Origin of the sequence: Xenorhabdus littoralis, assembly GCF_033949345.1 — a bacterium.
In the GTDB taxonomy this organism is placed as follows: domain Bacteria; phylum Pseudomonadota; class Gammaproteobacteria; order Enterobacterales; family Enterobacteriaceae; genus Xenorhabdus; species Xenorhabdus littoralis.
Genome location: NZ_VCDP01000065.1, coordinates 1 through 41,097 on the forward strand (window position 1 = coordinate 1; position 41,097 = coordinate 41,097).

General features: G+C 45.3%; 34 protein-coding genes and 3 tRNA genes. 27 read left to right on the forward strand and 10 right to left on the reverse strand.

Annotated elements, in window-relative coordinates; genetic code table 11:
* The first annotated feature begins 20 nt into the window (after positions 1-20).
* Positions 21-96 (forward strand) — tRNA-Trp (locus tag FE394_RS15380).
* Between the two features lie 160 nt (positions 97-256).
* Here the strand turns inward: FE394_RS15380 and hdfR are convergent.
* Positions 257-1,093, reverse strand: a complete 837-nt coding sequence (gene hdfR / locus FE394_RS15385) for an HTH-type transcriptional regulator HdfR (RefSeq protein WP_319927243.1) — start codon at positions 1,091-1,093, stop codon at positions 257-259.
* A 116-nt stretch (positions 1,094-1,209) separates the two neighbouring features.
* Between hdfR and FE394_RS15390 the strand changes: the two genes are divergently transcribed.
* Complete coding sequence (locus FE394_RS15390; protein WP_319927244.1) at positions 1,210-1,548, forward strand: MaoP family protein; 339 nt, start codon at positions 1,210-1,212, stop codon at positions 1,546-1,548.
* Positions 1,549-1,606: 58 nt separating this feature from the next.
* Here FE394_RS15390 and FE394_RS15395 read toward each other — a convergent pair whose 3' ends face one another.
* Entirely contained in the window at positions 1,607-3,133 is a 1,527-nt protein-coding gene (locus FE394_RS15395) for a YifB family Mg chelatase-like AAA ATPase (RefSeq protein WP_319927245.1), read from the reverse strand.
* 602 nt (positions 3,134-3,735) lie between these two features.
* On the opposite strand from FE394_RS15395, the gene ilvL reads away from it, so the two are divergent.
* The 6 genes from ilvL to ilvA all read left to right on the forward strand — a co-directional run bounded on the left by ilvL (position 3,736) and on the right by ilvA (position 10,323).
* Positions 3,736-3,834, forward strand: coding sequence for an ilv operon leader peptide (ilvL, locus tag FE394_RS15400; RefSeq protein ID WP_071647081.1), 99 nt, complete (start codon positions 3,736-3,738; stop codon positions 3,832-3,834).
* Between the two features lie 147 nt (positions 3,835-3,981).
* A complete protein-coding gene (ilvG, locus tag FE394_RS15405) occupies positions 3,982-5,628 on the forward strand; it encodes an acetolactate synthase 2 catalytic subunit (protein WP_319927246.1) in 1,647 nt (548 codons plus the stop codon).
* The gene (ilvM, locus tag FE394_RS15410; protein WP_319927247.1) at positions 5,625-5,882 is read left to right on the forward strand and encodes an acetolactate synthase 2 small subunit; all 258 of its coding nucleotides are present in this window, start codon (positions 5,625-5,627) and stop codon (positions 5,880-5,882) included. Before ilvG ends, ilvM begins: the two co-directional genes overlap by 4 nt.
* A 24-nt stretch (positions 5,883-5,906) precedes the next feature.
* Positions 5,907-6,836, forward strand: a complete 930-nt coding sequence (locus FE394_RS15415; protein WP_319927248.1) for a branched-chain amino acid transaminase — start codon at positions 5,907-5,909, stop codon at positions 6,834-6,836.
* Between the two features lie 86 nt (positions 6,837-6,922).
* Positions 6,923-8,773, forward strand: coding sequence for a dihydroxy-acid dehydratase (gene ilvD / locus FE394_RS15420; RefSeq protein WP_319927249.1), 1,851 nt, complete (start codon positions 6,923-6,925; stop codon positions 8,771-8,773).
* Positions 8,773-10,323 carry a threonine ammonia-lyase, biosynthetic gene (ilvA, locus tag FE394_RS15425; RefSeq protein ID WP_319927274.1) on the forward strand — a complete coding sequence of 517 codons (1,551 nt, stop codon included), beginning with the start codon at positions 8,773-8,775 and terminating at the stop codon, positions 10,321-10,323. Before ilvD ends, ilvA begins: the two co-directional genes overlap by 1 nt.
* A 59-nt stretch (positions 10,324-10,382) precedes the next feature.
* On the opposite strand, the gene FE394_RS15430 is transcribed toward ilvA, so the two are convergent.
* The 4 genes from FE394_RS15430 to ilvY form a co-directional block, all read right to left on the reverse strand.
* Positions 10,383-11,897, reverse strand: a complete 1,515-nt coding sequence (locus FE394_RS15430; RefSeq protein WP_319927250.1) for a DHA2 family efflux MFS transporter permease subunit — start codon at positions 11,895-11,897, stop codon at positions 10,383-10,385.
* Between the two features lie 7 nt (positions 11,898-11,904).
* Positions 11,905-13,068 carry a multidrug efflux MFS transporter periplasmic adaptor subunit EmrA gene (emrA, locus tag FE394_RS15435; RefSeq protein WP_319927251.1) on the reverse strand — a complete coding sequence of 388 codons (1,164 nt, stop codon included), beginning with the start codon at positions 13,066-13,068 and terminating at the stop codon, positions 11,905-11,907.
* 148 nt (positions 13,069-13,216) lie between these two features.
* Entirely contained in the window at positions 13,217-14,023 is an 807-nt protein-coding gene (locus FE394_RS15440; RefSeq protein ID WP_319927252.1) for an AraC family transcriptional regulator, read from the reverse strand.
* 65 nt (positions 14,024-14,088) lie between these two features.
* A complete protein-coding gene (gene ilvY, locus FE394_RS15445) occupies positions 14,089-14,970 on the reverse strand; it encodes an HTH-type transcriptional activator IlvY (RefSeq protein ID WP_319927253.1) in 882 nt (293 codons plus the stop codon).
* Between the two features lie 156 nt (positions 14,971-15,126).
* On the opposite strand from ilvY, the gene ilvC reads away from it, so the two are divergent.
* Positions 15,127-16,605: a ketol-acid reductoisomerase gene (ilvC, locus tag FE394_RS15450; RefSeq protein ID WP_319927254.1), complete on the forward strand. Its 1,479-nt coding sequence runs from the start codon at positions 15,127-15,129 to the stop codon at positions 16,603-16,605.
* 177 nt (positions 16,606-16,782) lie between these two features.
* Here ilvC and FE394_RS15455 read toward each other — a convergent pair whose 3' ends face one another.
* Positions 16,783-17,901 (reverse strand): class II histone deacetylase, encoded by a 1,119-nt coding sequence (locus FE394_RS15455; protein ID WP_319927255.1) that lies wholly within the window; start codon positions 17,899-17,901, stop codon positions 16,783-16,785.
* A 242-nt stretch (positions 17,902-18,143) separates the two neighbouring features.
* On the opposite strand from FE394_RS15455, the gene rep reads away from it, so the two are divergent.
* Positions 18,144-20,174, forward strand: a complete 2,031-nt coding sequence (gene rep, locus FE394_RS15460) for a DNA helicase Rep (RefSeq protein ID WP_319927256.1) — start codon at positions 18,144-18,146, stop codon at positions 20,172-20,174.
* 56 nt (positions 20,175-20,230) lie between these two features.
* On the opposite strand, the gene gppA is transcribed toward rep, so the two are convergent.
* Together gppA and rhlB are read right to left on the reverse strand one after the other, a co-directional pair.
* Complete coding sequence (gppA, locus tag FE394_RS15465; RefSeq protein WP_319927257.1) at positions 20,231-21,739, reverse strand: guanosine-5'-triphosphate,3'-diphosphate diphosphatase; 1,509 nt, start codon at positions 21,737-21,739, stop codon at positions 20,231-20,233.
* A gap of 43 nt (positions 21,740-21,782) precedes the next feature.
* Positions 21,783-23,069, reverse strand: a complete 1,287-nt coding sequence (gene rhlB, locus FE394_RS15470; protein WP_319927258.1) for an ATP-dependent RNA helicase RhlB — start codon at positions 23,067-23,069, stop codon at positions 21,783-21,785.
* 150 nt (positions 23,070-23,219) lie between these two features.
* On the opposite strand from rhlB, the gene trxA reads away from it, so the two are divergent.
* The 14 genes from trxA (at position 23,220) to wecG (ending at position 38,905) form a co-directional block, all read left to right on the forward strand.
* On the forward strand, positions 23,220-23,546 hold the full coding sequence (trxA, locus tag FE394_RS15475) for a thioredoxin TrxA (protein WP_319927275.1): 327 nt from the start codon (positions 23,220-23,222) through the stop codon (positions 23,544-23,546).
* A gap of 810 nt (positions 23,547-24,356) precedes the next feature.
* Positions 24,357-25,616 carry a transcription termination factor Rho gene (gene rho, locus FE394_RS15480; RefSeq protein WP_319927259.1) on the forward strand — a complete coding sequence of 420 codons (1,260 nt, stop codon included), beginning with the start codon at positions 24,357-24,359 and terminating at the stop codon, positions 25,614-25,616.
* A gap of 356 nt (positions 25,617-25,972) precedes the next feature.
* Positions 25,973-27,064 carry a UDP-N-acetylglucosamine--undecaprenyl-phosphate N-acetylglucosaminephosphotransferase gene (gene wecA, locus FE394_RS15485; RefSeq protein WP_319927260.1) on the forward strand — a complete coding sequence of 364 codons (1,092 nt, stop codon included), beginning with the start codon at positions 25,973-25,975 and terminating at the stop codon, positions 27,062-27,064.
* 30 nt (positions 27,065-27,094) lie between these two features.
* Entirely contained in the window at positions 27,095-28,165 is a 1,071-nt protein-coding gene (gene wzzE / locus FE394_RS15490; protein WP_319927261.1) for an ECA polysaccharide chain length modulation protein, read from the forward strand.
* A 61-nt stretch (positions 28,166-28,226) separates the two neighbouring features.
* Positions 28,227-29,357, forward strand: a complete 1,131-nt coding sequence (gene wecB, locus FE394_RS15495) for a non-hydrolyzing UDP-N-acetylglucosamine 2-epimerase (RefSeq protein ID WP_319927262.1) — start codon at positions 28,227-28,229, stop codon at positions 29,355-29,357.
* Complete coding sequence (wecC, locus tag FE394_RS15500) at positions 29,354-30,616, forward strand: UDP-N-acetyl-D-mannosamine dehydrogenase (protein ID WP_319927263.1); 1,263 nt, start codon at positions 29,354-29,356, stop codon at positions 30,614-30,616. The genes wecB and wecC overlap by 4 nt, the downstream gene beginning before the upstream one ends.
* The gene (gene rffG / locus FE394_RS15505; RefSeq protein WP_319927264.1) at positions 30,613-31,698 is read left to right on the forward strand and encodes a dTDP-glucose 4,6-dehydratase; all 1,086 of its coding nucleotides are present in this window, start codon (positions 30,613-30,615) and stop codon (positions 31,696-31,698) included. The genes wecC and rffG overlap by 4 nt, the downstream gene beginning before the upstream one ends.
* A gap of 17 nt (positions 31,699-31,715) precedes the next feature.
* Positions 31,716-32,597: a glucose-1-phosphate thymidylyltransferase RfbA gene (gene rfbA, locus FE394_RS15510; RefSeq protein WP_319927265.1), complete on the forward strand. Its 882-nt coding sequence runs from the start codon at positions 31,716-31,718 to the stop codon at positions 32,595-32,597.
* Positions 32,575-33,300: a dTDP-4-amino-4,6-dideoxy-D-galactose acyltransferase gene (rffC, locus tag FE394_RS15515; RefSeq protein ID WP_319927266.1), complete on the forward strand. Its 726-nt coding sequence runs from the start codon at positions 32,575-32,577 to the stop codon at positions 33,298-33,300. Before rfbA ends, rffC begins: the two co-directional genes overlap by 23 nt.
* A 1-nt stretch (position 33,301) precedes the next feature.
* Positions 33,302-34,432 (forward strand): dTDP-4-amino-4,6-dideoxygalactose transaminase, encoded by a 1,131-nt coding sequence (gene rffA / locus FE394_RS15520; protein WP_319927267.1) that lies wholly within the window; start codon positions 33,302-33,304, stop codon positions 34,430-34,432.
* A gap of 1 nt (position 34,433) precedes the next feature.
* On the forward strand, positions 34,434-35,684 hold the full coding sequence (gene wzxE / locus FE394_RS15525) for a lipid III flippase WzxE (protein ID WP_319927268.1): 1,251 nt from the start codon (positions 34,434-34,436) through the stop codon (positions 35,682-35,684).
* Positions 35,681-36,763 carry a TDP-N-acetylfucosamine:lipid II N-acetylfucosaminyltransferase gene (locus FE394_RS15530; protein WP_319927269.1) on the forward strand — a complete coding sequence of 361 codons (1,083 nt, stop codon included), beginning with the start codon at positions 35,681-35,683 and terminating at the stop codon, positions 36,761-36,763. Before wzxE ends, FE394_RS15530 begins: the two co-directional genes overlap by 4 nt.
* The gene (wzyE, locus tag FE394_RS15535) at positions 36,760-38,181 is read left to right on the forward strand and encodes an ECA oligosaccharide polymerase (RefSeq protein WP_319927270.1); all 1,422 of its coding nucleotides are present in this window, start codon (positions 36,760-36,762) and stop codon (positions 38,179-38,181) included. Before FE394_RS15530 ends, wzyE begins: the two co-directional genes overlap by 4 nt.
* On the forward strand, positions 38,168-38,905 hold the full coding sequence (gene wecG / locus FE394_RS15540) for a lipopolysaccharide N-acetylmannosaminouronosyltransferase (protein WP_319927271.1): 738 nt from the start codon (positions 38,168-38,170) through the stop codon (positions 38,903-38,905). The genes wzyE and wecG overlap by 14 nt, the downstream gene beginning before the upstream one ends.
* Before the next feature lie 34 nt (positions 38,906-38,939).
* Here the strand turns inward: wecG and FE394_RS15545 are convergent, their stop codons facing one another.
* Positions 38,940-39,179, reverse strand: coding sequence for a hypothetical protein (locus FE394_RS15545; RefSeq protein WP_319927272.1), 240 nt, complete (start codon positions 39,177-39,179; stop codon positions 38,940-38,942).
* Positions 39,180-39,280: 101 nt separating this feature from the next.
* Here FE394_RS15545 and thrP point away from each other — a divergent pair, with 101 nt between their 5' ends.
* The 3 genes from thrP to FE394_RS15560 all read left to right on the forward strand — a co-directional run bounded on the left by thrP (position 39,281) and on the right by FE394_RS15560 (position 41,062).
* The gene (gene thrP / locus FE394_RS15550; protein WP_319927273.1) at positions 39,281-40,666 is read left to right on the forward strand and encodes a bifunctional threonine/serine APC transporter ThrP; all 1,386 of its coding nucleotides are present in this window, start codon (positions 39,281-39,283) and stop codon (positions 40,664-40,666) included.
* A gap of 148 nt (positions 40,667-40,814) precedes the next feature.
* Positions 40,815-40,891, forward strand: a tRNA-Arg gene (locus FE394_RS15555).
* 95 nt (positions 40,892-40,986) lie between these two features.
* A tRNA-His gene (locus FE394_RS15560) sits at positions 40,987-41,062 on the forward strand.
* Positions 41,063-41,097: the final 35 nt, after the last annotated feature.

Consider the following 41,097-nt stretch of genomic DNA (forward strand, 5'->3'; position numbering starts at 1 on the left):
TCCGCACCGCCACCGTATTTAGGGGCGTAGTTCAATTGGTAGAGCACCGGTCTCCAAAACCGGGTGTTGGGAGTTCGAGTCTCTCCGCCCCTGCCAGTTAACAACTAAGTAATAATTGATATAGCTATTCAGATTAATAGCCCAGCTAATTTTAGCTGGGTTTTTTCTTGTTTGTATTTTTCGTGAAATTATCATCTCCCTGCTGGAATTGTTTCCCCACCCACATAATTTTCCTCTTTTTACTATTAGTCCGCTTTTAAACCGTTATGGGCGCTTTTTCTACAGGAATTTTTAGTAACTGTTGGATAAATGCTTGCTGATCACTGTTTTGCAGCCATACCGCATATAAGGGTCGTTCTATTAACTCGTTATCAGTTGAAGCGACGAGTTTTGGGTATTCTTCTTGCCAATGTACAGGAAGGAAGGCGGCAGCATTTACACTATCTAATAATTCTCTGGCAACATGTGCTGATGTGGTTGTAATAATCGGGGGGTGATCACTCTTTAAGATTTGTTGCTCCTGCTGACGAAAATCAGCACCCCACTCCAATTTAATGTAATTTTTAACGCCTTTTTCAAGATTATGTTGGGTCGTCGATAAAACAAGTTGGATGTTACCAAATAGCTGACTTTGGAACTCATCCATTTTGGGTGGTTCAGTCGTAATTAAAAGGTCTAGTTCTCGTGAGTGCAATTGTTTGACTAGCGACTGGCGAGTAGAAACCAGAGATTCAATCCTCGTTTCTTGATGGAATTGGTAAAATGTAGTTAACCAAGATGCTAAATATCCTTCCCACAGGGATGCTGTAGCTCCGATAGAGAGCTTTGTATGCTGAGCAACGTAGTTGATTTCTTTCTTGGCCAATTGCCAAGTATTCATTAGTGACTCTGCATAGGGTACGAGACGTTCTCCAGCCGGAGTTAGGCGGATATTATTGCGATGCCGCGTGAATAAATTGGTACCCAACTGATTTTCTAGTTGACGGATCCGAAAGCTAACAGCGGATTGTGTTAGATAGAGCGATTCAGCTGCCCGACCAAAGTGACGAGTCTTACTGACTTCCAAAAAGGTTTTCAGTAATTCAGTGTCCACATGCATCTCCAATAGTTTTTGTCGTTAAGATTTAAATATTTTGTTTTACAGAATGTCAAGCCTCCCTAATACTCCGCGCCATAATTAGTATGGCATTAGAGTTAGGAGTATGTCAGATGGCTGAAAGCTTCATCACGACTAATCGTTTTTTTGATAATAAAAATTATCCACGTGGATTTTCCCGTCATGGTGATTTCACCATCAAAGAGGCTCAATTACTAGAGCGCAGTGGTCATGCGTTCAATGAACTGGATCTTGGTAAACGTGAGCCTCAAACAGAAAAAGAAAAACTGTTTGTTGCAGTTTGCCGTGGTGAACGTGCCCCTGTAACGATAGAAGAAAAGGTATGGATTAAGTATTTGGCAAAAATTAGCCGTCCAAAACGTTTTCATACTCTTTCCGGTGGAAAACCGCAGGTAGATTCTACAGAGGACTATACCGACACTGATGATTAATACCATCATTGATATTAATGATCTACACAGATAGGGGCGAAATAGCCCCTTTTCTAATTTATCCAGCCTGTTTTTGCAATTGAATAAGTAATCTATCCATATTTCGATAGTTGAGTGCTTCCATAATATCTACTTTTTCTATTCTTTTTTGTTCTTTTAAGTCTGCAATTGTACGAGAAACTTTGAGAATTCTATGCCAAGCACGAATAGATAGCCCTAGTTTCAATAACGTATTTTCCAGAAAAACTGCATCTTCCATTCTAAGCTTACAAATATTTTCTGTTTGTTTGCTATTAAGATGAGCATTTATATAGCCGCATCGTTCTATTTGTATTTTTCTGGCGATCTGTACCCGTTTTTTGACTTCATGGCTATTTTCTCCATGTTTTGCTGACGATTGGCTTAAAATTCCTGGAGGTAGCAGAGGGACTTCAATAGAAAGATCAAAACGATCTAAAAAGGGACCTGAAAGTTTAGAAAGATAACGTAATACTTGTTGTGGGCTACTGCGATTGTGCGGTCCTTGGTGATAACCCGTTGGACTTGGGTTCATGGCTGCAATTAGTTGCATTCGAGCAGGGAAACAGACTTTTGCCTTTGTGCGCGATATAACTATCTCACCGGACTCCAATGGTTCACGCAGGGCATCTAAAACACATCGGTTGAATTCAGGCAATTCATCCAAAAATAATACACCATTATGTGCAAGGGATATTTCCCCTGGTTTTGGTATCGAACCACCCCCTACCAGAGCCGCCATTGACGAACTATGATGAGGGGCTCTAAATGGCCGTGTATGCCATTTTTGGTGATTTATAGGATAGCCAACCAGACTATTGATTGCTGCGACCTCAATAGCCTCCTGATGCGTTAATGGAGGCAATAATCCACATAATCGGCTGGCAAGCATGGTTTTTCCTGTTCCTGGTGGTCCGAGCAGCAGAAGATTATGACCGCCAGCGGCAGTGATCTCCAATGCTCTTTTGGCTTGCTCCTGCCCAATAATATCCTGTATGTCTAAAACAGATGGTTCGCTCCATGGTTCAATGCCAGAAGGAGAAGATAAAATATCGTTGTTTCCTTGCAGGAAATGGCAGACTTGAAGTAAGTGATTTGCCATCAATGTTTCATTCTGAGACAAAATAGCCAGTTCAGCCTGATTTTCTGAGGACAAAATAAGCTGTCTTCCAGCTCGTTTTGCACTCAGTGCTGCGGGGATAGCTCCCGTGATTCGACGTATTTCCCCTGAAAGTGCCAATTCCCCTAAAAGTTCATAATCCTGCAGTTTATCTGTAGCGATTTGCTCTGATGCTGCCAAAATTGCGATAGCGATAGGTAAATCATATCTTCCTCCTTCTTTTGGAAGATCCGCTGGTGCTAAATTGACGGTGATCCTTTTGGGTGGATAGGTAAAACCACTGTTGATCAGAGCACTTCTGACCCTATCTCTGGACTCTTTTACGGTTGTTTCGGGCAAGCCTACGAGGGTTAAACCGGGTAAGCCATTACTGATATGTGCTTCTATTGTGACGAGAGGGGAATCAATACCAATGGTTGCCCGTGTATGAATGACGGCAAGTGCCATGATGCTCTCCTTAGCAAGAAAGCACCTATCATGAATCGATAAAAAATAATAAAAAGTCGCCTATTGTGATTTTGCGAAGAGGTTCGTAAAGATATTTATCACTGTGACTGTCTTGAAAATCATTTTTTCATTCGGATTTTAATAATAACCAATTGTTATTTATGAATAATATGATAATTCGAAATTATCCGGATGAAGAAAATAAATGGCATTATAGATGGTATAACCGTTCAATTACTCAGTTGAAAAATTAAATATTATTAATCATTTTCAATGTGGAAGATTATTGAGGATGCTAACTATTAATCAATAACCATTGGTTTTTATTATACGTTTCGTTGTGTTCATGGAAGGCAGATGATTAACATGTTTTTTAATTACATAATTTGTTAATTATTTTATTAAACAGACAGATACTGGATTTTTTCTGATGGAAAACTAAATAATTTTAGTGAATTCATCTGATTTGTTATATATCTAAATGAAAAGTATAAATAAAATAAATTTGTTATGAAAAAATAAAAAATAATTATTGTCAATAATCATAGAAAGTGATAACTCTTAAATATACGTCAAGCATACGAGTTAAAACGAACAACATTATGAATACTTTTGTCCTAGTAATTAGCCTAATTATTGTGAGTGTGGTGGTGATTATTATCCCACCGTGCGGGGCTGCACTTGGACGAAGGAAGGCTTAGACAAAAAGAGAGCCAGATTTCACAAAAACCCCCGCACCGAAAGGCGCGGGGGTTTTTTTTGGCACTTCTTTGGATTAGAGAACAAAAACAAACATAACAAAGCATCACAACAGCCAGTTACACGGTAAACACAACAAGGGGGTAGCAATGAACGGGGCACAATCGGTTGTAGAAGCACTGCAGAGGCAGGGAGTTGAAAAAGTTTTCGGTTATCCCGGTGGAACCATCATGCCAGTCTATGATGCTCTGTATGATGGAGGTGTTGAGCACATATTATGCCGCCATGAGCAAGGTGCTGCTATGGCTGCAATCGGTTATGCCCGAGCGAGTGGAAAACCGGGTGTTTGTATTGCGACATCAGGGCCAGGGGCGACAAATTTAGTGACGGGATTGGCTGATGCGTTGTTGGATTCCGTTCCTGTTGTGGCGATTACTGGCCAAGTGAATACTGCCCTTATCGGAACGGATGCCTTTCAGGAAATCGATATATTAGGCATGTCTCTTTCCTGTACAAAACATAGTTTTCTGGTTGATTCGTCGGAAAAATTATCTCAAATCATGGCCGATGCCTTTGCTATCGCGATGAGTGATCGTCCCGGCCCTGTTCTTGTTGATTTGCCGAAAGATATTCAGTTGGCTCAAGGCGATTTTGCACCCTATCTGGTACCTGCATCCCCGGAATTATCTCTGCCAGAACAAGAGTTAGAACAAGCTCGTCAACTGTTAGCATCGTCTCAGAAGCCTGTTTTATATGTAGGTGGTGGAGTTGGTATGTCCGGCGCTGTTCCTGAATTACGCCATTTTGTTGCAGAAACAGGAATGCCTGTTGTTTCTACGTTGAAAGGTTTAGGCGCGGCGGATTTTGGACATGAATGCTATTTAGGCATGTTGGGAATGCACGGAACCAAAGCGGCCAATCTCGCGGTTCAGGCTTGTGATTTGTTAATCGCGGTTGGAGCGCGTTTCGATGACCGTGTGACAGGAAAACTGAGCACCTTCGCACCTCATGCCAACGTGATCCATCTGGATGTTGATCCTGCCGAATTCAATAAATTACGTCAGATCCATGTTTCATTATTGGGTGATGTAAAAACACTGCTGCCGCATTTACAGCAATCCTTAGCGATTCAGGCTTGGCAGCAAGAAATAAAACAATTAAAAAACGAACACGCTTGGTGTTATGACTATCAGGGTGAAAGTATTTATGCGCCGCTTTTGCTGAAACAGATTTCTGATCGGGCATCATCCAGCACGGTGATCACGACCGATGTTGGGCAGCATCAGATGTGGACTGCTCAGCACATGTTATTCAGCCAGCCAGAGAATTTCATCACATCAAGTGGATTGGGCACGATGGGATTTGGCATTCCGGCGGCAATTGGCGCTCAGATGGCACGTCCGCAAGATATGGTTATCTGCATATCCGGTGACGGTTCTTTTATGATGAATGTTCAGGAATTAGGCACGATCAAACGTAAGCAGTTACCAATCAAAATAGTCTTATTAGATAACCAGCGATTGGGGATGGTTCGTCAGTGGCAAGAACTGTTTTTTGACAAACGCTATAGCGAGACGACCTTAACTGATAATCCTGACTTTCTTACATTGGCGCAAGCCTTTGGGATACCGGGTCAGCGGATCACAGATAAATCACAAGTGAGCGGGGCGCTGGATGCTTTGTTCAACAGCGAGGGTGCGTATTTATTACACGTATCCATTGATGCATTAGAGAATGTCTGGCCATTAGTTCCCCCGGGCGCAAGCAATGAAGCCATGTTGGAGAAGTCATTATGATGCAGCATCAACTTGCTATTCAGGCGAGATTTTGTCCTGAGATTTTGGAGCGAATTCTGAGGGTTACCCGTCATCGTGGATTCAATATATGCGCACTGAATATGGATCACACAACAGATAGTGGTAATGTAAGTATTGAACTCACTGTATCCAGCCAGCGTTCGATTAATTTACTTTTTTCTCAATTGATGAAATTAGTGGATGTTGCTGGTATTGAGATCAAACATAAAGAATCACAATTAATAAGCGCATAATGCGCGATTGAAGGAAAACTGAGAATGACAAAGCAAGCTGATTATATTTGGTTCAATGGGGAAATGGTGCCGTGGGCAGATGCTAAAATTCACGTTATGTCCCACGCCCTGCATTATGGTACTTCGGTATTTGAGGGCATTCGTTGCTATGACTCTCACAAAGGGCCTGTCGTTTTTCGCCATCGTGAACATATGCAGCGCTTGCATGACTCAGCCAAAATTTACCGTTTCCCTGTGAGCCAGAGTGTTGATGAACTGATGGAAGCATGTCGTGAAACACTTCGTAAAAATAAATTAGTCAGCGCTTATATTCGTCCATTGATATTTGTTGGTGATGTTGGAATGGGCGTCAATCCTCCTGATGGTTATAAAACAGACGTTATTATTGCCGCTTTCCCTTGGGGAGCTTATCTTGGCGAAGAAGCGCTGGAGCAAGGCATTGATGCGATGGTTTCGTCATGGAATCGTGTAGCGGCAAATACGATCCCAACGGCAGCAAAAGCGGGAGGAAATTATCTTTCGTCCTTGCTGGTGGGAAGTGAAGCCCGACGCCATGGTTATCAGGAAGGAATTGCATTGGATATTCATGGTTATATTTCAGAAGGCGCGGGTGAAAACCTGTTTGAAGTGAAAGACGGGATTCTGTTTACGCCTCCATTTACCTCATCTGCTCTGCCGGGGATCACTCGCGATGCCATTATCAAATTGGCTAAGGATTTAGGTCTGGAAGTTCGTGAGCAGACACTTTCTCGTGAATCACTCTATCTGGCGGATGAAGTATTCATGACCGGGACTGCGGCGGAAATCACGCCGGTCCGTAGCGTCGATGATATTCAGGTTGGTATTGGCAAATGTGGTCCTATCACCAAAAAAATTCAAAACGCATTTTTTGGCTTATTTGATGGTACGACAGAAGATAAATGGGGCTGGCTGGATCCCGTTAACCCTCAATAAAAAATATAACATTCGGCAGGCGGTCGTTCCCCGCCTGTGCTGATTACTGAAGTTCATTAGATAAGACAGAGATGGGAGTAGAAACAATGCCTAAATACCGTTCTGCCACGACAACACATGGCCGCAATATGGCGGGAGCCCGGGCTTTATGGCGAGCCACAGGGATGACTGACGCGGATTTTGGAAAGCCTATCATTGCAGTTGTGAATTCATTTACTCAGTTCGTACCGGGGCATGTCCATCTGCGAGACCTCGGCAAACTGGTGGCAGAACAGATTGAGGCGTCAGGAGGCGTTGCAAAAGAGTTCAATACCATCGCGGTTGATGATGGTATCGCAATGGGGCATGGTGGAATGCTCTATTCATTGCCTTCCCGTGAATTGATCGCAGACTCGGTGGAATATATGGTGAACGCTCACTGTGCTGATGCGATGGTCTGTATTTCTAACTGCGACAAAATCACCCCGGGGATGCTGATGGCATCTCTGCGTCTGAATATTCCGGTTATTTTTGTTTCCGGTGGCCCCATGGAAGCGGGTAAAACGCGCTTATCCGATCAAATTATCAAGCTGGATCTGGTGGATGCCATGATTCAGGGGGCTAATCCAAATGTCAGTGATGAGCAGAGTGATCAAATCGAACGTTCAGCCTGTCCGACATGCGGTTCTTGCTCTGGCATGTTTACGGCAAATTCGATGAACTGCCTGACTGAAGCATTGGGGCTTTCTCAGCCTGGCAATGGTTCATTGCTCGCGACTCATGCGGATCGCAAGACGTTGTTCATCAACGCGGGTAAGCGCATTGTCGAGTTAACCAAACGTTACTATGAAAAAAATGATGACAGCGCTTTACCGCGTAATATTGCCACCAAAGCCGCATTTGAAAATGCTATGACATTAGATATTGCGATGGGCGGTTCGACTAACACCGTGCTTCATTTGTTAGCTGCGGCTCAGGAAGGTGAAGTTGATTTCACGATGGAAGATATTGATCGTCTGTCTCGTCAGGTACCTCATTTGTGCAAGGTAGCTCCGAGCACCCAGAAATATCATATGGAAGACGTACACCGTGCGGGTGGTGTGATGGGTATTCTGGGTGAGCTGGAACGCGCAGGGCTTTTGAATCGCGATGTAAAAAATATTTTGGGTTTGGATTTGCCTCAAACGTTGATTCAGTACGACATCATGCTGACAGAGGATGAAAGCGTTAAGAGTATGTATGCGGCAGGTCCGGCAGGGGTCCGTACTACTCAGGCATTCTCGCAGGATTGCCGTTGGCCATCGCTGGATACTGATCGTGAGGAAGGGTGTATCCGTGAGCGTACTTATGCTTATAGTCAGGATGGTGGTTTGGCGGTTCTGTTTGGTAACGTTGCAGCGAATGGTTGTATTGTAAAAACAGCGGGTGTTGATGAAGGAAGTCTGATTTTCCGTGGCCCGGCTAAAGTCTATGAGAGTCAGGATGATGCCGTAGAAGCGATTCTTGGCGGAAAAGTGGTTGCGGGTGATGTGGTTATCATTCGTTATGAAGGCCCGAAAGGCGGCCCCGGGATGCAAGAAATGCTTTATCCCACCACCTATTTGAAATCAATGGGGCTAGGCAAAAGTTGTGCGTTGATCACTGATGGTCGTTTCTCAGGAGGCACATCGGGGCTATCGATCGGTCACGTTTCTCCTGAAGCGGCGAATGGTGGTTTGATTGGACTGATTCAAGATGGCGATATCATCGATATTGATATTCCAAACCGTAAAATTCAGTTAGATGTTACCGAAACAGAACTTGCTGAACGCACCCAAGACGAATTATCTCGCGGGGATAAGGCGTGGACACCTAAGTCCAGAGAGCGTCAGGTTTCTTTTGCATTGCGTGCTTATGCTTTGTTGGCGACCAGCGCTGATAAAGGCGCAGTGCGCGATAAAACCAAATTGGGGAGCTGATTGTGGCTGTTTACCCTCTTAATTCAGAGCCTAAAGGGGCGGAATACCTCAAAGCCGCATTGAGTGCACCAGTGTATGATGTTGCTCAAGTGACCCCGTTGCAGGAAATGAAAAAAATTTCTGCCCGTTTGGACAATACTATTTTGGTCAAACGGGAAGATCGCCAGTTGGTGCACAGTTTTAAATTGCGTGGCGCATACGCGATGATTGCGGGTTTGACGAAAGAGCAGAAAACCAAAGGAGTTATTACGGCTTCTGCGGGTAATCATGCACAAGGTGTCGCATTGTCGGCCAGTAAGGTTGGGATAAAGGCAACCGTCGTGATGCCGATCGCTACCGCAGATATCAAGGTCGATGCAGTACGCAGCTTTGGTGGCGCAGTCCTGTTGCACGGTGCGAATTTCGATGAAGCGAAAGCAAAAGCGATCGAGATGGCAAAAGAGCACGGTTACACCTTCGTCCCTCCCTTTGACCATCCTGCTGTAATTGCAGGTCAGGCAACACTGGCTATGGAACTGCTCCAGCAAGATGTCCATCTTGATCGCATCTTTGTTCCGGTCGGTGGTGGCGGATTGATTGCTGGTGTTGCCGTTCTCATCAAACAGCTTGTTCCTGAAATGAAAGTCATTGGGGTGGAAGCTGAAGATTCCGCCTGTTTGAAAGCGGCTCTGAAAGCCGGTCATCCGGTCGATTTACCTCGAGTCGGACTATTTGCTGAGGGCGTGGCTGTTAAACGCATTGGTGATGAAACATTCCGCTTATGCCAACAATATGTTGATGATGTCATTACGGTGGATAGCGATGCCATTTGTTCTGCCGTGAAAGATATCTTTGAAGATGTCAGGGCGATTGCAGAACCTTCAGGTGCATTGGCACTGGCAGGCTTGAAGAAATATGTTCAGCAACATCAGATTCAGGGAGAAAGATTGGCGCATATTCTCTCTGGTGCTAATGTGAATTTTCATGGCTTGCGTTACGTTTCTGAACGCAGTGAACTGGGGGAACAACGCGAGGCCTTACTGGCAGTCACGATCCCTGAACAAAAGGGCAGTTTCCTGAATTTCTGTCAGATATTGGGCCCCCGTATTGTGACAGAATTTAGTTATCGCTATTCGGATGCCACTGATCCAAGCAAGGCTTGTATTTTTGTGGGGATCAGATTGAGTCGGGGAAATGCTGAACGCCGTGAAATCATTGAGGAATTAAAATCATCGGGATATCAGGTCGCTGATTTTACCGATGATGAAATGGCGAAATTGCATGTCCGTTACATGATAGGCGGCAGACCATCCAAACCATTGCAGGAACGGTTGTTCAGCTTTGCTTTTCCTGAATCTCCGGGAGCCTTGCTGAAATTTTTGCAGACGTTGGGCACACACTGGAATATCACTTTATTTCATTATCGTAGTCACGGCACAGATTATGGGCGTGTATTGGCTGCTTTTGAACTTTCAGAGCCGGAAGTGCGCTTTGATCGCCATTTGGATGAGTTGGGCTATGAATATCATGATGAAACTGATAACCCTTCGTTTAAGTTATTTTTGACTTAAGCACCCATTGCAAAATAGCGCCTAACAAGGCGTTATTTTGCTGATTATATTGCTTATTTTTATTCTTTTTTGATCGTGGTTTGTGTTAGCCATATCAAAAACAGCATCATCAGAAAAAGAAAGCCAAATAACCAATAAATTTCATTGGCGGCGATAATCAGCCCCTGATGAGTAATTTCGTGCGCCAATTTACTACTGATCTGGGGATATGACAGGCCCAGTTGCTGCATGTTTTCATAGGATTGCGTCGCAATCGGATTATAAGGGGTTACGGCTTGTATTAGCTGTACATGATGAACGGCTTCACGATTTGTCCAAATCGTCGTTGTGACAGATATTCCCACTGATGTTGCCAACGTCCGCAGGAAATTGAACAGACTCACCGCTGAGGCGATTTTATCCGGTTTGATATCGGATAAGATGATGGTATTGAGCGGCATAATCAGGCAGGCGATGGCAAATCCTTGTATAAATTGAGGCCAGGCGGCGGCGGAAAAGTCCATTGACCGTTCGAAAGTGTAAGCGCGCCAAAAGAAGCACAAGGTGAAAACAATAAAGCTGAACGTTACCAGATAACGCATATCGATTTTTGAACCGAGACGACCAATAAGTGGCGCAAGTATTATCGGCATAATACCCAGCGGTGCCATCACTAACCCAGCCCAAGTTGCGGTATAACCAAATACCATCTGTAATAATTGAGGTTGCAGAACCAGCGTTCCGATATGAAGCAAAAAAGCCAGGCTGATACATATCGTCCCTATCGTAAAACTGCGGGATTTAAATAAGGATAAATCAATGATGGGGTTTTTCGCTGTCAGCTCCCAGATAATCAGAAAAGTGAGGCAGACCACAGCGATAATAGCCAGAGTCATAATTTCTGATGAATTAAACCAATCCAGCTCTTTCCCGCGATCAAGCAATAACTGAAAACTTCCCACACCAGCAACCAATAGAATTAATCCGACAGTGTTAATCGGGCTAACTTCCGTTTTTGTTTCCCGATCTTTGAGCAACATCCAAGTGATAGTGATGACAGCTAAACCGAATGGGATGTTAATCAGGAATATCCATCCCCAATGATAATTATCACTGATCCAGCCGCCGAGGATAGGGCCACAGACAGGAGCAACGACAATCGTCATTGACCACATAGCCAGAGCCATATTGCGTTTTGGTTGTGGGTAGTTATTCAATAGCAGGCTTTGCGAAAGAGGCATAATCGGGCCTGCGGCGATCCCTTGCACGATACGGGAAAAAATCAGCATTTCCAGACTATTGGATATACCGCATAGCCAAGAGGCAACAATAAACAATATCGTTGATGCTAAAAAAACGCGAACCTCCCCGAATCGTTTTGCCAGCCAGCCGGTTAATGGAATCGAGATCGCATTGGCAACGGCAAATGAAGTAATGATCCAAGTGCCTTGAGAAGTGGAAGAACCCAAATCACCCGCAATTGTTGATATTGCCACGTTAGCAATTGTCAGATCCAGTATCTGTAAAAACGCTGCCAGTGCCAAGGCCAGTGTCAGCCAACCGAGTTTGGCACCGGATAATGGTTGATGTGACATGTTGTCCTCACCTTCTGCTGGTATTTATAGAAATAATGTCCTTAATCAGTCGCTCAATTTCTGCGGTGTCGTAAGACAGGATATCGGTTTCATACACGATTTTTTGAGGTGGCACTTTGGCCAGAACTGCCCCATCCCGATTTCTGGTATCAACGGAGGCATGCATGGATAACCCTATACGCAAAGGATGGTCAGTGAGTTGTTGTGATTCCAGTTCAATACGGACGGGCAGGCGCTGGACAACTTTGATCCAGTTACCTGTCGCATTTTGAGCGGGCAGTAAGGAGAAAGCACTGCCGGTTCCCATATCCAAACCGACAACCTTGCCGTTGTAAATAATGTCGCTGCCGTAAAAATCGCTGGTTAATGTGACGGGTTGACCAATGCGGACATTGGCAAGTTGCACTTCTTTAAAGTTTGCTTCAATCCAGAGTTGGTCAGCAGGAACGATAACCATGAGCGGTATGCCATTCTTTATCTGTGAGCCGACTTGCACATTGCGACGAGAAACATAGCCCGTGGCGGGTGCGGCGATACGGGTGCGTTGCAGGGTCAGCCAAGTATCCCGAAGTTGGGTTGCCGCCAATTTAACGTTAGGTTGCTGTTCCAGAGGGGTGTCTATAACCAATGCCTTATTGGCATAATATTGTTGCTGTGAGAAAAGCAGCTCCGATTTTGCCATCTGAACACTATTACGGGCATGGATCAGGCTTTCTTTGGCAATGGCTCCGGTTAACCCTAAGTGTTCACGCCGCTGTAAATCATCTATCGTCTGCTGCAACTTGGTTTTTTTCAGGTCAATATCGGCCTGTAATTTCTCATTCTCAACCATGATCTGATGAGTTTGCCGAACACTTTTGGCAAGAATACTTTTCGCCCGTTCAACGGCATGTTCTGCATCAATAGTGTGCAGACTGACTAAAATATCTCCCTGACGGACAAAATCAGTATTGTCAGCATGAATACTGGCCACACTACCTGAAACCTGCGCCATTACCTGCACTTGGTTACCAATCACATAAGCATCTTCGGTCGTTTGGTAATGACGTAATACTGTGTACCAATAGATAAAATAACCTAAGCCAACACAGATAAATAACAGTGTTGCCATGAGCAAAGCCAGCTTACGTTTTGATTTTTTCTCTGTAATCACTGACGACGTTGGCATCATTTTTCCCCACCATTTCTATAAATACGGCTGAAAATAAAATTTTTATATTTGGGTGTATTGGTCTGAATACTTTGGTATTGGCTTGCAAAATGATCTGAATTGAGCCGTAGCTTAATGGTAGGAAGGTGATTTTAATTGAATAAACGGGCTATTTTGGTTTCTTGCTGGGGAAAGATTCAGGAAAGGCCGCAATGGCATTTTTCAATTCTGAGGGACTGAGTCCATATAACATCATACCCGTGCGGCTAAAATGTGCGCTGTCGGAAAATCCGCTATGGGAAGCCAGCAAAGTGAGCGAGTCTGGTGAATCTATTTTTTCAAGTGCGTGATGGAATCGTTTCCATAATAAATAACCACGGAAATTGGTGCCCATTTCCTGACGAAACAGATGTAAAAATCGACTTTCTGATAGATAGATATGATCAGATATTTCGCTGGAGGAAATGCTCTTAACAGGTAACTCGGTAATCAGATTGGTCGCTTTTATGATTCGGGTATCCTGATAGCAATCACAGAGTCCTGTATCCTCTAACCAACGGCTCAGGACAAGAATGTCTGGAGATAAATCTGATTGTAAACAGTGAGCGAGGTAATCCGCTATCAAGCGGGCAGATTCTGAATTTAGGTAGACGATATCTGAATCTTTAATTTGGTGTAATAGCAAATGATACAGAGAATGAGCAGGATCTATCAGAAAATTGAAACAGGATTTCCCTTCTGCATGTAATCGATGTCTGACATTGCTGGCGATAATAAAACCATATACTTGACGTGTTTCCTGTTCGGTATCAATTTTTATCACCGAAGAGTCAGGTGAGACACTTAATTGGATGCAAGGATGGCGATGCCACTCTGTTCTCATATGATGAGAAAGTGCTAAATATTGTTTGTGATACTCATATAACCTGACTACTTCAAGATATCTATCTATTTTGCGGCGCATATTTCTTCGCATATTTCTTCGCATGTTTCTTCGCATATAGCGTGACCTATTTCCAGATATATCCAATGAACTTCAGATTACAACAGCTCCCAGAACGCTTTAATTAGCGGCTCATTTAAGCGTTTATTCAATGTACAGACGCCTAATTCAAACGGCTCGACCAGAGAGATATTTTCCAGTAGTGAGATACGGTTTCGTACGGGTTCAGGACTATTTTCGACGACAACCGCAGGGATCAACGCGATCCCACAGCCTAATGCAACCATAGAAACAATCGCTTCATGGCCGGAAACTGTTGCGTAAATCACCGGATGCAGGATTTTATGCCGACGGAACCAAAGCTCAATGCGCTTACGGGAAGGGCCATGCTCGGGTAGGATAAACGGAATGTTATTCCAGTTCGGCTGTTCTTCTGTCGCGAGAGCTTTCACAGCACAGGGCAGGGAGGGAGCAATCAGTACCAGCGGCACTTCGCCTATTTTGGTAAAACTAACGTTATCAGATAATTTTTCCGGCTTGCCTGCAATACCCAGATCAGCGGCGTCGGATTGGATTTTATCAACGGCATCTGCCGCGTCGCCTGTCGTCAGTTTTATTTCCACTAAGGGATGTTCGGCCCTGAATTTATCCAAGACTTGTGGAAGATGGCTATAAGCGGCAGTTACTGAACAAAACAGACGCAGCTCCCCTGTCAGCGATGAGCTTTGGTGATTCAATGAATGCTGTAGCTGTTTATATTGCAGGAGTGTCTGCTGGGCAAATTGTTTTAATTGTTCACCGGCAGAAGTGAGTTTTACCGTTCGGTTATCCCGTAAAAACAGGGAATGCCCTAATAACTCTTCAAGACGCTGGATCTGGCGCGAAAGTGTGGATGGGCTGACGTGCATGGCTGTGGCCGTGCGTCCAAAGTGACAACTTTCCGCAAGATGTAAAAACAGTTTTAAATCACGTAGATCCATCGCGTTGGGCCTTTTGTCTGGTGACTTTTTGCTGTGCCAGAGGACGTTGCATAAATTGCAATATAGTCTTGTTAATATATCAATTTAAGCAATGGCCTTCATGTCATATATTGGCACTATGCAAACAACATCACACCTAATTATATCGGAGTCACCATGGCTAACTATTTTGATACGTTGAACTTGCGCCAGCAATTGGCACAGTTAGGCAAATGTCGTTTTATGGCGCGGGAAGAATTTGCTGACGAGGCAGGGTATTTAAAAGGCAAGAAAGTGGTGATCGTGGGGTGTGGTGCGCAGGGGCTAAATCAAGGTCTTAACATGCGTGATTCTGGTTTGGATATTGCCTACGCCCTGCGTAAAGAGGCGATTGAAGAAAAACGCGCCTCATGGCGCAAGGCAACGGAAAATGGTTTCAACGTCGGCACCTATGAAGAGTTAATTCCGCAGGCCGATTTAGTTATTAACCTGACGCCAGATAAACAGCATTCTACGGTAGTTCAGGCTGTTCAACCTTTGATGAAAGACGGGGCGGCATTGGGCTATTCCCACGGTTTCAATATCGTCGAAGTAGGTGAGCCAGTACGTAAAGATATCACGGTTGTCATGGTTGCGCCTAAATGTCCGGGAACAGAAGTTCGTGAAGAGTATAAGCGTGGATTCGGTGTTCCTACTCTGATTGCCGTGCATCCGGAAAATGATGTAAAAGGTGAAGGAATGGCGATCGCGAAAGCGTGGGCTGCTGCAACCGGTGGTCATCGTGCGGGTGTTCTGGAATCTTCTTTTGTGGCAGAAGTTAAATCAGATTTGATGGGTGAACAGACCATTCTGTGCGGCATGTTACAGGCGGGTTCGTTGTTATGTTACGACAAATTGGTTGCTGATGGAGCTGAACCGGGTTATGCCGGAAAATTAATCCAGCTTGGTTGGGAAACTATCACCGAGGCCTTGAAACAAGGCGGTATTACGTTGATGATGGATCGCCTCTCTAATTCAGCAAAATTGCGTGCTTATGCGCTTTCCGAACAGTTGAAAACTCTTTTGGCCCCGCTGTTCCAGAAACATATGGATGACATCATTTCCGGTGAATTCTCTTCCACAATGATGGCAGATTGGGCAAATGATGATAAAAACCTGCTGACTTGGCGTGAGGAAACAGGAAAAACCCCATTCGAAAATTACCCTGATTACAGTAGCAACATCAGTGAACAGGAATATTTTGATCACGGTGTGCTGATGATCGCCATGGTCAAGGCTGGGGTGGAACTGGCATTTGAAACGATGTTAGATGCCGGCATTATTGAAGAATCTGCTTATTATGAATCTTTGCATGAGCTGCCACTGATTGCGAATACTATTGCCCGTAAGCGCTTGTATGAAATGAACGTGGTCATCTCCGATACTGCGGAATATGGTAACTACCTGTTCTCTCATGCTGCGGTTCCGTTGCTGAAAGAAAAATTTATAGGGACTCTGCAAGCGGGCGATTTAGGCAAAGCAGTCGCAGATCGTGGCATTGATAATGCCCAGTTACGTGATGTGAATGAAGCCATCCGTAACCATCCGATTGAAGTTATCGGCCATACTTTGCGTGGTTATATGACTGATATGAAACGTATTGCAGTCGGCGGATAATCTGATATCTATACCTAATGGATTTCAAGGTGCAGCGCGACGACAAGAGAACGAATCCCCAAGAACATAGATAACTATGCGACTGGGGTGAGTGAACGTAGTCAACAAAGCTGCAACTTGAAAGACGACAGGTATACCCTGCCTGATGAAATAACATCGGGCAGGGTATTGTAATCTTTAGAGGGTAAACTTCAGTTTCAACTCATCAATGGCTTGGCGCTGGAATGCTTCAAATCGTTCTTTGGGTTGCTGCAATTTAATTATGTTTAACGCAGGGTCGCTGACTTCAGTACGCATACCACTCAATTCCTCCATGACGGCCAACCCACAGAAAGGCACGTAAGCTTCGGCATAACCCCCTTCGTGTACCATGACCAATTTGCCATGGCATAACTCATCTGCTGCTTGCTGTATTTTTCGGGTCATTTCACGGAAGCTGTCACTGTGCAGTTGCATTCGAGCCAGCGGATCGTAAGCATTTGCGTCATAGCCACAGGCAACGATAATCAGTTCAGGTTGGTAACGGTGTAATGCCGGAAGGACAATTTGATCCATGGCATACAGATAACTATTGTGCCCAGCACCCGCCATCAATGGAATGTTGATATTGAAACCTTCGCCTTCACCGGCACCGATATCTTCTTCGCCACTGTAACCTTCGGGATAGCATCCATCCTGATGCAGTGAAATAGTCAAAACGTCATCGCGCTCCCAGAAGATGTGCTGTGTGCCATTACCATGATGAACATCCCAGTCAACGACTGCGACTCGGCCAACGCCAAGTTTTTCCTTCGCGTGCTCAATGGCAAGGGCAATATTGGCAAGGAAACAAAAGCCCATTGCTTGATCTGGCAGGCAATGGTGTCCGGGAGGACGGGAAAGGCTGTAAGCATTATCCAATTCGCCGTCCAGCACGGCTTTTACCGCAGCATAGGTAAGTCCGGCAGATAATTTGGCGATTTCATAACTACCTTGTCCTATTGGCGCTTCCGGCCCCAATAAGCCGCCGCCGCCGCCGTCACTCATGGATTTAAAGCGTTGCAAATAATCTTCAGGATGAACCAGCCGTAATGTTGCATCATCAAGAGGTTCAGCGCTGCGCAATTGCAATGAACGACTTAAACCAGAAACATCCATTAAACTTTTCATTCTGCGTTTAGTTTCTGGTGACTCGGCATACCCGGCGCTATTAGGAGGTTGTACCCATCCACCAACGGGAAATATCATGGCATGCTGTAAGCCAGAATTGTGCCAGAAACAGAGTTCATCAAAGAAAAAGCCGGTTTTACGTGGCATGGTGCATCTCCTTTGTTTTATTGATTTCACGTCAACAAGAAATAATGGCTGTTATATCATCAGTTAAGACAAACTGATGCTAAGTATTTCAATTACTGGAGAATCACTATTTATCAATTTGCGCGTAAGACCTCGCCCAATCGGGCGGGGGAGCAGTCAATATATGAGTTCATAACTAAGCTTGGCTTTCTGTTACAATTCCGTTCCCTGATCTTTCATCCTGATATAACCTTCGAAACGATATGCGATTAAATCCAAGCCAACAACAAGCGGTTGAATTTGTGACAGGACCTTGTCTGGTTCTGGCGGGTGCAGGCTCCGGCAAGACCCGGGTGATCACCAATAAAATTGCTCACCTGATCCGCGTTTGTGGCTATCAGGCTCGGCACATTGCCGCAGTCACCTTCACCAATAAGGCGGCACGTGAAATGAAAGAACGTGTGGCGCAAACTTTGGGTCGAAAGGAAACGAGAGGCCTGATGATCTCGACTTTTCACACTCTGGGTTTGGAGATCATCAAACGTGAATATAAAGCGCTGGGTATGAAGAGCAACTTTTCGTTGTTCGATGATCAAGACCAAATGGCCTTATTGAAAGATCTCACCGCAGATTTGCTGGAGGAAGATAAGGATCTGCTGCAAAAGCTGATTTCGAGCATTTCTAACTGGAAGAATGACCTGATGTCACCGGAGATGGTGATAAGATCAGCGCGTTCGGCGCAGGAACACCAATTTGCAGAGTGTTACCGCCGTTATGACTTGCACCTGAATAGCTGTAACGTTCTTGATTTTGATGATCTGATTACCAAGCCAACCCTATTGTTAATGCGCGATGAAGAGGTCAGGGAGCGCTGGCAGAATAAAATTCGTTACTTGCTGGTGGATGAATATCAGGATACCAATACCAGTCAGTATCAATTAGTGAAACTGTTGGTGGGCAATCGCGCCCGTTTTACGGTGGTTGGTGATGATGACCAGTCTATTTATTCATGGCGTGGTGCTCGCCCACAAAATTTGATCCTGTTGAAAGAAGACTTTCCGCAGTTGAACGTGATCAAACTGGAACAGAATTATCGTTCATCAGGACGGATATTGAAAGCAGCGAATATCCTGATCGCCAACAATCGTCATGTATTTGAGAAAAAACTCTTTTCAGAGTTGCATTATGGCGATCCGCTTAGGGTGATCGAAGCCAACAACGAAGATCACGAAGCTGAGCGTGTGGTCGGTGAATTGATCGCTCATCACTTTATCAATAAAACGGATTATAAAGATTACGCCATCTTGTATCGTGGAAATCATCAGTCCCGTATCTTCGAAAAAATGCTGATACAAAACCGCATCCCTTACCGAATTTCGGGAGGAACATCGTTCTTTTCTCGACCTGAGATCAAGGACTTACTTTCTTACTTACGTGTTTTGACCAATCCTGAGGATGACAGTGCATTCCTGCGTATCGTCAACACACCACGGCGAGAAATTGGAGCAGTCACGATCCAGAAACTGGGGGAATGGGCGAATCAACGCAATAAAGGTCTTTATCAAGCCAGTTTTGATCTTGGTCTGGAGCAGCATTTAACCGGGCGTGGTCTGGCAGCATTACAGCGATTTGCTCACTGGATGGAAGAGATATCACGTCAGGTAGAACGTGAGCCACTGTTGGCAGTCAGAGATTTATTGCGTGGAATGGATTACGAAAGCTGGTTATATGAAACCGCTCCCAGTCCAAAAGCGGCTGAAATGAGAATGAAAAACGTCAACCAACTCTTCACTTGGATGAGCGAGATGCTTGAGGGGGATGATTTGAATGAACCGATGACACTTTCTCAGGTCGTGGCGCGTTTTACGCTGCGCGACATGCTGGAGCGCGGTGAAGAAGACGAAGAGTTGGATCAGGTTCAGCTTATGACGCTTCATGCTTCCAAGGGGCTGGAATTTCCTTATGTTTTTCTGGTCGGGATGGAAGAAGGTTTATTGCCACATCAGAGCAGCATTGATGAAGATAACATTGAGGAAGAGCGTCGTCTGGCGTATGTCGGCATTACCCGCGCACAGAGAGAACTCTTTTTCACGCTGAGCAAGGAACGCCGTCAGTATGGTGAACTTATCCGTCCCGAACCGAGTCGGTTTTTATTTGAGTTGCCACAGGATGATTTGCACTGGCCACAGGGAAAACCCGTAGTCAGTGCGGAAGAACGGATGAAACAGGGACAATCTCGTCTGGCGGACATTAAATCGCGTTTGGGACTCGGGCAGAAAAACGTCGGTAAATAACTCAATAAAAACCCTGTATTCGTGTTGAATGCAGGATATGGGCACAGATAAAAAAGTCAGCCTAGATGAGAATTATTCTGCTCTTCAAGGAACAATGACCATTGGACATAGCTCTGCCATTTCATTTCCTGCTGTAATGCTTCTGACCTGAATGGATATTGCATCAGCCAGTGGTAGGGAAGAGTAATAATGAGTGTTTCATTTTCCACTTGTAACCTTAAGGCCGGTAGCGTCTCATCCTGTCGGCGGTTAGAAAAGATAATCGCCAAACGCAGTAAGCGGCACAACCGTTGTGCCTGTAATGATAGCAAGGCATTTTGCTGACTGAGTGATGATAAATCGATAGAACCGTTTTGATTTTTCAATAGTGCCGCTAATAGCCGTTTTTGGGCTGGGGTATAGCCGGGTAAATCCAAATGGCGGATCAGATAAGCGGAATGTGCCGCCCTTTGGCCAAAATCAACGCACAGGCCTATTTCATGGAGCAAACATGCGCTGCTCAATAATTCTCGGCAGCGTTCATCTAACTCCCAGGACTTAGCGACTTGTTGGCAAAAATTATCAGCCAATTGTCTGACACGCTGCGCCTGTTCAATATCCAGTTGAAAGCGATGCTGAATATTACGTAAGGTTCTTACACGAATATCCTGTTCAATCGGTAAATCCAGCATGCCGTAAACCATACCCTCACGCAGCGCTCCACCTGCCAGAGTCATGCTTTCAATATTCAATGCCTGAAAAATGGCGATTAAGATTGCCAATCCACTCGGGAAAACCAGCGCCCGTTCCAGTGTCAGCCCGTCAATTTCCAGCTCTTCCAGCTTATCGCACTTAATCGCCTGATGTCTGAGTTGCTGAAGTTTGGGCAAAGTGATCAGCTCATCCATTCCTTGAGCAATCATGATTTCCTGCAAAGCCTGTACCGTGCCTGAAGCCCCAACACAAATTTGCCAGCCCTGTTCCAGCAGTGTAGTGGCGACAGGGCTGAGAATACGATGAGCGGCAGATTCAGCGTGGGCAAAGTTTTCTTCTGTCAGGCTGCGATCGTTGAAATAGCGCCCCAGCCAAGTGACACATCCCATCTCAAGGCTGAATAGTTGGTTAGTTTTGGCCCCGACACCGATAACCAGCTCTGTACTGGCACCACCGATATCCACGACAAGCCGCTTTTCAGGCCCGCCAGTCGTGTAGGCAACACCCTGATAAATCAGCCGAGCCTCTTCTTCACCACTGATGATATTGACTGGGCTGCCCAATATTTCTGAGGCTTTCCCGACAAATTCATCCGAATTTACTGCGAGTCGCAAAGTTGCTGTAGCCACAACACGGATCTGCGTGGCAGGAATACTCTGCAAGTATTCGGAAAAGAGGCGAAGGCATTGCCATCCCCGCTCCATTGCTTGCTGTGATAAATGGTTATTTTTATCTAACCCGGTGGCCATCCTAACCTTGCGCTTGATACGGGTGACCACTTGAATGCTGCCGGATACTTCACGGACAACCAGCATATGGAAACTGTTTGAGCCTAAATCGATAGCGGCATAGAGCGAAGAAGAACTCAGCATAGTATTTATCCCAGCATAGTATTTATCTCAGCATCGAGTTATTTCAACTTGAGTGTGGTTTACGATTGCGTGTCGGATTGCCACGGCGCGGCATATTTGAGCGGCGTGGATGTCCCCCTGGGCGTGAACGGTTACGGCGCTTAGGAACGGGCAAATCTTGCAACAACGCATCACTGTTATATTTACTGACAGGTATCTGGTGCTGAATATACTCTTCAATTGCTGGTAAATTCAGTGCGTACTCTTCACATGCCAGACTGATGGAGTGACCACTTTCTCCGGCACGTCCCGTCCTGCCAATCCGGTGGACATAATCTTCACAGTCATCCGGCAAATCATAGTTAAATACATGTGTCACAGATGGAATATGCAGACCACGAGCAGCAACATCTGTAGCGACGAGAATATCCAGATTACCCAGACTGAATTCCTCAAGGATACGCAGACGTTTTTTCTGTGCAACATCGCCGGTCAATAGGCCGACGCGATGACCATCAGCCTCTAAATGCGCCCAGACATCCTCACAGCGATGTTTTGTATTGGCAAAAATAATGCAGCGATCAGGCCATTCTTCTTCCAGCAGAGTCTGTAGCAGACGCATTTTTTCTTCATTGGAAGGATAAAACAGCTCTTCCTGAATACGGTGCCCTGTCTTCTGCAACGGTTCTACTTCAACATATTCAGGATTATTCATTTGCTCGAAAGCCAGCTCTCGCACTCGGTAAGACAAGGTTGCGGAAAACAGCAAATTCATTCTTTCTGTAGCAGCCGGGATACGACGGAACAGCCAGCGGATATCTTTGATAAAGCCCAAGTCGTACATGCGGTCTGCTTCATCGAGCACGACAACCTGAACGGCACCAAGATGGACATGCCCTTGTTTTGTGTAATCGATTAAACGACCCGTTGTGCCAATTACGATATCGACACCTGATTCCAGCACTTTCAGCTGCTTATCATAGCCATCGCCACCGTAGGCAAGGCCCATTTTCAATCCAGTGACTTCTGACAACTCTTCTGCATCAGAGTAGATCTGGACAGCTAATTCACGTGTGGGAGCCATAATCAGCGCTCTTGGCTGATTGATTTTTCGCTCCTTCGCTGCTGGATTAGTTAGCAAGTAATTAAAAGTAGACGTCAGAAATGCCAGCGTCTTACCTGTTCCGGTTTGTGCCTGCCCCGCAACATCTCGGCCTTCGACAGTGAAAGGCAATGTTAGCGCCTGTATCGGCGTACAGTTGGAAAAGCCCTTTTTATCAATAGCTTCTAGGACCTTGGGGTGCAATGCGAAGTCGGAAAACTTCTTTTCTGTCAAATGTGTTTTGCTCATAGTGTGGTAGAATATCAGTTAACTATTGCTTTAAGAAAGTGTATCCGCTGAAATAAAGACACCCGTATGTCGATTAATGTACACTGATACCGTAAAAGATTTTACTTTGGAGTCAAAATAATGAATGAGAATATTGTGAACGAGAAAGCAGTGAGTGCAGGTATCACTCATTTGGCTGACAGTGATTTCAATGAAGATCAACTGAATGTGAAAGGTGCTGTTCTCGTTGAGTTTTGGGCAGAATGGTGTGGCCCTTGCAAAATGATTGCGCCTATTTTGGATGAGATTTCTTCAGAATATGCCGGAAAACTGACGGTTGCCAAGCTGAACATCGACGATCACTCAGAAACAGCACCAAAATTTGGTATCCGTGGCATACCGACACTGATTTTGTTTAAAGACGGAGAGAAGGTCGCCGTAAAAGTGGGCGCTCTGTCAAAAACTCAACTGAAAGAATTTCTAGAACCACACCTCTAATTTAGAGTCAGGTCACAGTAATTGTGGGCGTTTAGTGGATAAAGTGATTTATCCCACTGACCGCTAGACGTCCGCTACGAAGCGTGGTAAGTTAGCAGCCACGTGCTTGTAGAAGCATTTCATGAATGAATTTTTTATCCGATATAAGACCTTATCTGATAGAGAAGTTTATTGATGTAAAGAGTTGACATTAAGCATGTTGCATACTAAATAATCTGTAGTGTCTGATAAATCTGTTATTTCTGGCTCATCTGGTAGCATAACGCATTGGGTAAAGTTTCTGAGTCTATATACAAATCGTTCAGTATATGGCTTTATACACTGGTATCGTTTTGGTGCTGAACCCTTTTTAAGCAATAAGGCTTTTATGCTGGTCATAGAATCCGCTCAGGCAGTGTTCATGCTAAAACTATTCCGATGAAGCTATACTGATGAAACTATGCTGAAATAGTGTTCACTGTTATAACGTTATAATAGCGCCTGCATTCGCTATCTATCTATAAGATAGTCATAAAAGGTAGTTATAAACAGTACTCGCGCCGGGATGATGCTTACGCTGAGATAGTTCTTATAGATAGCTAATTCTTATATTGAAATTAACCACGTTTTGTTATTATCTCAGTTGTGTTTGACAGTTTGTCAGCCTTATTTTGATATCAATCTGAGTACTTCAAACTATTGCCTTGTAATATAATTTAATATGTTAAAAGGCTTATCCGTTTTTGGTACAAATATACAGGCACCGATAACGCTGCCATACCATTCACGTTCATAGTTCGAGATATACCCCGAGTTAAAGAACCCACCATTATGAATCTTACCGAATTAAAGAATACGCCAGTATCTGAATTGATTACTCTCGGCGAAAATATGGGGCTGGAAAATCTGGCTCGTATGCGTAAGCAAGACATCATTTTCTCTATTCTCAAGCAGCACGCGAAAAGCGGAGAGGATATTTTCGGAGATGGTGTGCTGGAGATATTACAGGATGGATTTGGTTTCCTCCGCTCCGGAGACAGTTCCTACCTCGCAGGCCCCGACGATATTTACGTTTCTCCTAGTCAAATCCGCCGTTTTAACCTCCGTACCGGTGATACCATTTCAGGCAAAATCCGCCCACCAAAAGAAGGTGAACGTTATTTTGCCCTGCTGAAAGTTAATGAAGTTAACTTTGACAAGCCTGAAAACGCCCGTAATAAAATTTTGTTTGAAAACCTGACTCCACTTCATGCCAACAACCGTTTGCGCATGGAACGTGGTAATGGTTCTACTGAAGATTTGACTGCCCGTGTTCTGGATTTGGCAGCACCGATTGGTCGTGGTCAGCGTGGCCTGATTGTTGCCCCGCCAAAAGCGGGTAAAACCATGCTGCTGCAAAATATTGCCGCTAACATTGCCAACAACCATCCAGACTGTGTGCTGATGGTTCTGCTGATTGATGAACGTCCAGAAGAAGTAACCGAAATGCAGCGTCTGGTAAAAGGTGAAGTTATAGCGTCCACCTTTGATGAACCTGCTTCTCGTCATGTCCAAGTGGCTGAAATGGTCATTGAGAAGGCGAAGCGTCTGGTTGAGCACAAGAAAGACGTTATTATCCTGCTGGATTCCATTACCCGTCTGGCTCGTGCATATAACACCGTAGTTCCTGCGTCCGGCAAAGTATTGACTGGTGGTGTGGATGCGAATGCGCTGCATCGTCCAAAACGTTTCTTTGGTGCTGCACGTAACGTTGAAGAAGGCGGTAGCCTGACTATCATCGCGACAGCACTGGTTGATACCGGTTCTAAGATGGATGAAGTCATTTACGAAGAATTTAAAGGTACAGGTAACATGGAATTACACCTGTCCCGTAAGATTGCTGAAAAACGCGTTTTCCCTGCGATTGATTACAACCGTTCTGGCACACGTAAAGAAGAGCTGCTTACAACACAGGATGAACTCCAGAAGATGTGGATCTTACGTAAGATCATCCATCCGATGGGTGAAATCGATGCGATGGAATTCCTTATCAACAAACTGGCTATGACAAAAACAAACGAAGAATTCTTCGACTTTATGAAACGTTCATAGTTCTGTCATCGAACCATCGTTCTGCACTCAATAAAGAGTCGTCATTTCCTTAAAGCGCCACATTTTTGTGGCGTTTTTTTTATCGATGACTGACCTTATTCGCCTGAAATGGTACGTTTTTTGCATGTTTTTCGGCTGATTAAATGCATATTCTATAAACGAACGCCTTATAATGGTTCAATAGTATGGTTATTAGTCATGCTTGACAATTTGCATGATCCTATTTGAATAATTTTTATAAGTCAGGACGCCTTGTTTTGTTAACAGGGAACTTATGGGTTTTGGTGTCGAATGGGACATCCATAATTCAATGAATAATAGATGCCCTATCATTATTTTTACAGAGAGTTGTTATTGTGAATATTCCTAGCATGAGTGCCGAAATTTTTTGCGTATTTATATTCTCATTCGCGTTTTTATTTGTGGCTCGTAAGGCAGCAAAAAAAGTCGGTCTGGTTGATAAGCCTAATTATCGCAAGCGCCACCAAGGCCTAATCCCTTTGGTCGGTGGCATATCTGTTTTTTTTAGTCTTTGTTTTGCGTTTGTTATAACAAAAGAATTTATACCTCATAAGTGGCTGTACCTGATTTGTGCAGGAATATTAGTTTTTATCGGTGCGCTAGACGACCGTTTCGATATCAGCGTGAAGATTAGGGCAACGATTCAGGCATTAGTCGGTATCGGTATGATGTATTTCGCAGACCTTAAGCTAGAGAGTCTGGGAGGTACTTTTGGCTCATGGGAGATGACGCTTGGACCATTCAGCTATGTTGTGACTTTATTTGCGGTCTGGGCAGCTATCAATGCGTTCAATATGGTGGATGGTATTGATGGACTGTTGGGCGGGCTATCCTGTGTCTCTTTCGGGGCGTTGGGGATTTTACTGTACGAAAATGGTAATACAGCATTGGCGTTCTGGTGCTTTACATTTATGGCAGGTATCTTGCCCTATATTTTTCTCAATCTTGGATTACTCGGAAAACGTTTCAAAGTATTTATGGGTGATGCGGGAAGTACCTTAATCGGCTTTACCATTATCTGGTTACTGATAGAAGCGAGCCAAGGGGGGGAACGCCGTTCTATTAACCCTGTGACGGCATTGTGGATCATTGCGATTCCATTGATGGATATGGTTGCCATAATGTACCGTCGACTGCGTAAAGGGATGAGCCCGTTTTCTCCAGATCGTCAACATATTCACCATTTAATTATGCGTGCCGGGTTCACTTCCCGACAGGCGTTTATCCTGATTACTTTGGCAGCAATTTTACTTGCATCTATTGGGATTATTGGAGAACGATTAAGTTTTGTTCCTGAATGGGTGATGTTGGCATTGTTTTTGCTTGCATTTATGTTGTATGGCTATTGCATTAAACGAGCATGGCGGGTAGCCCGTTTTATTAAACGGTGTAAACGTCGTATGCGTCGGTCACCAAGCCAGCATTAAAAATATCGACTATCAAAGAGGTTTTGGGCAGTGATAAACTCAGAAACGAAATCTAAACAGGATCAACCTGCTATAGAGCATGAGCTGGATATTCGGGCACTATGTCATGCTCTGTGGAGTGGGAAGATATGGATTATCGCACTGGCAATGATTTTCGCTGCCGCCGCTCTAAGCGCATCTTACCTGATGCAGCAAAAATGGAGCGCAACCGCTATTGTGGATTTGCCGACTACCAACAATCTGGGTAGCTATTATTCACAACAACAATTCTTGCGCAATTTGGATACCCACATCAATGCGTCGCCAGAGGTGCAATTGCCGACCATTTCAGATGGTGCATACAAAGAATTTATGACACAGCTCGCGGCATATGATACCCGCCGTGAATTTTGGCTTCATTCTGATTATTACAAACAGCGCAGGGAAGGGCGTACTAAAGCAGATGCTGTCTTGTTGGAAGAGCTGATTAACAATACTCAGGTCATGCGGAGTGATGACAAAAAGTCATCTAATGACAGTATCAAATTGATCGCTGAAACAGCGGCTGATGCCAACCAACTTCTGCGTCAATATATTGCGTTTGCTAATCAGCGGGCGAGTACTCACCTGAATAATGAAATCAAAGGTGCATGGGCAACGCGTACCCAGTCGATGAAAGCCTTGGTTAAACGTCAGGAGATGGTAGCCAAAACGATGTATCAACGTGAGCTGAATGTCTTGCAGCAATCACTGAAAGTGGCGGGAAAACAAGGTATTCACCGCAATCAGATCAGCATTCCTATCGAAGAATTACCTGAATCCAAAATGTTTATGCTGGGGACGCCACTGCTGCAAGCCCAGATCGAAACGCTGGAAGCAACAGGGCCTGACTACAGCATCGATTATGATCAAAATATAGCGATGCTGGCTACATTGAATGTCGGCCCTACCTTACAAAACGTTTTCCAGACCTACCGCTATCTCAGGACACCTGAAGAGCCCGTTACCCGAGATAGTCCTCGCCGTGTTTTCATGATGATCATGTGGGGTGCCATCGGCATGTTGGTTGGTGCTGGCGTCGCTTTAGTCAGACGTCCACGCTCCGTCAGTTCATATAATTAACCCATAAACAACGTCTTTTCGTGGAAGCATCAGCAATGATAGACAAAATAAGAGAGCCACTGTGAAAGTGTTGACTGTGTTTGGTACTCGGCCTGAAGCCATTAAAATGGCGCCGTTAGTACACGCATTGGCTAGGGATACTGCCTTTGACGCAAAAGTGTGTGTCACCGCCCAGCATAGAGAAATGCTGGATCAGGTATTGCATTTGTTTGGGATAACACCGGATTTCGATCTCAATATTATGCAAAAAGGACAGGATCTGACGGATATTACATGCCGTATCCTGCAAGGCATGAAGCCTGTATTGGAAGAGTTCAAGCCGGATGTGGTGTTGGTGCATGGTGATACGACCACGACCATGGCAACCAGCCTGGCTGCGTTCTATCAGAATATTCCGGTAGGACATGTTGAGGCTGGTCTGAGAACGGGTGATCTGTATTCTCCGTGGCCGGAAGAAGCTAACCGTAAGATAGCGGGACACTTGGCAATATACCATTTTGCACCGACAGAAAATTCACGAAATAATCTCTTAAAAGAGTCCATTGCCGGAAACCGGATTTTCGTTACGGGCAATACGGTTATTGATGCTCTGCTGGCAGTGCGCGACCGCATCATGAATGACGAAACCATGTATGCGCAACTTGCTGAGCTTTACTCTTTCATTGATCCGAATAAAAAAATGATTCTGGTGACAGGCCACCGTCGTGAGAGCTTTGGTCAGGGATTTGAACGCATTTGTGAAGCTTTGGCGCAAATCGCCAGAACACATCCTGAAGTTCAGGTCGTTTATCCTGTCCATCTGAACCCGAATGTCAGTGAGCCGGTTAAGCGCATTCTGCATGATATTGACAACGTTATTCTTATCAAACCACAGGATTACCTGCCATTCGTTTACCTGATGAATCATGCGTACATGATCTTGACCGACTCAGGCGGCATTCAGGAAGAAGCTCCTTCTCTTGGAAAACCGGTTCTGGTTATGCGTGATACAACCGAACGACCTGAAGCCGTCGATGCGGGGACGGTACGTTTGGTTGGTACAGAAACACAAACCATCGTGACCGAAGTTACGCGTTTATTGACGGATGACATCGCCTATCAACAAATGAGCCATGCCCATAATCCTTATGGTGACGGTCAAGCTTGTCAGCGAATTCTTGAAGCATTGAAGAAAAATCAGGTGATATTATGAGTTTTGAAACAATTTCTGTGATCGGTCTTGGTTATATCGGCTTACCCACCGCAGCGGCATTTGCTTCCCGCAAAAAAACGGTCATTGGTGTAGATGTTAACCAGCGTGCGGTCGAAACGATTAACCGTGGCGAGATCCATATCGTTGAGCCTGATTTGGATAAAGTGGTGAAAGTCGCCGTTGAAGACGGCTATCTGAAAGCCGTGACAACTCCGCAAATTGCAGATGCATTCTTAATTGCAGTACCGACCCCTTTCAAGGGTGATCATGAGCCGGATATGGCTTACGTGCGCTCCGCAGCGGAATCAATCGCGCCAGTCTTGAAAAAAGGTGACCTGATTATTCTTGAATCTACTTCGCCTGTTGGTGCGACGGAACAGATGGCAGAATGGTTGGCTGACGCACGCCCTGATCTCTCATTCCCACAGCAGGCGGGTGAAAATTCAGATATCGACATTGCCTATTGCCCTGAGCGTGTTTTACCGGGTCAGGTCATGGTGGAGTTGATTAAAAATGATCGCGTTGTGGGTGGCATGACAGCCAAATCATCCCGCCGGGCAAGTGAGCTATACAAGATCTTCCTTGAAGGTGAATGTGTTATCACCAACGCCAAAACGGCGGAAATGTGCAAACTGACTGAAAACAGTTTCCGTGATGTCAATATCGCTTTTGCCAACGAACTTTCCTTGATTTGTGCTGAACAGGGCATCAATGTGTGGGAGCTGATTAGTCTGGCAAATCGTCATCCACGCGTAAATATCCTGCAACCCGGACCGGGGGTGGGTGGGCATTGTATCGCCGTCGATCCGTGGTTTATCGTCTCCCAGAATCCTGAACAATCCCGATTGATCCATACCGCCCGTTTGGTCAATGATGGCAAGCCGCTTTGGGTCGTTGATCAAGTGAAAGCTGCCGTGGCGGATTGTCTGGCAGAGAGCGGCAAACGCGCGAATGAGGTCAGAATTGCCTGTTTTGGTCTGGCCTTTAAACCGAATATTGATGACTTGCGTGAAAGCCCGGCCGTTCATATCACAAAAATGGTTGCACAGTGGCATGCCGGGCAGACCGTGGCTGTTGAGCCGAATGTACATGAACTACCCGCCTCACTAAAAGGTGTGGTGGAATTGCGTAATGTGGATCAAGCATTGGAAGAGGCTGACATTATATTGATGTTGGTGGATCACAGCCAGTTTAAAGCCATTCATGGCGATGCAATAAAACAGAAATGGGTGGTCGATACAAAAGGAGTTTGGCGTTGAAACGTATTCTTATTACGGGTGGGGCGGGCTTCATCGGCTCTGCTGTCGTCCGTCACATTATCAGCCAGACTGAAGACAGCGTTGTTGTTGTCGATAGCCTGACTTATGCCGGTAATCTTGAATCATTGGCTTCGGTTGCTCATCATCCCCGTTATGCCTTTGAGCAGGTTGATATTTGCCAACGTGATGCTCTGGATCGCGTATTTCAGCAATACCAACCGGATGCAGTCATGCATCTGGCGGCAGAAAGCCATGTTGATCGCTCTATTGATGGGCCAGCGGCTTTTATCGAAACCAATATCATGGGTACTTATACTTTGCTGGAAGCAGCACGTGCATTTTGGCAGCAGCTTGATCAGGAAAATCAGGTAACATTCCGCTTCCACCATATCTCAACAGATGAAGTCTATGGTGACTTGCACGACGAAGATGAATTCTTTACTGAAACCACACCTTATGCACCGAGCAGTCCTTATTCTGCATCTAAGGCATCCAGCGATCATCTGGTCAGGGCATGGCACCGTACCTATGGTTTACCGACGGTGATCACGAATTGTTCCAATAACTATGGGCCTTATCATTTTCCGGAAAAACTGATCCCATTAATTATCCTGAATGCACTGGCAGGTAAGCCTTTGCCGGTTTACGGCAAGGGGGAGCAAATCCGTGACTGGCTGTACGTGGAAGATCACGCAAGAGCATTGTATCTGGTCGTCACTCAGGCAATCGTTGGTGAAACCTATAATATTGGTGGACATAACGAGCGCAGAAATATCGATGTTGTGGAAACGGTTTGTGAATTACTGGAAGAACTTTGTTCTGAAGGAAAAGGTCCTGAAAAACCAGCGGGTGTCGCACATTATCGAGATCTGATTACTTATGTGACAGACCGTCCGGGGCATGATATGCGTTACGCGATTGATGCAGCGAAAATTGAGCGCGAATTGGGCTGGATACCTCAGGAAACCTTCGAATCAGGCATTCGTAAAACAGTGCAATGGTATCTGGAAAATGAAAATTGGTGGCGCAGAGTTCAGGATGGTTCTTATGCTGGAGAACGTCTTGGGCTGGGAAATGAATAAGCCCGTCTGGAGATAACATGAAAGGAATTATACTGGCTGGTGGCTCCGGCACTCGTTTGTATCCAATAACACGTGGCGTATCGAAACAGTTATTGCCTATTTATGACAAGCCGATGATTTATTATCCGTTGTCAGTTTTAATGTTGTCGGGAATACGCGATATTCTGATTATCTCTACACCGGAAGATTTACCCGCTTTTAAAAGACTATTGGGTAACGGTGAACAATTTGGTATCCATCTGAGCTATGCAGAACAGCCTTCCCCGGATGGTTTGGCACAGGCATTTTTGATCGGTGAAGAATTCATTGGCAATGATGCTTGCTGTCTGGTGCTTGGAGATAATATCTTTTTTGGTCAGGCGTTTAGTCCTAAACTGCAAAGTGTAGCGACACGTGAAACAGGTGCTACTGTATTTGGCTATCAAGTGATGGACCCGGAACGATTTGGTGTCGTGGAATTTGATGATCAATATCGGGTGCTGTCCATTGAAGAAAAACCGGTACAGCCTAAATCTAACTGGGCGGTGACCGGACTCTATTTTTACGACCACAAAGTGGTGGATTTTGCTAAACAAGTAAAACCTTCGAGCCGTGGCGAACTGGAAATTACCAGCATTAACCAGATGTATCTGGAATGCGGCGAACTGAATGTTGAATTATTGGGACGCGGTTTTGCGTGGCTGGATACGGGCACTCATGACAGCCTGATTGAAGCCAGCACTTTTGTTCAAACTGTCGAGAAGCGACAAGGTTTCAAAATTGCCTGTCTGGAAGAGATAGCATGGCGCAATGATTGGTTGAGTGCTGAACAAGTGAAAGCGGCTGCCGCAGACTTGGCAAAAACGGGCTACGGCAAATATCTGATGGATTTGCTCAATGTCTATTCACGCCAATCTTGAGCCACTGACTTGGGATAGCCAATTCTTTGGTTTATCCACTGCCCGTCTGCATTTATTACCGGAAGACTCACTCGAAGCGGCAACGATAACGGCTGCTCAGTTGGATGAGTACGCACTGGTACAAGCAAAGGTTCCTGCCCAACACACGGCCATTATTGATGGTTTATCTGCTTTGGGATTTTCGTTGGTGGAAGGCGAGGCGGATTTACTGTTATCGATTGGTTCTGGGAATATCACGGAGAGTCATGCGAGACAGGAACTCATTTTTGCAAAACTACAAGATATACCTGCCTTGACGGCGATTGCGGCGCGTGTATTCACGGCCAGCCGATTCCGTGCACCTTGGTATCAGCCGGATGATAGCGGACGGTTCTATGCGACCTGGGTCGAAAAAGCGGTTTTGGGTACGTTTGATCATGAATGCTTACTTATCAATGATGAACATGGTCAAATGATGGGATTCGTCACCTTAAGAGATCTCGGCGGTCATGAGGCACGTATTGGCTTATTGGCCGCTGTGCCGGGCAGTCATCAGCAGGGAATCGGAAACAAATTAATGTCGGCGGCGCAGCAGTGGTGTCATCACCATCAGATACAACGACTGAGAGTGGCAACACAAATCAGCAACATCGCTGCTTTGCGCCTTTATACACGTCGTGGTGCCATCATTGAAAGCACCGCATATTGGTTATACAGAGGATGAAATGATTCCATTTAATAAACCACCGATAGTCGGCACTGAACTGGAATACATGAAACAGGCGATGGCCAGTGGTAAATTGTGTGGCGATGGTGAATTTACCAAACGTTGTGAATTATGGATGGAACAGCGTTTTGGCTGCCCGAAGGTGTTGTTGACCCCATCCTGTACGGCTTCACTGGAAATGGCGGCTATTTTGCTGGATATCCAGCCGGGTGATGAAGTCATCATGCCGAGCTATACCTTTGTTTCGACCTCCAATGCGTTTGTCCTGCGCGGAGCCACCATTGTGTTTGTGGATATTCGCCCTGAAACCATGAACATTGATGAAACCCAGATTGAATCAGCCATTACAGAAAAAACCCGCGCCATCGTACCCGTGCATTATGCGGGTGTAGCCTGTGAAATGGATACCATCATGTCATTGGCGGAAAAATATAACCTGTATGTGGTGGAAGATGCGGCTCAGGGCGTCATGTCCACCTATAAAGGCCGTGCATTGGGTACAATCGGGCATATAGGCTGTTTCAGCTTCCATGAAACCAAAAACTATTCAGCAGGTGGTGAAGGTGGGGCGACATTAATCAATGATGAATCCATGATCGCCCGTGCTGAAATCATTCGTGAGAAAGGGACTAACCGTAGTCAGTTCTTCCGTGGCCAAGTGGATAAATACACTTGGCGCGATGTCGGTTCCAGCTATCTGATGTCTGACCTGCAAGCCGCTTATCTGTGGGGACAACTGGAAATTGCCGAAGAAATCAACCAGCGCCGTCTGGCTTTGTGGGATAACTATTACCAAGCCCTGAAACCGTTGGCAGATGCTGGACACTTGATCTTGCCCGTCGTTCCTGAAGGTTTGGAACACAATGCCCATATGTTCTACATCAAGCTAAAAGGTGTGGAAGAACGTGGTGAATTTAACCGTTACATGAAAGAGAACGGCATCCTCAGTGTCTTCCACTATGTCGCATTGCACACCAGTCCTGCGGGTGAAAAATGCGGCCGTTTCCACGGGGAAGATCGCTTTACAACCCGCGAAAGTGAGCGCTTAGTGCGTTTGCCGATGTTCTACAACATCACTGACGAAGAACAGCAAATCGTCATTGATCGTATCAAGGAATTCTTTGCCTGATATGTCACTTGCCAAAGCTTCTGTTTGGACGGCAGGCTCCACACTGATCAAAATTGGTGTGGGGCTGCTGGTTATTAAACTTCTCGCGGTGTCTTTTGGCCCAACGGGTGTTGGGCAAGCAGGCAACTTCCGTCAACTGATCACTGTACTGGGCGTATTGTCCGGTGCGGGGATTTTTAACGGTGTGACGAAATATGTAGCAGAACATCATCAGCAACCAGAAAGACTCAGGGCGGTGTTGGGCACATCATCCTCAATTATTTTGGTTTTTTCGACCTTGCTGGCGGTGATTTTTCTCTTGTTCAGCGACGCTATCAGTCTTGGTTTATTTGGTCATAACCGTTACAAAACGGTTGTGCAGGCGCTCGCATTTATTCAAATGGGAATCGCCTATGCCAACTATTTTCTGGCTATCCTGAAAGGTTTCAGGGATGCTCAGGGTAATGCGTTGGCCATAATTTTGGGTAGCCTGACGGGTGTCATTGCTTATAGCCTCTGTTATTGGTTAGGAGGTTACGAAGGGGCACTGGCAGGGTTGGCTTTGGTGCCGGCATTAGTGGTTTTGCCCGCAGGACTGATGATTTTTTATCGCAAGGCAATTACATTTTCGGCCTTGAAACCCATGTGGGATCGTGCGATTGCCAGCCATTTGGGAAAATTTACCCTGATGGCATTGTTCACTTCCATTACACTGCCAGTCGCTTATATCATGATGCGGAATTTACTGGCAGAGCGTTATAGCTGGGAAGAGGTTGGTATTTGGCAAGGGGTGAGCAGTATTTCGGATGCCTATTTACAATTTATCACCGCCTCTTTCACGGTCTATTTGCTGCCGACACTTTCCCGCTTGGAAAACAAGCAAGAAATTACCAGCGAAATTGTGAAGGCACTGAAATTTGTTTTGCCCGCCGTGGCTGCTGCCAGTTTTTCAGTCTGGTTGTTGCGGGATTTCGTCATTTGGCTGCTGTTTTCTGACAAATTTATCGCCATGCGGGATCTATTTGCATGGCAGCTAGTGGGTGACGTGTTAAAAGTTGGCGCTTACGTTTTTGGTTATCTGGTGGTAGCGAAAGCTGCCCTGCGTTTTTATGTATTGGCTGAGATTAGTCAGTTCCTTCTGCTGACTGGTTTTTCTCACTGGTTGATACCGGAAAATGGCGCATTGGGAGCGGCTCAGTCATATATGGCAACTTATATTATTTATTTCATTCTTTGTTGTAGCATATTTATTATTTACCGCAGGCGAGCATGACAACCCTAATTCACGTTCTGGGATCGGATATCCCACATCACAATCAAACGTTACTGCGTTTCTTTAATGACGTCTTGGCGCAGGAGATGAGTTTCCCTGCCAACCCGTGTTTTATGGTGGTATCCAAAGACCACACATGGCTATCGAATTATCCTGACCTGACGATTTCGGTTTATGATAACAAGGCCGTTTTATCAAAAGCAGTGATCGAGAAAGCACAGGCAGACAGAACGGTTCGTTTCTTTTTCCACGGGCAATTTAATGCTGCCTTGTGGCTGGCTCTCTTAATGGGCAAAATCAAGTCGCATCAATTTTGGTGGCATGCGTGGGGAGCTGATTTATATGAAGACTCCCGCCAGCTGAAATTCCGGTTGTTCTATCAGCTTCGTCGGTTAGCGCAGAAGAAAGTGGGGCATATTTTTGCCACGCGCGGCGATCTCCAGCATTTTCTCCAGTCCAGGCCCCATGTGCCATCATCATTGCTTTATTTCCCGACACGTATGGACCCTGCGCTCACGGTAACAGAGAAAACATTTTCACCAGAAGGGATAACCGTCTTACTGGGAAATTCGGGAGATCAATCTAACCGCCATATTGAAGCCTTACATAAGCTCCATCGCCAGTTTGGTCGTGAGGTACGGGTGATTATGCCAATGGGCTACCCTGATAATAACCAAGCCTATATCCAGAGCGTGGAGAAAACGGCATTGTCGCTGTTTCCGGCACAAAACGTTCGTATCTTGCAAGATAAAATAGCGTTTGACGAATATTTGTCATTGTTGCGCCAATGCGATTTGGGCTATTTCATTTTTAATCGTCAGCAGGGGATTGGAACACTCTGCTTGTTGATTCAATTCGGTATTCCGTTTGTCCTGAGCCGCCAAAACCCATTCTGGCATGATTTAACGGAACAGCAGGTGCCTGTTCTGTTTGATGGTGATGAACTGAATAGACACTGGGTGCAGGAAGCACAGCGTCAGATGCTGTCCCTCGATAAAAAGACGATTGCCTTTTTTGAACCCAACTTTATTGAGGGGTGGAAAGCTGCCCTATCGGTGGCATCTGGAGAGTATCAATGACTTTGACGCAATTCAGTGGGCTATTTGTCGTTTACGTGATCTCATTGGTCTTTATCCTGACCCTGACGTATCAAGAATTTCGGCGTGTCCGCTTTAACTTTAATGTCTTCTTCTCATTATTATATTTGCTGACATTTTATTTTGGTTTTCCGCTGACCAGTATGTTGGTGTTTCAGTTTGGTGTTCAGGTAGTGCCGGTCGATTCATTGCTGCATGCGATGCTGGCATCCGGTTGTTTTTACGCTATTTATTATGTTGCATATAAAACACGCCTCAGTAAGGCTCGCAATAATCAGCCCGGAACTGAGACATTACCCGATATTCCATCGCGCAGGCCCCTGTTCTCCATGAATAGGGTAGAAACTAATCTGGCATGGCTGTTGCTTGCTGGTATTTCTATTGTCTCGGTGGGATCGTTCTTTATGCAGAATGGTTTCTTGCTGTTTAAATTACAGTCCTATAGCCAGATATTTTCCAGCCAAGTTTCTGGCGTGGCGCTCAAGCGGTTTTTCTACTTCTTCATCCCTGCCATGCTGGTGATCTTTTTCCTGAAGCCAACTAAAATCCGTTGGTTGTGCTTCTTAGTGGGAACAGTAGGGTTTGGCATCCTGACTTATGTCATCGTCGGGGGAACGCGGGCAAATATCATTATCGCGTTCGCCCTGTTCCTGTTTATTGGTATTGTCCGTGGTTGGATCACGCTGTGGATGCTGTTTGCTGCGGGTATTATGGGTATTGTCGGCATGTTCTGGCTGGCATTGAAACGTTATAGCTTGGACGTGAGTGGTGCGGAAGCATTTTATACGTTCCTGTATCTCACAAGGGATACTTTCTCTCCGTGGGAAAATCTGGCTCTGTTGCTGGATAACTACAGCAAAATAGATTTTCAGGGGCTGGCTCCGATTATCCGTGATTTTTATGTTTTTATTCCCAGTTGGGTATGGCCGGATAGACCTAATCTGGTCTGGAATACGGCTAACTACTTTACATGGGATGTGCTGAATAATCACTCAGGCCTTGCGATCTCACCCACACTGATTGGCTCACTTGTGGTCATGGGGGGCGTATTTTTTATCCCTTTAGGCGCAATTGCTGTCGGCTTTATTATCAAATGGTTTGATTGGATTTATGAAGCAGGTAAACAGGAGGCCAATCGTTATAAGTCAGCGATTTTGCAGGCTTTCTGTTTTGGTGCAATCTTTAACATGATTGTTCTTGCTCGTGAGGGTGTCGATTCTTTTGTTTCTCGTGTTGTGTTCTTTTGCATTGTTTTTGGCCTATGTCTGATCGCGGCGAAATTACTGTATTGGTTGTTTGAAAGTGCAGGGCTGATTCGAAAATTGATTGTCAGCAACTTGGCTGCATCACAAAAAACATCTGTTATTTTGGATGTAAGGAAGAAAAATGGCGTTGAATAACATTCCTAAATACCGCATCCGTGGCCTCAATATCTGGGGATTTCGTGGCATGTCTCATTTTCTTGATCATCTTTTTCAGGATGGGCAGGTAAAAATCGGTACGCTGGTGGCAATTAACGCAGAAAAAGTCCTCACGGCAGAAAAAGACAATGCACTGAAGATGTTGTTGGATGAGTCGGAATACTTATATGCGGATGGTATCAGTATCGTGCGAGGTATCCGCCGTAAATACCCTGATGCAGATGTGTCGCGTGTTACGGGCGCGGATTTGTGGGAAGCCTTGATGGAACGTGCCGGACGTGAAGGTACGCCAGTCTTCTTGGTCGGTGGTAAACCCAATGTTTTGGCTGAGACAGAGAACAAATTGCGTACCCAATGGAACGTCAATATCGTGGGCAGTCAGGATGGTTATTTTACAGCGGAAACGCGTGGCTCAGTGTTTGAGCGAATTCATGCCAGCGGAGCAGAGATAATAACTGTTGCAATGGGATCGCCTAAACAGGAGATCTTCATGCGTGATTGCCGCAAGATACATCCGGATGCATTGTATATGGGCGTTGGAGGGACTTATGACGTCTTTACCGGGTATGTCAAACGCGCTCCGAAAGTCTGGCAGAATCTGGGCCTGGAGTGGCTATACCGACTGTTGTCCCAACCGAGCAGAATCCGTAGACAGATCAAACTATTAAGATTCCTTGGCTATTATTACGGTGGCAAGCTCTAGCCCACATATTTCTGCTTTAAGCCTGCTGCATAAATCACACTTTTTTATATGCAGCAGGTTTCTGCTTTCCCTTCTGTTGCCTTACTTTCTGCTGTCTTATTTTTTTCTGCGTTATTTTCAGCCGCATTTTCGCTATATTTGTTAAAAATGTGATAAATCTATCTTGTTGCATGATTGAAAAATCGACATTATCGACGTTGTTCTCTTCAACTGCGATGCCAAACAAAATCGGCATTGGTTCAATTTTATAATTTTTTATTTCACTGATTGGCAAAACGTGTTTTGATCCCTGCCTTTTTTACAATGATTGATTATCAATTCCTGTATTTTTTCTGTTTGCAAATATAGACATCATAAAAGTGGATAGGGAGTTTTATGAGTGATTCAAAACAGAGCCTGCAAAGGGGACTTGAGGCACGTCATATTGAGCTGATTGCATTAGGTGGCACAATCGGCGTAGGGCTGTTTATGGGATCAGCCAGTACCTTAAAATGGGCGGGCCCTTCAGTTTTACTGGCTTACATCATTGCTGGGCTTTTTGTTTTTTTCATCATGCGTTCAATGGGGGAAATGCTATTCCTTGAACCTGTTACCGGCTCATTCGCCGCTTTTGGACATAAATATCTTAGCCCTTATTGGGGATGTCTGACAGCGTGGGGCTATTGGTTTATGTGGGTTTCTGTGGGGATTTCAGAGATCACTGCCGTGGGCGTGTATGCTGAATTCTGGTTTCCAGAACTGCCTCAATGGGTCTCTGCTCTGGTAGCGGTCGGATTGGTTTCTTTGGCTAACATGGCGGCAGTGCGGCTGTATGGCGAGTTGGAATTCTGGTTTGCCATGATCAAAGTGACGACGATCATCGTGATGATTCTGGTTGGCATTGGTTTGATTTTCTTCGGTCTGGGAAATGACTGGCAGCCTATTGGTTTGGGTAACCTGACCGCACATGATGGTTTCTTTTCTGGTGGCTGGAAAGGCTTTTTATTTGCTCTCTGTATTGTTGTCGCTTCCTATCAGGGGGTTGAGCTGGTGGGAATTACTGCCGGTGAAGCGAAAAACCCGCAGGTTACCCTCAAGAAAGCGATCAACAATATTCTGTGGCGCATCCTGATTTTCTATGTCGGCGCTATTTTCATTGTCGTGACGCTGTTCCCGTGGACTGAAGTTGGTTCGCATGGCAGTCCGTTTGTCATGACTTTTGCTAAAGTTGGAATTGTTTCTGCGGCAGCGGTCATTAACTTTGTTGTACTGACAGCCGCACTTTCCGGATGTAACAGCGGAATGTACAGCGGTGGCAGAATGCTGTATGCCCTGGCTCAAAACCGCCAGTTGCCGGCTTCACTGCTGAAGTTGTCAAAAAACGGTGTACCGGTGAAATGTATTGCGATCACCATTGGTTGTTTGATTGCAGGCTCCAGTCTGAATTACCTGCTTCCAGATCCACAATCAGTATTCGTTTACGTTTATAGTGCCAGTGTCTTACCCGGTATGGTGCCGTGGTTTGTTATTCTGGTAAGCCAACTGCGTTTCCGTAAGCATCACGAAGAAGCGATGAAACAGCATCGGTTTAAATCAATCCTGTTTCCTTATGTCAATTACCTGACCTTGATTTTCCTGTGTTGTGTATTAATAGGAATGGCGCTTAACCCGGATACACGTTTTTCCTTGATGGTCGGAGGCGCATTTTTGTTGCTTGTGTCTCTCATTTATTGGCTAATGAAAATTTTTCGCGGAAAAGATCAAGCCAGATTGGCGGATTGATTTTTAATCAGTAAAATCCTTTGCGGTGGAAATGTGCTGTCTTTATCAGCTAACTGAACAAAGCATAAGCAAACGTATCATTTCTTTTAAAAAAGCACTGGACAGTACGACATTAAATCCGTACTATCCTCCACCGCAACGGCGTTAAGCGCCCGTAGCTCAGCTGGATAGAGCGCTGCCCTCCGGAGGCAGAGGTCTCAGGTTCGAATCCTGTCGGGCGCGCCATTTTAAAGCGTTCAAGAGCAGTGACAATGAGTTATCGTGGTCGACGCGATTCGTTGTAAGCAGTACAAAAAGCAAAAAGAAAGATAGTTGTTATGGTGGCTATAGCTCAGTTGGTAGAGCCCTGGATTGTGATTCCAGTCGTCGCGAGTTCGAGTCTCGTTAGCCACCCCATCTTTTTTATGAAACGCGAGGGTGGCGGAATTGGT

What these genes read in the sequence shown, in the direction of transcription:
- wecG (WP_319927271.1), top strand. Translation starts at nt 38,168, where the DNA reads ATGGCGTTGAATAACATTCCTAAATACCGCATCCGTGGCCTCAATATC.
- ilvY (WP_319927253.1), bottom strand. Translation starts at nt 14,970, where the DNA reads ATGGATCTACGTGATTTAAAACTGTTTTTACATCTTGCGGAAAGTTGT.
- rhlB (WP_319927258.1), bottom strand. Translation starts at nt 23,069, where the DNA reads ATGAGCAAAACACATTTGACAGAAAAGAAGTTTTCCGACTTCGCATTG.
- FE394_RS15395 (WP_319927245.1), bottom strand. Translation starts at nt 3,133, where the DNA reads ATGGCACTTGCCGTCATTCATACACGGGCAACCATTGGTATTGATTCC.
- ilvL (WP_071647081.1), top strand. Translation starts at nt 3,736, where the DNA reads ATGAATACTTTTGTCCTAGTAATTAGCCTAATTATTGTGAGTGTGGTG.
- emrA (WP_319927251.1), bottom strand. Translation starts at nt 13,068, where the DNA reads ATGATGCCAACGTCGTCAGTGATTACAGAGAAAAAATCAAAACGTAAG.
- ilvM (WP_319927247.1), top strand. Translation starts at nt 5,625, where the DNA reads ATGATGCAGCATCAACTTGCTATTCAGGCGAGATTTTGTCCTGAGATT.
- ilvG (WP_319927246.1), top strand. Translation starts at nt 3,982, where the DNA reads ATGAACGGGGCACAATCGGTTGTAGAAGCACTGCAGAGGCAGGGAGTT.
- rffC (WP_319927266.1), top strand. Translation starts at nt 32,575, where the DNA reads ATGTCTATTCACGCCAATCTTGAGCCACTGACTTGGGATAGCCAATTC.
- rfbA (WP_319927265.1), top strand. Translation starts at nt 31,716, where the DNA reads ATGAAAGGAATTATACTGGCTGGTGGCTCCGGCACTCGTTTGTATCCA.
- wzyE (WP_319927270.1), top strand. Translation starts at nt 36,760, where the DNA reads ATGACTTTGACGCAATTCAGTGGGCTATTTGTCGTTTACGTGATCTCA.
- FE394_RS15415 (WP_319927248.1), top strand. Translation starts at nt 5,907, where the DNA reads ATGACAAAGCAAGCTGATTATATTTGGTTCAATGGGGAAATGGTGCCG.
- wecC (WP_319927263.1), top strand. Translation starts at nt 29,354, where the DNA reads ATGAGTTTTGAAACAATTTCTGTGATCGGTCTTGGTTATATCGGCTTA.
- thrP (WP_319927273.1), top strand. Translation starts at nt 39,281, where the DNA reads ATGAGTGATTCAAAACAGAGCCTGCAAAGGGGACTTGAGGCACGTCAT.
- gppA (WP_319927257.1), bottom strand. Translation starts at nt 21,739, where the DNA reads ATGCTGAGTTCTTCTTCGCTCTATGCCGCTATCGATTTAGGCTCAAAC.
- ilvD (WP_319927249.1), top strand. Translation starts at nt 6,923, where the DNA reads ATGCCTAAATACCGTTCTGCCACGACAACACATGGCCGCAATATGGCG.
- FE394_RS15440 (WP_319927252.1), bottom strand. Translation starts at nt 14,023, where the DNA reads ATGCGAAGAAATATGCGCCGCAAAATAGATAGATATCTTGAAGTAGTC.
- rffA (WP_319927267.1), top strand. Translation starts at nt 33,302, where the DNA reads ATGATTCCATTTAATAAACCACCGATAGTCGGCACTGAACTGGAATAC.
- FE394_RS15455 (WP_319927255.1), bottom strand. Translation starts at nt 17,901, where the DNA reads ATGCCACGTAAAACCGGCTTTTTCTTTGATGAACTCTGTTTCTGGCAC.
- rep (WP_319927256.1), top strand. Translation starts at nt 18,144, where the DNA reads ATGCGATTAAATCCAAGCCAACAACAAGCGGTTGAATTTGTGACAGGA.
- wzxE (WP_319927268.1), top strand. Translation starts at nt 34,434, where the DNA reads ATGTCACTTGCCAAAGCTTCTGTTTGGACGGCAGGCTCCACACTGATC.
- FE394_RS15430 (WP_319927250.1), bottom strand. Translation starts at nt 11,897, where the DNA reads ATGTCACATCAACCATTATCCGGTGCCAAACTCGGTTGGCTGACACTG.
- FE394_RS15390 (WP_319927244.1), top strand. Translation starts at nt 1,210, where the DNA reads ATGGCTGAAAGCTTCATCACGACTAATCGTTTTTTTGATAATAAAAAT.
- ilvC (WP_319927254.1), top strand. Translation starts at nt 15,127, where the DNA reads ATGGCTAACTATTTTGATACGTTGAACTTGCGCCAGCAATTGGCACAG.
- rho (WP_319927259.1), top strand. Translation starts at nt 24,357, where the DNA reads ATGAATCTTACCGAATTAAAGAATACGCCAGTATCTGAATTGATTACT.
- FE394_RS15530 (WP_319927269.1), top strand. Translation starts at nt 35,681, where the DNA reads ATGACAACCCTAATTCACGTTCTGGGATCGGATATCCCACATCACAAT.